The following is a 57,671-nucleotide window of genomic DNA, read 5'->3' on the forward strand; positions in this document are numbered from 1 at the left end:
TGGAAGGCCTTACCCGGCATCAGCTCCCATACTCTCTAGTCAGCTGTTCAAAAAAACTAAATCTAGCTGGCACATCCTTAATGCCTCACGGCATAGAGTGTTTTCTTCTGGCCACCCCTCTCAGCAGTCTGAAGGAGCGGGTGGGTTGGGGGTTCTGAAAATGTGCGGAGCCATGGATGGCGGAGCAGAAGCGCCACAGGGATGTGCCGTAAGGAGCGGTTTTCAGAACCCCCAACCCACCCGCTCCCACCACCAATACTGGCGGCCAAGACGAACACCCGGCTCCCAACCAAGAGGTCCGGAGAACACAGGCTCCAAAGCCCGAACTAAAGTCAGAACTTGTACTTCCGGAGCTCCAGCCGCGCCACCATGGCCCGATGCACTTCGTCGGGACCGTCGGCCAACCGCAGAACCCGAGCGTAACCGAACAATGCCGTCAGCGGGAAATCATCGTCGCTGACACCGGCCCCGCCGTGAATCTGAATCGCGTCATCCACAATCTGCTGAAGCATCTTCGGCACCACCGCCTTGATCATGGACACTTCCTGCAACGCGCCCATAATGCCCTTGGTATCCAGGGCCCAGGCACATTTCAGGGTCAGCAACCGTGCCTGTTCGATGTTCATCCGGGCATTGGCGATGATGTCCGGATTGCCACCCAGCTTGGCGATTGGCCGACCGAAAGCTTCGCGGGTCATGGCGCGCTTGATCATGATCTCAAGAGCGCGCTCGGCAGCCCCGATGGCACGCATGCAGTGGTGCACGCGGCCTGGCCCCAAGCGGCCCTGAGCGATTTCGAAGCCGCGGCCCGGGCCGGCGATGATGGCGCTTTTGGGCAAACGTACGTTGTCGAACAACACCTGGCCGTGGCCGTAGGGCTCGTCGTAGGCGCCAAAGACCGGGAGCATGCGCTCGATGGTGATGCCCGGGGCATCCAGCGGCACCAGCACCATGGAATGTCGGCGGTGCTTCTGCGCGTCCGGGTCGGTTACACCCATGAAGATGCCCACTTTGCAGTCCGGGTGGCCGATACCAGTGCTCCACCATTTGCGGCCGTTGAGCACCACTTCGTCACCTTCTACGGTGGCGGTGGCTTCCATGTTGGTGGCATCGGAAGAGGCAACGGCCGGTTCGGTCATGCAGAAGGCGGAGCGGATTTCGCCGCTCAGCAGTTTCGGCAGCCATTCGGCTTTCTGTTCTTCGGAGCCGTAGTGGATCAGTACTTCCATGTTGCCGGTATCCGGCGCGTTGCAGTTGAAGATTTCCGGGGCGATGAAGCTGCGACCGGTTTCTTCGGCAATCAGGGCGTAGTCGGAGTTGAGCAGGCCACAGCCGTACTTGTCGTCAGGGAAGAACATGTTCCACAGGCCCTGGGCCTTGGCTTTTTCTTTCAGTTCTTTGATGATCGGCAGCACCACCCAGCGGTTTTCCTGAGAAGCAAGCTCCTTGTGATACTGCTCCTCAATGGGAAAAATCTCGTCGCGCATGAACTGTTTCACGCGCTTCAGGTAATCCTGGCCTTTCTCGGAAATGTTGAAATCCATGGTGCAGCTCCTCGCGCTGGCCGCCCTGTTGGGGGCAATGTCGATAAGATGGGAATCAGTCTAGGAGCCAAAGCATTATTACGCGACTGAATTGTTCTTATCGTTTATCATTAACCATGCTTATTCAGAAAACGGAACCTCATCATGGCGCTGAATAGACCGGACCTGAACCTGCTGCATGTTTTCGACACTATCTATCGGGAAGGAAGCCTGACGCGGGCCGCAAAGGCTCTGCATCTGACCCAGCCTGCGATCAGCCATTCCCTGGCTCGGCTTCGGGATCATTTCAATGATCCGCTGTTTACCCGCCAGGGTAACCAGATGGTGCCCACCCCCCTGGCCCGACGGTTTCTGGAATCCATGCGCCCGGGGTTGAACCAGATCCAGAGTGCAGTGAATCAGTTTCACGCCTTCGACCCCGCCAGCCAGCGTAAAACCTACGCCCTCGGCCTTCGGGATGTTCTGGAATCCACCTTCCTGCCTCAACTGATTTCAAAACTCGCGCCCTATCCGGACATGGAGGTGCAGAGTCAACGGGTGGCAAGACGAGACATGGAAACGCAACTGGCCGCAGGAAAGCTGGACTTTGCCATTGACGTATTACTGCCGGTGAGCAACCAGACCAGCCATGAACTGCTGAGGCAGGACCGACTGGTGGTGTTGGCGCGAAAGGGTCACCCGGTCATCGCGCGAGGGCTGGATATGGCCAGCTATCTGGAGGCCCGGCACATTCTGGTGTCGTCACGAGCCGAGGGCCCGGGTATTGAGGATTTCGAGCTCTCCCGCCACGGCGCCCAGCGCACTATTCGCCTACGCTGCCAGCATTACTACGCGGCCTGCCGGGTGGTGGAGAGCTCAGACCTGTTACTGACGATGCCGGAAACCTACGCCCGGATCATTGCCCAGAACACCGACATCGAAGTGCTGGCGCCGCCGGTGGAGATGCCGTCGATTGATGTGCATCTGTATTGGCACAAGGCCTATGAACAGGAACCGGCGTTGGTGTGGTTTCGGGACTTGCTACACAACCTGCAGCAGGCTCAATAGGCTCCGACCAGCATCAGAAAGCCGAAGAAGCCAGCCGCGGTAATCGCCAGAGATACCGCCACGATACCGAAGCCCCACCAGATAGCCGCACCATCGGCAATGTCGACACCATGACCGCGCAGGGTGCGATAGAACGCCCATGGGCCAAGCACGAACGCGCCCACGACGGCAAACACCAGTCCGATGGCGATTCCGGCAAAGGTCCAGGTAGCCAGTACAGTCGCGCGGTCCGAGGTCTGGTCGGTCACGCCATGATGTTCCAGAAACTTCTTGCAGAAGAACCAGACCAGGGCAAACAAGGCAGCCACAAAGACCAGGCCGCCAATCAGGGTAATCAGGCGATAGAGCACGGAAACATCCTGTTAAGAGTCAATCAGTCGGGAAACACCGGCTCCGGCAGACATTCGAATCCCGGTTTGGCGAACAGGTAGCCCTGGTAAAGGGCAATCCCTTGAGAACGAAACCAGAAGTATTCTTCCGGCGTTTCCACGCCCTCCGCCACAATTCGGCCGCCAAGCTGGCGCATCATGGTGATGATACCTGAGACCACTGCCTGCTTGTTGGGTTCCGCATGAATGTTGCGAACCAGCCCCATATCCAGCTTCAGCAAATCCGGCGGGCTCGAGATCATCAGGTTGTAGCGGGAGTAACCGGCACCGAAATCATCAATGGCGGTGCTGAACCCCATGCTCTTGTAGGCTTCGATGATGGAGGTGAGGTGATCAACCGAGGTCATCTCCTCACCCTCTACCACCTCGAAGATGATCTTCCGGGTGTCGAAATCATAGGTCTTGGCGGCCGCCAGCGTGGTACGAATGCAATATTCTGCCTGATAGACCGCGTTGGGCATGAAGTTGATGCTCAACATGGCCTTCATATCGAGCCGCGACGCCAGCTTCACCGCCTTGACCCGGCATATCTGGTCGAACGCATACTGGTTCTGGCTATTCACCTTATCCAGCACGGTCATGGCCCCTTGCCCCTCGGTTCCCCGCACCAGCGCCTCGTATGCAAACACCGTTTTATTGGTGGCATCAACAATAGGCTGGAAGGCAAAGCTGAACGAAAAGTCGAGGCCATTACCACAGGCGCACTCGTCGCAATGGGACTCATCAAAAAGAACAGAGGGTCTATCCACAGAAGCTCCAGAGCGGCTCGCTCGAAATGAATTCGGGTGGAACTGTAAAAGAATCAATCACATTCAACTATAGACACCATCCGCAATCGGGTAAAACGAAAACTCGCTATACCTCCCATAGTCGGGTGGCATCTGCCGGCTGCGGGTCTACACTGGTTTTGGTGTATTTAATCCGTCAAGCCGCTCTTAAAAGGAGGTTCATGGATGGCCCAGACCACCCGTATTGCAGTAACACCCGGAGATGGTATCGGCCCGGAAGTGGTCGCGGAAGCCGTGCGATGCCTGGAGACACTGCGATCCAGGCACAGCCTGCCACTGGAATGGACCCGTTTTCCATGGCCCTCTCACGCCTGGCACGAAGAACACGGCGAATCCTGGCCCACAGATGCCCTTGAGCAGCTCAAGGCCTACGACGCCATACTGCTGGGCGCGCTGGGAGATCCGGGCCCCATGCACGACCCGGAGCGCTATCTGTTACCGGACAGCATTTCGCTCGCGCCCCTGCTGGACATGCGAAAAGGCTTTGACCAGTGGGTGTGTGAACGCCCGGCACGACTGCTCCCCGGCGCACGCCAGTACCTGAAAGATGACCGTGCCAAGGACATCGATATGCTGGTGATTCGCGAGAACAGCGAGGGTGAGTACGTCAGTCAGGGTGGCCGGCTGCGCCCGGGATCGCCCGACGAAGTGGCCACCCAGATGGAGGTGTTCACCCGCCGGGCCACTGAGCGCATTATCCGGTACGGCTTTGAACAGGCTCGTAAACGGGCCGGCGAACGTATTCAGCAAGGCCGCACCCGCAGTTTCCGGACACTGGATGGCAAGACCTGCGAAAGCCAGGTATGCCTGATCACCAAGCGCAATGCCCTGCGCTACTGGGGTGACATGTATTCCGAAGTGTTTGAGGAAATCAGCCGGGAATTCCCGGATGTAGCCACCCATCACGAACTGGTGGATGCCGCCTGCATGAAATTTGTCTCCAGCCCCTGGGCCTTTGACGTAGTCGTAGCCAGCAACCTCCAGGGCGATATTCTGACCGATCTGGCCGCCGTGATCTCGGGGGGCATGGGGGTAGCTCCGTCCTGCAACCTCAACCCGACCGACCCGGACATGCCCTCCATGTTTGAACCGACCCACGGTAGCGCGCCGGATATCGCCGGCCAGGGCATCGCTGATCCAACCGCCATGCTGTTTACCACCGCCCGCATGCTGGACTGGCTAGGCCGAAAAGACCCGTTGCTGGCCCAGGCCGGGCAGGAACTGTTTGATGCGGTGGCCGCGGATCTCGCAGAGAAAGGCTCTGAACAACGCAGCACCCGGGAAATCGGGGATGCTATTTGTAAACGCCTTGGGGCCTGACTAGGCTGCAAAAGAGGTATTCCATTCACTTCGGGAGGTGTCCATGACCGACCACAAAGGCAAACTGTCCCCCCTGCTCAAGCAGGCTACCGGCATCACCGCGGCCAAAGGCGAAGGTGCCTATATCATTGACCCTGAAGGTCGCCGTTACCTGGACTTTACATCCGGCATTGGTGTCACCAGTACCGGGCACTGTCACCCGAAAGTGGTGGAAGCCGCCCAGAAACAGGTAGCCACCATGATCCATGCCCAGGCCACCACAGTCATGAACCCGAGACTACCTGAACTGGCAGAAAAACTCGGCGCAGTGACCCCGGATCCGCTGAATGCCTTTTTCTTTTCCAATGCAGGCACCGAAGTTGCCGAAGGTGCCATCCGCCTGGTGCGCCAGGCCACCGGTCGCCCCAATGTGATCGTATTCCATGGCGGCTTTCATGGTCGCACCATGGGCTCACTGTCCATGACCACCTCCAGCGTGGGCCTGCGAGCCGGTGTCAGCCCGATGATGGGGGGCGTGGTCGTCGCGCCATTCCCCCACGCCTTCCATTACGGCTGGAGCCTGGATGAGGCCACGGACTTCTGCCTGAGAGAGTTGGATCGCATCTTCGTGACCTATTCCGCCCCCAAGGAAACCGCGGCCATGCTGATTGAGCCGGTCCAGGGCGAGGGTGGCTATGTGCCGGCCAACGCTCGTTTTATGCAGGGGTTGCGGGAGCGCTGCGACAAGCACGGCATCATGCTGGTGTTTGACGAAGTACAGGCCGGGTTCGGCCGCAGCGGCAAGTTCTGGGCCCACGAACACTTCGGGGTAACACCCGACGCAATCATGATCGCCAAAGGCCTGGCCAGCGGCTTCCCCATTTCTGCTCTGGCGGCTTCAGAAGAAACCATGGCCAAGGGCTGGCCGGGTTCTCAGGGCGGCACCTATGGCGGCAACGCTGTAGCGGCGGCTGCCGCCATAGCAACCATCGACGTGATTCAGGAAGAGGGCCTTGTGCAGAACGCCGATGCGATGGGCAAACGCCTGTGGGACAACCTGCACAGTTTGAAAAAAGACTACCCGGAAATGGCAGATGTTCGGGGCAAAGGCCTGATGGTTGGCGTGGAGATGCGCCGCGGAGACTGCCCGGACGGAGAACGCGCCGGCAAGATCCTGAAAGAATGTGAAAAGCGGGGGCTGCTGATGCTGCGGTGTGGCCCATACCAGGAAATAGTGCGCTGGCTGCCGCCGCTGATCGTCAACCAGCAACAGATTGACGAAGCCACCGGCATCTTCGAAGAGGCACTGAAAGCCACGGCCTGAGCCATAGGCAGGTACCAGCAAACAGAAAGGCCGGGCGGAACGTCATCCACCCGGCCTTTTTTGCTTCCACTCACCGTAAGGCAGGATCTGGCCTTACTGATCCGCCATCACAAACTCCAGTCGTCCCGGGGCTACCCTCACATCCATCGGTACCCTCCCGAACATGCGCTGGGCGAAATCGGTTTCATCCAGACGATACACCGGCATGGTTTCCAGCATCTGAGCCACCGCCCGCATGACATTGTCGGTGATGGGTGCCAGATCCCCTTTGAAGAAGGGCGAGTCAATCGAGCTCTCCAGCAACTGCAAGCGGCGGATATACACTGCTTTCTCCTGGCTGTCGTATACCGGCGCACCCTCCACTTTCAAAGCGAGGTCCACGGGTAACTTGGCCATCAACGCATTCAGGGCTACCTGTCCACGCAGGTCGATCACCGCTACGTCCCGACCATCAGGCCCAAGGGTAATATCAGCGTCATCCAGGCTGAGACTGAGAGGCGACCCACTCTGCAGCTGTTTTCGATCAAACTCCGCCACCACATCCTTCAGGTGACCCTCAATCTCACCCTCGGAGATGGCGTAGGGCGAAAGGCTTGCGCAGCCGCTAGCCGTCAGCACAACGAACAGAGACAGCAGCCAGGCTTTGGCGTGATTCAACATGATTGGATTCCCTGCAAATTGGTCGGCTTTTATCCTGCGTCAGAGCGCCCTGCACCGCAACTGACTGGCATTAACGATTGGTCATGCGCTTACTCATTCTCTGGGCGGGCATCCACGCTGACGACTCGCCCCTCTTCCAACTGGACAGTCAGAACAATGGGCTGGCAGCACACCTGACAGTCCTCGACATATTCCTGCTCAGGCACGGTCGGGTCGACGCTGACATCCAGCGTCTCCCAACAGTAGGGGCATTGAATCAGGACGGATTCCAGAGCCGACATGCCAGGCCTCAGAACTGCTGCTTGGCCATCCAGGGGATGATCCGGTCGAAGGCCTCTTCCATCCGCTCGCAGGTGGTGGAGAAACTGAACCGCAGGGCGTTGGTGCAGTGCTCACCAAAGGCATCCCCCGGCACCACGCAGACACCGGTTTCCTTGAGCATGCGCAAGGCCAGATCCGAACCATCCACGTGGGGCGGCAAGTCCGGGAAGGCGAAAAAGGCACCACCGGGCTTGTAGCCGGTCAGGTAAGGGGTTTGATCAATCAACTCGACAACCTTGTCCCGACGCTCCCGGTAGATATCCACCATGTCCTGAACGCATTGCTGGTCGGCCGTCAGCGCCGCCACGCCGGCAAACTGGGATGGGGTATTGGCCACTGAGGTGGTGAACATATGGTACCGGCGCAGGGATTTGATCGCCGCCTGACTGGAAATGACCCAGCCCACGCGCAGGCCGGCCATACTGTAGGTTTTGGAGAAACTGCTGATGCACATGATGTTGTCCAGGTCCATGGAGCAATTGAGGACACTGGCAAAATCATCGTCATCAAAAATCAGGTGGTCATACACTTCATCGGCGTATACCTGGATACCACGATAGGCGCACTCTTCCAGAATGGTCTCCACGGTACTGCGGGGATACACCGCCCCGGTGGGGTTGTTCGGGTTGTTCAGGATCAGCGCAAAGGTGCGGGAGCCCATGGCCCGAATCACATCGTCCGGATCCAGCTGGTGGTTGTTCTCGGCCCGCGTGGGAACAAACTTCACCTCACCCCCGGTCATCCGGATCAAAGGTGCATACAACAGAAACGATGGGTCGGTCACGATGAACTGCCGCCCGGGCGCCGAGGTGGCCGAAATGGCCAGATACATGGCTTCAGTCGCGCCGCTCGTTACCAGGATGTTGTCACGGGTGAGCTTGCGGTTGTAGCGCTTGCCATAGTAATCCCGTAGTGCAACCAGCAACTCCGGCAGGCCGGCATCCATGGTGTAACCGGTCTGGCCGGCATTGAGCGCATCAATGTAGGCGTCGATAACATGCTTGGGCGTGGGCAGATCTGGCTGGCCGATCGACAGGTGAATCACATCCTTCATGGTAGATGCCATATTCACCAGGCGACGAATCCCCGAAACAGGAATGGCCTGCATGGCAGGGTTCCAACTGGCCTTGGTCTTCCGGTACTTCACTTTACGCGGCTTGGTCTGGCCGGTGTCCTTGTTCGCGGATTCCGCCATAAGCACCTCCTGGGGGACAGGGTAAACAAAAGAGTACCTTTGCAGGTTAGTCAGGAAAGAGGGGGCGTACAAGCAAGCGGGACTAAAGGATAACCGAACCCCTGAAAAACCGGTTCCGGCCGCCTCAGGTTGACCAGCCCACAACCGCCTACCAGACTAGTAAGACAGTCGTTATTGAGTGCACCATTACCGGAGGTTACATGACAGATTCACGCAAACCGGTCGTTACCGTTCTGACAGCACCGGGAGAGCCGGCACCGCCGGGTATAGAGGCGGTCAAGGCCCGGGCTGAAGTGCGCTTCGCCTGCGACGAACCCACCCTGCGTGAAAGCCTGCCCGGCACCGATGTCATGATGGTCACGGACTTCCGTACCGAAGCCCTTGAAGCGGCCTGGCCCTGTGCTGACAAGCTGCAATGGATTCACGCCACCAGCGCGGGGGTAGATGCGCTGATGTTTCCCGCCCTGATCAAGAGCGATGTGGTGGTCACCAACGCCCGTGGCATTTTCGACCGCACCATCGCCGAATACGTACTCTGCACCATCCTGATGTTCGCCAAGGATTTCCCCCGCTCCATCCGGCTGCAAATGAATCAGGAGTGGAAACACAGAGATACCGAACGGGCCGAGGGCAAACAGGTACTGGTGGTTGGCGCTGGCTCCATCGGCCGCCAGATTGGCCGGCTGGTAAATGCCATCGGCCTGCACGCCCACGGTATCGCCCGTACCCCGAGACATGATGACCCGGATTTCGTGGCGGTGCATGGCAACGATGAGCTTTATGAGCAGCTCTCACATGCAGACTTCGTGGTGATTGCGGCGCCGTTGACGCCACAAACCGAAGGCCTGTTTGATGCCAAAGCCTTTGCCGCCATGAAAAAGACCGCACGCCTGATCAACATCGGCCGCGGCCCGATCGTCAATACCGAGGCTCTGCTCAAGGCACTCGACGATGGCGAGATTGCCGGCGCCGGACTGGATGTTTTCGAAGAGGAACCACTGCCCTCAGACCACCCGCTCTGGCAGCGGGAAAACGTGATCATGACCGCCCATATGGCCGGTGATTTTATCGGCTGGAAGCGGGCGCTCACGGATCAGTTCCTGGAGAACTTTGATCGGTGGCACAAGCAGGGCGAGCTGTTTAACCTGGTGAACAAGGAGCTTGGTTACGCCGGGAGTTAGTGCTCGGACTCCTTTGTCTGACACCGGATCGGCTAACCGGTAGGGCTTTCCAAAACACGCTCCTTCGGCACATCCATGTGACGCTTGAGCTCCGCCATCCCTGGCTCCGCACAGTTTTGGAAAGCCCTACCGGTCATCCGTTCCTACGAATATGCCGCCTTACTCACTAGACCTGATAGCGACTAGCTGCAGAGAACTGCGCCTGCAACGGTAGTAAATCAAATACCCGGCTTTCATCATTAGGATCCACCAACTCCGTCGGGGATTTGTACACCCGCGGAGTGGTGTACAGCATCCTGAGCGCCGTGCCGTGAGGCATGGCCATATAACGCTCCGGCTCGTTTTCCTCCAGCCACTTGCGAACCCTCGGCGCCATGTTGTGGGCCATTTTCGGAAAAAAGTGGTGTTCGATGTGGTGGCTAAAGCGGAAATGCAGTCGGTCCAGCACCGGATGGCTGCGCAGGCTCATCGAGTTATCCAGCGGGTTATTGGTGGCGGTCTGTGGGCGCAGGAAGTGATTGGTGAGGATATAGCCCTGGCCCAGCGCGTTGGCCACCATGAACGGAATCAGCACCGTAAACAGCGCGAGCGAGCCAGAAACGGCAGCCAGCGCCAGCCAGCCCCCCAGGCACAGAAACACCTGCGCGATGGCCTTCCGGCGATCAAACCCCTTGAACTGCTTGCGGCGTTTCGCCTGAATCCATAGCACCAGCTGGGCGTGGAACGTGAACGAATAAGTCAGGAACAGATAGCTGTACCAGGTACCGGAACCCGGAGCCAGCTTGTGAAACTTCTTCTGGCCCGGGTTGGTCTTGTAACGGCGCAGTGTACCGAAGCTGTCCGGATCCGTATCACCGGTATTGGTGTTACCGTGATGCACCACATTGTGCCACTTGCGCCAGAACTCCGGCGGCACCAATAACGGCCCAAACCCCAGCCAGCCAAACACATTCTGCCAGCGCCGGCTCATGCCCAGAGCACCATGCAGCACCTCATGGGCCAACAGCGCCTGGCAACCAATGGTGTGCCCCACCAGCAACGCCAGCCCCAGATTGGCGTACCACGGCAAACCTGCCATCAGGATGACGGCCAGACCACCCCAGATAATGGCCTGCAGGGGCAGAAACCAGATCACCCGCCACGTCTGCGGCTTGAACGTGTCAGCGGGAAGTTCCTTTTTCATGCGATCCCGGAGTTCCCGTTCGTCCGGCTTTCCGAAAACCGCACTCACACTTGTTTCGGGTTTCACTGCTGCGTTCATCTTTTACCTGTCACCATTTGCTGTTGAACACACCCACCATGTACCAAACTTTCAGCGCACACTTGTTAGTCGAAAACTACAACAGAAAACCCAATAAAACAATGGCCAAAGAACGAGAAAGGGAACCCGCCCATAAAATGGGTAACAAGCGTATCCCGATAAGCAATCACCAAAGCATGATGACGCAGGTGGGGAGGCTTTCCCTGGGATGTCTTTGGCCATGGATGGCCAAAGAGAAGCGCACATGGGTGAGGCAAGCGATTATGAAGCGAAGCTTCATGCGCAGCAGAACGACGGCAATCTATGATTGCTGGCTGGACCCGCTTGCGGGTGCTCGTAGCGGTCCCAGGGAAAGCCTCCCCACCTGCGGCACAGCACCAGCCCCGAGAGCTACAGAACACAAGCAAGCCGAAAACAAAAACGGGAGCCCAAAGGCTCCCGTTTTGAAACAAACTGAAAAGCTAAAACCTCAACTCCCCGAAAGCGACTGCTCCGAAGGATCCAGCTCCATCTGCTGAATGGCGATCACCGCCTGAGTCCGATTACGAACCCCAAGCTTGCGGAACACCGCCGTGATGTGAGCTTTGATCGTCGCCTCCGAAACATCCAGATCGTAAGCGATCTGCTTGTTCAGAAGCCCCTCGGCCAGCATCCCCAACACCCGGAACTGCTGCGGTGTCAGCGACGCCAGACGCTCAGAGAAATCCGTGGTCTCAGCCTGCATCCGCTCAATCTTGTCGGCGACTCCCTCCGGCAGCCAGACATCCCCCTCCAGCACCGCCTGTATAGCCTCGGTAATGGTTGGCAAAGGTGCCGATTTGGGAATAAAGCCGGAAGCACCGTAATCAATCGAGCGGCGCATCACCTGCAGATCTTCTGAACCGGACACAACCACCACAGGCAAACCCGGGTACTGGCCTCGCATGAACACCAGACCCGAAAAGCCATGGGCACCCGGCATGTTCAGATCCAGCAGGATCAGGTCCGCGTCCGGGTGCGACTCTACCGCCGCCTGCAGCGCCTTGATGCTGTCGACCTCCACCGTCTCGGCATCCGGCACCGCCTGATTGACCGCCTGTTTCAGTGCTGCCCGAAACAGCGGGTGATCATCAGCGACGATAATTGTTTGTGTCATTCAACAGATTCCTCACAGGTTAGTGCCAGCAGCGGGGCGTTACTTGAACGCCCGACTGCTGATCAGCTCATCCACTACGCCCGGATCAGCCAGAGTGGATGTATCTCCAAGCTGATCGTGCTCGTTAGCGGCAATTTTACGCAAAATCCTGCGCATAATCTTGCCAGACCGGGTCTTGGGCAGTCCAGGTGCCCACTGAATCACATCCGGCGAGGCAATCGGGCCGATTTCCTTACGCACCCACTGTACCAGCTCTTTCTTGAGCTCGTCGCTGGGCTCCTCGCCCTGCACCAGGGTTACGTACACGTAGATGCCCTGCCCCTTGATATCATGCGGGTAACCCACCACGGCAGCTTCAGCCACCTTATCGTGGGCAACCAGCGCACTCTCAACTTCCGCAGTGCCCAGTCGATGGCCAGAGACGTTCAGAACGTCATCCACCCGACCGGTAATCCAGTAGTAACCGTCCTCGTCCCGACGGGCACCGTCACCGGTGAAGTACATACCCTTGTAGGTGCTGAAGTAAGTCTGAACGAAACGCTCGTGATCACCGTAGATGGTGCGCATCTGGCCCGGCCAGCTGTCGAGGATCACCAGGTTGCCTTCGGTCTTGCCTTCCAGGATGTTGCCTTCGTTATCAACCAATGCCGGCTGAACGCCGAAGAACGGCAGCGTCGCGGAACCCGGCTTCAGGTCCACCGCGCCAGGCAGCGGAGAAATCAGGATGCCGCCGGTTTCAGTCTGCCACCAGGTATCTACGATCGGGCACTTGCTGTTACCGATTACGCGGTGATACCACTCCCAGGCTTCCGGGTTGATTGGCTCACCCACAGAGCCCAGCAGTTTCAGGCTGCTACGGGTGGTGCCGTCCATGCAGGACTCACCCTGCGCCATCAGTGCGCGGATAGCGGTCGGTGCAGTATACAGGATGTTGACCTTGTGCTTGTCGACCACCTGCCCCATGCGGGAACTGTCCGGATAGTTGGGCACCCCCTCGAACAGCAGAGTGATGGCACCGTTTGCCAGCGGGCCATAGAGGATGTAGCTGTGGCCGGTTACCCACCCGAAGTCAGCGGTACACCAGTAAACATCGCCATCGTGATAGTCAAACACGTACTGGTGGGTCATGGAGGCGTAGACCATGTAGCCACCGGTGGTGTGCAGAACGCCTTTCGGCGCACCGGTAGAGCCCGAGGTGTACAGCATGAACAGCGGGTCTTCCGCATTCATTGGCTCTGGCTGGCACTCGGCCGAGGCGTTCTTCATCAGATCTTCGTAACGCAGGTCGCGGCCTTCGGTCCAGGGTACCTGATCGTTACCGGTACGCGACACCACGATCACCTTGTCGACCTTGGCGTCGTCCTCATGCTTGAGGGCGGAATCCACGTTCTTCTTCAGTGGGATGGCACGGCCACCACGCAGACCTTCATCTGCGGTAATTACAAAACGGGATTTGCCGTTCACAATCCGTGCGGCCAGAGCTTCCGGAGAGAAGCCACCAAACACCACAGAGTGGATCGCACCAATACGTGCGCAGGCCAGCATGGCAACGGCAGTTTCAACAATCATGGGCATGTAGATGGTAACCACATCACCCTTCTTGACGCCCTGATCCTTGAGCACGTTGGCAAACTTGCAGGTCTCTTCGTAGAGCTCCCGGTAGGTGACATTCCGGGATACCGAGGGATCGTCCCCCTCAAAGATGATCGCGGTCTGATCGCCCCGCTGTTCCAGGTGACGGTCCAGGCAGTTGGCCGAAGCGTTCAGGACACCGTCCTCGAACCATTTGATGGACAAGTTATTGTAATCGTAGGTACTGTTCTTGACCTTGGTGAACGGCTTGATCCAGTCAATACGCTTGCCATGCTCGCCCCAGAAGGTATTCGGGTCCTCTACGGACTGGCGATACATTTCCTCATATTGCGATTTGCTGACCAGTGCGCGCTCGGCGACCTCCGGACTTACCGGATATACCTGCTTGTCAGTCATTGTGCTCCCCCTTGATCTGAGTCTGTTGTCATTGTCGGTTTTTAAATTCAGGGTGGTCGGGCGTTTTTCGCCCGCAAGACAGATGCCTGTAGTTCAACATGTGTGCCACCGCACAATGAATTAGACTAACGTCCTAAGATGCCCGGCAATTAGGGGCAACCTGCTCAGAAATGCAGCGATAAGGGCAGGGACGGGCCACTACCAGGTAATACTCTCAAGGATAGTTGGCCCGCAGGAAATGGCCAAAACAGAAGGAAGAAACCGGGGCAGAAGCGCTTTCCTGCCCCGGCGACGTTTTTCAGGCTGCTTTTTTACGCTGGCGCGCGGTTTTCAGGCTGTACACCTTTCGTTCTTTCAGGGCATAGCGATTGAGCCCGGCCAGGTGAATCTTGCGCAGGTAGAGTTCCCAGTCAATGAGGCGGGCATCCACCGGGAACAGCCCTTTATCGACCTCACCCATCCGGTTCGCCAGCGCCATCAGCTCATCGTTGCGGAAGATATAATCCGGCGCGGTGTAGAAACCAAAAATGGTTGCCAGCGACTGGGTGGTATCCAGGTTCCTGAGCATTTTCAGGTCCCGGGAATTTCCCAGTAATTTGAGCACACGGTCCGTCAGGGAGAGCGGTAAGCGAACACCGCTGATCACCAAATCAAACAGCGCCCGGTTAACCGCCAGAAACGGCTTGCTGGGCTGCCGGTAGAACAGGTGATCGTAGGCAGCGTAATTGGCTTTTGATTCCGCCATGAGATGGTCGATGAACTCACCCAGGGAGATTGGATTGCCGCCCCCGCTGCAACACTGATAGATGCGGCGCCGACCGGGTTCTCCAAGAGCTTCCGCCAGGGAAAGGATGATGGAGTTGGCCACCAGGTCCACTGGAATCACATCGATGATACCGGAGCGTTTGCCCGGGAACAGGGTCACTTTTTCCCGTGCGTAAGCCAGGATGATGGCATCTGCCACCTTCACCCCCTCAATCCAGCCGGGTGCCGGCTCCTCCAGGGCACTTTCGATAATCGAAGGACGCAGAATGGTCAGGGTGCGCCCGTTTAACGCCTTCATCAGCAACTGTTCGCCCAGCCACTTGGTAAAGGTGTAGGTATCGCTCCAGCCATAGCGGTTGGCTTCCCGAATCCCCAGGTCCACCAGCTTCTTCTCCAGCACTTTGCCGGAATAACGGGCCTGAACGTCTTCAATTTTATCCTGCAGCAGGCGAACAAGCTCTTCTATCTCATAGAAGCCGTCCGGGGAACGCGGCACGGCCTCGCCTGCCGGCTTGATCACCGATTCGGTTACTTGCCCCGAGTTCATGCCATTGACATAGCAGGTGGAGACCTGCAGGACCGCAAGCTTCGGATTCAAATCCACCAGGCCGGCAATATTCCGAAGGCACAGGGTGTTGATGGCCAGAGCCTTGTCGAGCTCTTCACGGAAATTCACGCTCGCGGCAGAGTTGATCACCGCATCCAGTTCGGTGGCGAGTTTGCGATAGTCTTCCTGCCCTATCCCGAAACCCGCTTCGGTCACCTCACCGGTCACGCAGTGAATGCGCTCTTCCAGAAAGGCGTCAAATGCCTCTGAATCGGCCTCGCGAAGACGGTCAAACACCGAGGACGTGGCAATTTCTTCCAGGAAACGGGAACGAGCATCCGGGTGCCGTTTATTGCCCCGGATCAGCAGGTAAATAGCGCCGATATCAGGCACCGCCCGAATCAGCTTTTCGAGGACCACCTTGCCCAGAAAGCCGGTGGTACCGGTGATCAGAACCCGCTTGCCGCGGAGCTGCCCGAGCACCTTTGATGATGAAGTGTCAGCGTGATGTACCTGCTGTATTGCCATGATAGAACTCCTTCTCTGAGATCACCAATGCCGATCTGACGCCGGCCAGTACTGTGCGGGCGGGGCACATCCCTTTCCCCGTCGTCACTGATTCCCTGTTGCAACCGCCTGTCAGAGTGCCTGCATATTGCGGGCCACGAGCCACGATATCGGTCAATTCTCACACAATGAACGTGACAGCATGGTGACAGACTGCAAAATTACGACACAAAAAACGCTAATAAAATGACAATTAAAAAGGCACATGGATCGCCCCGGAAACGGCTGCCTCAGGAGCCTGTTCGGTCTTTGCCCGCCAGCGCCCGCAACAGGTCGTCCAGTGAGACATTGGCCGGTTTTTCCCGCAGGGCGCGTACCAGTTGCTCCTGCTCACCAAAACTGACCCGGTCATACAGAGGCCCCTCAAGGCTGTGATGAACCGCCTGAGAGGGGGGCTGGTCACTCGGCGGTGGCGCCAACTCATCTGACAAATGCCGCAAATGACGAGCAAGACTGGCGCGATCGCGAGTCGGCAGCTTATCCCAGTTCATGGCGGCGAGACTGGTCTGAATGATCTCCACCGTGTCGGCATCGGGACTGCGCCCCAACAGTGCAAACAGCCGGGTAAATGCTTCATATCTGAGCATGACATCATCGGATACCGATATCATGGCCTTCTCTAATTGTGCGATCAGATCCAGACAATGCTGCCGGCTGCTTTTATCCGCCCCACTGTTCTGGCCATTACCTGCGTCCGACTCAGTGGCGCGTTTGGCGGCCCGGTACCAATAAGCGGCGATCCCCGCCTTTCTTGGGGGCAGTCGGCCAACATGAACGTTCAGCATCTCGGCCAGGGAGTGAAACTGCCGACAGGAGGGGTCCGAAGCCGGCAGCACCGTCACCGGCATCTGGTCCAGCACTGACTGACGCAGAGTTTCATCACGCCAGAGCCCGCCCAGATAATGAAGCGACCACTGCAGATGGCGCTGACAGGCACCATTAAAACGCTGAAACACAGAGCGCGCCTGACTGGCCCCCTGCGCCATATTAACGATCACTGCCGGAGTCCGGCGGTAGCCGCGGCGTTTGAGTACCTTCATCAGAGAAAAAGCGTCGGTTAGTGAGGCCGGATCAGGCGTGACAACCAGACAGGCCAGCTCGGCAGCAGCAATCATGTGCAATCCCACCGACTGTAAACCCGACGCCGTATCGATAATAACGGTGTCGTAGCGGTTCTCAAGCTCATGCAGTGCCCGCAGAACAGCCAGACCACCCTGCTCCGACATCTCCATACAGCTCTGCACACCGGATGCACCTGGGATCAGATCCAGCCCGCCGTAAGTGGTCATGATAATATCCTGCATGACGCATCGCCCCGCCACCACATCGGCAAGCGTGCGCTGAGGGTAGGCACCTACCATAATGCTGACGTTGGCAAGGTCGGTATCGCCATCCAGCAGAAGCACCTTCTGGCCCTGCTCGGACAGGGCAATGGCCAGGTTCAGCGCCACCGTGGTCTTGCCAACACCGCCCTTTCCACCCGTAATGGCAATGGTTCGGGTCTGGCGCGATTTTTGCGCTGGGTTCTGGCTTTGTGTCTGCTTGGGGACTTCCATGAAAAACAGCCTGGACGCTTAAACTTGTCACTATAAGCGACATTTTAACCTGTAAAAAGGGTACACATATCACAGACCGGATGATAGATTGCTTAAAAAAGCACCAATAAGTATTTAATAGTGACGGATTATTGTCTAAGCTCAGGGACCAACAAGAAGAATGAACACCCTGTCATATTATTTCAATACAGAACAGGGAAGCTTGCGCACGGCCATCAGCGGACCGCGCAGGACTATAGGGGCGTGCCATGACTACAGCGACGGATATTGCGTCAGATCTACAGCTGCCGAGCCTTCCGGAGGTTATCCTGCGCGCTCTGGACGCCTGCCATTCCGGTCAAAGCTATCGCGAAATCAGCCGTATCGTTTCTGCCGACACCGCCCTCGTTACCCGGTTACTCGCCCTCACCAGCTCCGCGCTATACCAACGGGGAGCTCCCAGCCATTCTGTTGAACAGGCCCTGTTGAGACTGGGGACCCGAAAATTCCAGACGCTGCTACTGACGTCCGCGCTGCGACAGCTGATGTTTGAACTTGGAGGCGACGAGTGGCAACAACTGAGGGACTTCTGGCGGCACTCCCTGACCACCGCACTGACGGCCAAGACGCTGGCTACGCTGACCCGCTACCCGGAACCGGAAGAAGCCTTTCTTCTGGGGATGATGCATAACATTGGCGAGCTCATTGCGATCAAAACACCTTGCCCCGAACGCAAGCAACAGATACTGAACCAGCAGAACGACATCGCCGCCGGGCTTGTGTCCTCCTGGGGGCTGGGCACAATGGCGGTCGATGCCATGCGCTATCAACAGGCCCTGCCAGGACAACTGAGGGATGCCGGGCACCTGGTCAAGGTGGTCAGTCTCTCTACCCGGCTAGCTCTGTCTGATGCCGTAGGCGTAGGGGCAGCGGCCACCATCTTCGGGTTGCAGGAAGATCTTACCCGTGAGATCAACAAGAAGATCGGCGAAGAGGTTGCCAGCGTGGCTGCCTCCCTCGGTATCCCTCTGGATACTGATTACGATGCCCGCGAGGCCAGACGTCAGCTGAACCAGCGGCTGCTGGAACACACCATGGTGCGAACCGCGCTGGCGTTGCCAGCCTCTGGCCCGGAAAACCTCTCCACACTGGTGTCGGAAGCCGCCAGCAGCCTGGCACTGATCACCGGTCTGCCCGTGCTCTGCTTCAGCCGGGAGGGTGAGGATCTTACGCTACGTTCAGGCACCTGCCGGCAACTGCCGGAGATGTCCGTTAATCCAGCCTACGGCGACAGCGCGCTAACCACTGCTCTGAGAACCGGCACCACCACAACCATGGATCAGACCGAACCCACCGTGCTTGATCAACAGCTGTGCTCCTTGCTGGCCGCACCCTCACTACTGGCGCTCCCGGTTGCAACCGGGGACAGTGTGTTCGTGATTGGCATCGACGACCAGACAGTGGCGGGTGCGCGCAACCTCGGAGAGTTGTTCACCCGGGAACTCTCAGCGGTTCTCGAGCTGTCATCTGCCGATCGCCTTGGCTCGGACCAGCAAATGGTGAACGATCGTCTGCGCCGACAGGTACACGAGGTCAGTAACCCGCTCACCATTATCCGCCAGTACCTGTTCCAGCTGCGCAGCCGGCTCCAGGATCCAGATGTTCAGGATGAGCTGAACATCATTCAGGAAGAACTCGAGCGTGCCGGCAACCTGTTGTTGCAGATCAGCCAGCACGCAGCCGAAGCAACAGGCTCCGACACCGATCTGAACGAAGAACTGACCGGTCTGGGCAGGATCCTTCGGGATAGCCTGTTCCATGACGATCACCGGGAGCTTCACCTGCACCTCTGCAAAGCGGACACTCAAGTACAGGCAGCCCCCTCTGCGGTCCGCCAGATCGTCCTTAATCTGGTCAGAAACGCAGTTGAGGGTTTTGGAGAGCGGCCCGGAACCGTCACTCTGAAAACCACGGCACCCCTGTTTCAGAACCGGCGACGCTGGGTTGAGTTGCAGGTCACCGATAACGGTCCCGGCATTCCGGAGCCATTGCAACGCCGACTGTTTGAACCGGTCAACAGCACCAAGGGAGATGGCCATAGCGGCCTGGGGCTGAGCATTGTTAAACAACTGATTGATGACATGGAGGGCATCATTGCTTGCCACACCGGCCAGGAAGGCACGGCCTTCCGGATACTGCTGCCGGCGGCAAGTCAAAACGATAACGACACCGACTGACGACGAAACCACGGACACACACCCATGGCGAGCGCACAGACCACAGAGTCCTCCAGCCTTTCACGACGCCCCAGCATCCTGGTGGCAGACGATGAGCCACGCCTGCTCAAAACCCTGGCCGACCTCCTGCGGAGCCGGGGTTTTGAGGTGTCAGAAGCCCACGGTGGGCGACAGGCCTGTGAACAGCTTCACCGGCAAGCCTTTGATCTGGCCCTGCTGGATCTGAACATGCCAGAGCTGGACGGTTTTCAGGTAATGGCTGAAACCGGCCGGCTGCAGCCGGATTGCGGTGTCATTGTGGTCAGCGGAGAGTCGTCTTTCAGCACCGTCAGTCGGGCCCTGCGCCGAGGCGCACTGGATTACATCCGTAAACCCTTTGACCCGGAAGAATTGCTGGCGACTGTGGAAGGGGTTCTGGGCAAGCAGTCACTTATTCGGGCCCATGAGATGGTTCAGTCCCGGCTGGAGAAATCCGAGGCCCTGCACCGCTATATCGTCAACAGCTCGCCGGACATCGTGTTCATGCTCGATGAAACCGGGCATATCTGCTTCATCAACAACAAGGTCGAAAGCCTGCTCGGCTATCAGCCCTCAGAGCTCTGCGGGCAGCATTTCCGCCATATACTGGATGACCGGGACGTGGCCCGTGGCACCTATGCTCTGCAGGGCCCCAACATCTCTGCGGATAATCCCCGGGTGCTGGAGGTCCGCCTGAAAACCCGGGGCAGCCGCAAGGCCACCCGTCATTTCGAGATCACCGCCTTCCCGGTAGACCCACAAACCTGGCCCCAGACCGGCAAGACCCAGGGCGGCTGCACCGGCCAGCCAGCGCGTTATTATGGCATCGCCCGCGATGTCACCGAGCGCAAGGAGGCCGAGGCCTTCATCAATTTCCAGGCTTACCACGACCTGCTGACCCGGCTGCCGAATCGGGCTCTGTTCAAAGACCGGCTGGAACTGGCCATCACCCATGCACGACGCAGCCAGCAGAAACTTGCCGTGATGTTTCTGGATCTGGACCGCTTCAAGGTGGTTAACGACACGCTCGGACACGCCATGGGAGATCGCCTGTTGCAGGCGGTCACGCATCGACTGGAAAAGTGCCTGCGCCGGGGAGACACCCTGTCCCGCTTCGGGGGCGATGAATTCACCCTGTTATTGCCGAGCATTCACGGCAACGACGACGCAAGGAACATTGCCCGTAAACTGATCAACGCTCTGAAAGCGCCGTTCCAGCTGGGAGACCACGAGGTCTTTGTGGGGGTCAGTATCGGGATTTCAGTATTCCCCGAAGCCGGCGAGACCATGGATCTGCTGATACAGAACGCCGATATTGCCATGTACCACGTGAAAGCGCGGGGTAAAGATGGCTATCGCTTCTATTCCGACAGCATGAGCATCAACACCGCCAACCGGCTGAGCCTGGAACGGGATCTTCGCCTGGCACTGGAACGCAACGAGCTCCGGGTGTTTTACCAGCCTCAGGTATGCTCCCGTTCCAACCGGGTGGTGGGCCTGGAGGCCCTGGTGCGCTGGCAGCACCCGGAACGGGGACTGCTCTACCCCGGGGATTTCCTGCCCCTGGCAGAAGAAACCCGGCTGGTTGGCAAACTCAGTGAACAGGTTATCGATCAGGCCTGCCGCGACGTGGGCCGCTGGATCAGTAGCGGGCATTCCGACCTGCGCCTGGCGGTGAACCTCTCCCCCAGCCAGGTGGAGCACCCCAGATTCGTCGAAACCCTGATGAACCGGGTGGCCGCCCACAACTTCCCGGCCGATAACCTGGAAATCGAAATCACAGAAAATGTGATCATGAATGATCTTGAACAGATCAGCCGCAAGCTCAAGGAGCTGGCCGCCACCGGCGTGCGCATCGCCATCGACGATTTCGGTACCGGCTATTCCTCGCTCAATTACCTGCACCGTCTACCGATTCACACTCTGAAGGTGGACCAGTCCTTTGTTAAAGCCATACGCAGTGGCGAAGACGGAGCCTGCATCGTCAACGCCATTATCGCCATGGCACACGGCCTGAAACTCGAGATTGTGGCCGAAGGTGTGGAAACCGACGACCAACTTGCATACCTGAAAAGCCTCGGCTGTCACCAGGTTCAGGGCTTCTTCTACGGCCCCGCCCGACCCGCCGCCGACATTACACGGTTGCTGGCCAAAGATGGTCTGGCCTTCGCACATACCGGCTAAAACGATTATCGATTGTCTGACACTCAGAACCAAAACATTGACCCGGTTTGCAAAGTGTATCCTTACGTTACTTTGTGTATCCGGAAATGCGCAGTACTGCACATCTTTCAACCTACCCCTTCTCTAAGCTCGGTTTATCAGTAACCGATCACCGGAATGTCCGACAGGCTGTCGGAGCAACAATCACAATAACGGTGGCGGACAACCAGGGAACAAGAAGAAGGCAGCAGTCATCATGCGCGACAAGTACAAGTATATTGGCCCCGTCTACGATTTTCTCAGCAATCTCTACAGCGGCAAGAACATCCATCGCTGCAAGACCGCCATGCTGGATGTGGAAACGGTAAAACCCGGAGACCGCATTCTCTTTGCCGGCGTCGGCCACGGCCGGGACGCTATCCGAGCCGCAGAGCTGGGAGCGGAGGTAACGGTGGTCGATCTGTCCGAAACCATGCTGCGCAAATTCGCCGATGCCCAGCATAAAGAAGCGCCTCATCTGACCATACGCCGCATCCACAGCGACATCATGAAGGTGGATGAGTTCGAGCAATACGACATGGTGGTCGCCAACTTTTTCCTGAACGTGTTTGACGAAGACATGATGGTGAAGGTGCTCGAGCACCTGATTCGCCTGGGCAAAGCCGATGCCAGAGTGGTTGTCGGCGACTTCTGCTACCCGACGGGCAACATCCTGTCCCGCATGTTCAAGAAACTCTACTGGTACATGGCGGTGTTCATTTTCTGGCTGTTTGCCAACAACGCCTTCCACAAGATCTACAACTACCCCGAGCACATGCAGCGCCTGGGCCTGCAGGTAACCGAGAAGAAGCACTTCAAGCTTCTGAACATGGACTGCTACTGGTCCATCCTCGGCCGAAAACAGGCCTGAACCCCTGACACCAAAAACAACAACAGGTTATCGGGAGCGTCATCATGTCAGACCAGATTCTTGCACTGGACCGTACCCAGGGACTCACCGACGGACAGTTTACGTTTTCAGAGCGGGTGAACTACCTCAAGCAGTTCGGCGTGCACTCACAGTCCTTCTCGACTCTGCAGCCGGGGATGCAGTACTTCGATGTTGAAGGGATGGGCTACGTGGCCTACATGCGTAAATGGGGCGGCACCTTTGTGCTGTCAGACCCGGTTTGCGCACCCGAGAACTTTCCGGTGATTCTGGAGCGCTTCCACCAGAAGTTTCCGAATGCCTGCTACATCCAGGTCTCCAAACCGGTGGTGGATTTCCTGCATCTACGCTTCGGGCTCTACGGCACCCAGTTTGGCAGCGAATCCCGCATCGACCTGCGCAAATGGTCCCTCAGCGGCAAGAAAAAGCAGATTCTGAGAACCGCCCTGAACCAGGCCGAAAAGAACGGGATCACGGTTAAAGAGCGTTTCAGTGATGACCACACGCGGGAAATCTCGGAAGCCTGGATTCGCACCCGAAAATGCAAGAGCAACGAAATCCGTTTCCTGATTCGCCCGATGGAAATGGATTATCGGGAAAACGAACGGCATTTCTACGCCTATCAGGATGGCAAAGCCGTCGGCTTTATCTACTTCGACCCGATCTATCGCAACAACGAAATCATCAGTTATGTGCCCAACATATCCCGCGCCAACGCGGACTTTCGTCAGGGCATATTCTATACCCTGATGGCCCACGCCATGGACGTGTTCAAAGCCGAGGGTGTGCCGTTTCTGGACCTGGGCCTGATTCCCCTGTCCCTGGACAAAGCCACGGAGCACCAGGAAAGCCGGCTGCTCAAAAAGATGCTCCACGGCATCTATGAGAAAGGAAACTTCCTGTACAACTTCAAGGGGCTGGAGTTCACCAAATCACGTTTCCGCGGCGATGGATTCAAGACCTACTGCTGCCACAAGCGGGCTATTCCAGCTCTGGAGTTCCTCGCCATGTTCAAACTGACCCGGTTACTGTAACGCCGGGCCAGTGGCCGGCCACCAGCCCCACCGGGATGCCCATTTCCGACATGAACGGGCCAAGATCGTCCGGCGCATCACCAGAAAAGCAGGCACTGATCACCACAGCCCCGGAGTGGTTCGGTGGTGTCTGCGCGCAGGGCAGGTCACCGGCCTGTTCAAACCACCAGGCCACACGGCGGGCTATCGCCTCGCCGGACTCCACCCAGTGCATCACCTCCGGCAACGCCTTGCGTAACCAGGGCAACAATAGCGGGTAATGAGTGCAGCCCAGAACCACCGTGTCGACACCGGCTTCGCGCAGCGGCACCATGGCCTCATCCACCTCCACCTGATTCGGCGCAGAACCGCCAACCAGTTCCTCTGCCCATCGCACCAGGGCAGGATGGCCAAGGCGGACCACCTCGCAATCCCGGGCAAACTCCTGAATCAGATCATCCAGATATGGGCGTTTGACGGTCGCCGGTGTCGCCAACAGGCCAATGCGGCGATTGGTGGAGCAGGCCGCCGCCGGTTTGACCGCCGGCACTACCCCCACCACCGGCACAGCAATGGCGGCCCTGAGCTCGGGCAAGACAACGGTACTGGCGGTATTGCAGGCCACCACCACCACATCACAGGGGAACCGGGCCAGGCATTGCCGTATAAGCGTGCAACAGCGTTCGATCACCACCTGTTCAGGCTTGTCGCCATACGGAAAGCCGGCATTATCCGCCAGGTAAACCAGCTCGGCACCCGGCAAGATCTGGTGGATACAGGCTGCGACACTCAGGCCACCGACCCCGGAGTCAAACACCAGCACCCTCGGGCTTCGATCAGTCATCGTGATTATCACCATGACGGACCGTAATCTCCGCTTTCATCGCGTTGATCAATCGCCCCGCTATGGTGGTTTCCGGCGGAACCGGAGGATGTTCATCCACCGTAAACCAGCCAGCGTCCGCCAGCTCATCTTCCTGCAACCGCAATTCGCCGCTCTCGTAGTCGGCAAAAAAGCCCAGCATCAATTGGTGAGGAAATGGCCAGGGCTGCGAGCCCTGATAACGGATATTGGTCACCACCAAACCGGTTTCCTCCATTACCTCCCGGGCCACCGCCTGCTCCAGATTCTCGCCCGGCTCCACAAAACCGGCGATCAGACTGTAGAAGTTGCGGGTAACCCGCGCGGATTTTGCCAGCAGGAGGCGGTCGTCCCGGCGAATGACGGTAATGATGCAAGGGGCAATGCGCGGGTACCAGGGGATGCCACACCGGTTGCACCAGCGTGCCCGTTCGCGCGGATGGGATCCGGTTTTCTCTCCACAGCGGCCACAGTAACGATGGTCCTGCCACCACTGCCAGACCTGATAACCGGTGCTGAGCAGATCCGCCGGCGCCTCGGGCGTGAGCAGCATGGCCTCACGCAGGGATAGAGTCTGCATGCCCGGCACACCCGTATCCGGCAGCATGGTGACATACAGAGGGCGCCTCTCCCAGGTGCCCAGAGACAGCGCCTCCGGTCGGCTGCCACCCATTTCCGGGCCACCCCAGCGAAGGAACCAGCCATCAGCCGGCTTCAGGATACTGTTGCCTGAGAACGCCAGCAGCAGATCGCCCTGCTTCGGCAAAGCCTCGCTCCACCCGGGTGTCCACTGTGCCTTGTTGTCTGCCATGCCCTGCCTTTCCTGCTACCTGAATGCCAGTTCCGAAATGTACCACATCACATTCATCACCAAGAATTGGTGCGCGACTTTCCGCTACCGCCCCAACCCGTTAAACTTGGCGCCTGTTTCCAGGACCGGAGTAACCGTTTATGCGACTTTATCAGGGCATTCGCAGCCTGATCCTGTCTCTTTTCCGAAAGATCCTGTTTTTATGGGTCAGGACCGATGTCAGTGGCAATACCCTGGAAGCCCTCGGGCTGGCCCCGGACAAGCCCGTCTGTTACGTGCTCCAGTACAGCTCGCTGTCTAGCCGGCTGGTGCTGGAGCAGGAAGTCATCCGGGCACGGTTGCCCGGCGCCACCGACACCTTGCCGGTGAAGAATGGGCCCTCGCATTCGTTTTTCTTCCTCTACAAACGCATTGGCGGCCTGTTCCGGGGCGGCCGGCACAAGCCGGTGCCTACCCGGGAGTTTACCGATCTGGTCCACTTCGGGCTGGAACATCCGGAACAGGATGTCCAGATTGTGCCGGTATCCCTGTTCTGGGGCCGCTCTCCGGACAAGGAAAAATCCCTGGTCAAACTACTGCTCTCCGACACCTGGTCGGTCGCGGGCCGCCTGCAGAAATTTCTGATTATCCTGGTGCATGGCCGCAACACTTACGTGCAGTTCAACCAGCCGCTGTCACTGAAACAAGTGGTGGACGAGTATCGCGACAACGAGCAGAAGGCCAACCGCAAGCTGGCGCGAATTCTGCGAACCCACTTCCGTCGTGTGCGCCAGGCGGTGCTGGGGCCGGATTTGTCGCATCGACGCACCCTGGTGGAGGGGCTGGTACGCACCCAGGCGGTCAAGGAAGCCATCCGTGAGACTGCTGCGAAGGATGATATCCCGCCGGAGAAGGTCCGCGCCAAGGCCTACAAATACGCCGACGAGATCGCCGCCAGCATGTCGATTGTCACTATTCGCTTCCTGGAACTGGTATTGGCCTGGCTCTGGAACCGGATCTACAACGGCATTGCCATCCACAACATTGGGGTAGCCAAGGAAGCGGCACAGGACAACGCTGTGGTCTACGTACCCTGCCACCGCTCCCACATCGACTACCTGCTGCTGTCCTATGTGCTCTACAAAAACGGCCTGATGCCGCCCCACATTGCGGCAGGCATTAACCTGAACATGCCCATCGTGGGACCAATCCTGCGACGTGGTGGCGCGTTTTTCATGCGCCGCAGCTTCAAGGACAACCCGCTTTACGCCACGGTATTCAACGAGTACATGCATGTGATGTTCACCCGGGGCTACTCGGTGGAGTATTTCGTCGAGGGTGGCCGCTCCCGGACCGGCCGCATGCTGCCTCCGCGCCCGGGCATGCTGTCAATGACCGTGCGAAGCTTCCTGCGGGATCACCGCAAGCCCATCGTTTTTGTACCGGTGTACATCGGCTACGAGAAAGTCATGGAAGGGCGCTCCTACCTCGGCGAGCTGCGCGGGAAAAAGAAACAGAAAGAAAGCATTTTCGGTCTCGCCAAGACCGCTCGCAAACTGACCAACTCGTTTGGCCGCGTTGCCGTCAACTTCGGTGATCCGATCCACCTGGACAAGGTACTGGACGACGTTCACGAAAGCTGGCGCCACGAAGCCTATGACACCGAGTATCGTCCCCCCTGGCTGAACCAGGCCGTTGATAATCTGTCCCAGCGTGTGGCCAGCAACATCAACGCCTCGGTGGCCGTGAACCCGATTGGCATGACGGCCACCGTTCTGCTGGGCACTGAGCGGCTGGCGATGGATGAGGGCCAGCTGATCCGCCTGCTGGACAAGTATGCTGACCTGCTCCGCGCCTATCCCTATGCCGAAACCATTACCCTGCCCGAAGGCAGCGGCCGGGACTGGATTGCCTATTGCGAGAACATGGGGCTGATTACCCGTCAGCCCCAGAAACTGGGCGACATTATTGCCCTGGAGGGCTCGAACGCCATCCTGATGACTTACTATCGGAACAACATCCAGCATCTGTTTGCTCTGCCAGCCCTCATTGCCAGCCTGTTCGAGAACAAGGCCAGCCTGAGCCGGGAAAAGATCGTTTTCCTCACCAGCGTCGCCTATCCCTACCTGCAGTCAGAGCTGTTCCTGCAGTATGACCAGGAAAAGGTAGACGCGGTGATCAACCAGTGGATTGACGTGCTGGTGGACCAGGGCTTGCTGATCAGGCTTGAGGATGAGCGTCTGGGACGGCCTGAGGAAGGTACCGAAGCGATGCTGCGGTCGCGGATTCTGTCCCGCTTCATCATCCAGACCCTGGAACGCTATCACATCACCCTGGGCATACTCAGGAAATATGGCTCCGGCAACCTGACGGCGGCAGAGCTGGAAGAACAGAGCACATTGCTGGCGGAACGGATGTCGATTCTGTTCGGCCTGAACGCACCGGAGTTCTTTGACAAGACCCTGTTCCGGAACTTCATCGCCAATATGCAGAAAAACGGCGTTCTCACAACCGATGAAGACGGCCGGCTGTGCTATGGCGAGGGTCTGGATGAAGTGGCTGAAGACGCCCGTCTGGTTCTGAGCGTGGAGAAACGCCAGGCGATCCAGCAGGTCACCATGCTCGACGCCTGACAGATCGCTGCGGCACTGTCAGGCCGGCAGCGCCCGGATCGGATAGATGTCGTAGCGACTGCTTTTACCCTCAACCCGTGCAGCCGGCTCCGGTCCGGCGATCGCGGGTGCCTTGCGGGGGCGTTTGACCACCACCCGATAGCGGGCACAGCCGAGCGCGGCCTCCAGTAGCTGGCTGGCGTCGTCATCATCACCCACCACCTGCCGGAACACCTGCATTTCCTTCTTGACCAGCGCAGACTTGTCCCGATGCGGAAACATCGGGTCCAGATAGACCACATCGACGGCTTCGGGTCCTGCCTGGTTCATCCAGTCCAGTGAGTTGCCAGAGTGCAGCGTCATTCGCGCCACAATCGGTGCACAAGCCTCATTCAGGCTAGCCCGGTACAGGCCATCGGCCAACAGGGCATGAATGATCGGGTTACGCTCGAACAGTGTCATCTGGCACCCCAGGGAGGCCAGTACAAAGGCGTCCTGGCCGAGGCCGGCGGTGGCATCAAGCACCTGCAACGGAGCGCGGGTTTTCTGCATACCCACGGCGCGCGCCACCAACTGGCCAGCGCCACCACCGTGCTCGCGCCGGTAGCCCATCTTGCCACTGACAAATTCCGCCCTGACTGGCCCGGGCGCACCTTTACCGGTTTGTTGTAACGCCAGCCCATGCTCGTCCATAAACAATAGAAGACCGTAGTCCCGAACCTGTTTGGGGGCGACCACGCCCAGCCAGTCAAGCCCCAGCTCGGTGGCCAGCGTACGGGCTACGCCCGGTTCAGCCAAGGGGCTATGAGCAACGGCCAGGATGTGACGGAGAGACGAGGAATCCGGAAGCTCGGTGTGAGAGGAAGGCGACGGCATCAGACCAGAATATCAATTCCGCTCAGCACGCTGCCGCTCTCAAACTCCTGTCCGGCAGCGGCAACGCCGGCAAAAGCCGACAGCGCGCGGGCGGCAGGAAGCGGCAATTCATCTGCGCGAAAACGTTCAAGCCGGGCATCTTCCGCCGCGCGCCGGGCTTCGACACGCCGGCTGTCCAGTTCCGGGCCGGTACCACCGGGCTGTGCCGGATTACCGGGGGCGGTATCCCGATCCTGACGGGCGGTATTGAGCTGGTTGCGAACATCACCCGTGGCAAGTGCCTGGGGGTCCGCCGCCGGGGTGCGGGATACATCCGTGCGTTCCCGGGCCGGGGAGTTATTACCCGCCTGGTACAACGAAGGATTTGAGGGATTGATGCCGCCAATCATAACGCACCACCGGGGTGAGGATTCAGAGTCGTCATCGCATTATGGAGGATCTGGTGCAGAATGCAAAGACGGCGGTTGGAGCGGGGTTCACTCCCGACCGGGCAACTTCTTCCAGGCCACTTCGTCCCGGATATACACCGGTTGTGCCTGCTCTGCTGGCACCGCCTGCCCGTTCGACATTCCCTGTTCGGCCAGCTTCGCCACCTGGGCCGCTGCCGGCAACAACGTATCGTCAATGGCTGCGAGGCGTTCAACGAGTTCACCGGGCATCTGCTCTTTCAGGGTCCAGCCCTGACCGGCGCCGTACCAGTTGCCACTGGCATCCGGTGGCAGAGTCACCGCGTCAGGCGGGCAGACCCGCTCCTCGCTCAGCAACACTGGAAGCCCCGCCTCACAGCGGAACACGCCCCAGTAAACCTCCCCCATGCGGGCGTCAAAGGCCACCGCAATGCAATCACCCTCCTGCAGGGCGTGCGTTTCGATCGCCGCGAGCGCCACCGCCGCCAGGGACGACACTGGAACCACGGGGATATCCAGCCCCCAGGCCAATCCCTGGACTACACCGGTTGCAATCCGCAGCCCGGTGAAAGAGCCTGGGCCCCGGGCGAACGCCAGCGCATCGAGATCGGTTGGGGACAGGCCCTGCTCCGCGAACAATTCGCGAACCATGGGCATTAACAGGCGAGTGTGGCCCCGCGGAGCCACCTCGAATCGCTCGGTCACCCGGCCATCCAGCCAGAGTGCCGCGGAACAGCCCTCGGATGAGGTATCCAGTGCCAGAAGTTTCACAGAATCACGCCTCCTGGGCTGAGCCGGTTTCGATCACTTCAGTTGGGACAGAATCTGATCGCGAATACTGTCGAGGCTGCCAACGCCTTCAACGCGCACATACCTGGGTGCATCGGCCGGGGCCTTCTCTGCCCAGCTCTGGTAGAAGCCCACCAGCGGCGCTGTCTGCTCATGATAGATTTTGAGGCGCTTGCGAACGGTCTCTTCCTTGTCGTCTTCACGCTGGATCAGCGCTTCGCCGGTCTCATCGTCTTTGCCTTCTACCTTGGGCGGATCGTATTTAACGTGGTAGATGCGGCCACTGCCCTCGTGTACACGACGGCCAGACAGGCGGCTGACGATTTCTTCGTCTTCAACCGAGATTTCGACCACGTAGTCGATGGCGATACCCTGGTCTTTCAGGGCCTCAGCCTGGGGAATGGTGCGCGGGAAACCATCCAGCAGGAAGCCGTTCTTGCAATCTGGCTGCTGGATACGCTCTTCAATCAGGGCAATAATGATGTCATCAGACACCAGGCCACCAGACGCCATAACCTCTTTAACCTGCAGGCCCAGCTCGGATTCGGCTTTGACCGCAGCGCGGAGCATATCACCCGTGGAGATCTGGGGGATCTCGAAACGCTCGGTAATAAACTGGGCCTGGGTGCCCTTACCTGCGCCTGGCGCGCCTAACATAATGATTCGCATAACGTTGTGCTCCCATTGCTTTATATTATCGTTTGAAAAGTTATGGCAAAGACCTCTGCCTTTGCGACAACCTCTCGACGGCTCCGGACTGTGTATCCGGCGCGCACGCACAAAAACGAGGCAGCATTATACGAACTCACACCCGGCAGAGAAAGTCGACCTCCGTATCATTGTCCGAATGCCGGGCTGTAAGCTGCCTCAACGGCCAGTGCAGGGCTGGGAATAATCAGGAAGCGAGGGAAGACGCCAGCACGTCCAGATCGGAAGCCACCTGGTCTATGTCGCTCTGAACCCGCTCCAGCACATCCGCCCGGAGCCCAAGGCTCTCAACCAGTGCCGGCAGGTCGTCAGGATTGAGTTCGTCACCGATACCACGCTCTTTGAGTATGGCATTGGCCAGCTGCACCATCTGGACATATTCCTCGTGCTCGCCATGGTATCCGATGTGCTGGTGCATGCCGGCGGCTTTGATCACGGCTTCCGGCAACTGCCACAGCCGGTGCAGAATACCGCCAATGGCACCATGACCAACAGCCAGAATATCCTGGCGCTCACTGTGGCCAAACACTTCCTGCTCGAGCGAGTGCATGCTTGCCTCCGGGTTGATTTCCCGCAGAGCATTGAGCTCTTCAAACTCCGATGGAAACAGATGGCCCACCAGCAGCAGGCCGAAGTTGTGCAGCAATCCGCACAGATAGGCGAGCCCCTTGTCGCGGCCGGAATAGGCGGCGAGGTTCTGGCACAGGAACGCGCAATAAAGCGAGTGGCGCCAGAAATTATCCATGCCGAGCATGCCTCCGCGGGGCACATCAAACGCCCGCACCGAGGCAATACCCAGGGCAATGTGGGCAACCCGGTCAAAACCGAGGACCCGGGTGACCGCTTCCTGTACAGAGTTTATCTGGCCGGGGTAGTTGAACAGCGCTGATCGGGCATAGCGCATGATCTGCGCGGTCATACTGGGGTCGAATTCGATCAACTCGGCCAGTTCTTTGGCCGTCGCTTCAGTATTGGCGGTCAGCCGCAGGATTCGCAATGCCAGGGCCGGCATTGGCGGCAGCCGATAAAGCTTTTGCAGTTTGTCTGCCACGTCTTCCAGAGTCAGGGCTTCGCGATCTTCCACGCCCTGACCACGAATAACCAGATGTCCCTGCCGGGCGCCAGCCTGGGCCAGACGGAAGGCCCGGCCGTCCATTTCAACCAGGCTGTGGTCCGTGCCACCGGAGAAGATCACACTTTCGGCTGTCACTACATCTTCATCCACCAGAACCGGCAGCTCCCAGGCGGCTCCGATCGGAGGTACGAATCCGGCGTCACAGTCCCCGAACAACCGGGAAGTCTGGCGCGCCGTCAGCGGCTGCAGGCGCCGACCGGTGAACTGGTGCACGGCATCCATATCAAGTGTGCTGTCAAAACGGTGTACCACCATAACCACCCCATTGATATCGATCAGCAGGGTCGCCTTGATAAAGTCATGCTGGGGTTTACCCGAAGCAAGCACCGCCGCGTCCAGATTGGCAACGGGCTCCGTTTCCAGTGGCTGGTAGGTAATGCCCTTGCGGGCCAGAAAACGCGAAAGCCTCTCCGACAATGCCAACGGGGGTAACTCCTTAAAGCAAATGGGCCGGGGCTGTCCGGCCCCGGCCTTATTATGCACCTTAACCGGTATTTCGCATACCGGCAGAAATTCCGGCCATGGTCACCTTCAGCGCCCTCTCGACCAATTCCGGCACCTTTCCAGCCCCCTCGCTTTCCCGGTCACGCCTGAGTAATTCTGCCTGCAGATAGTGCAGCGGATCAGTGTAGGGATTCCGGACTTTCATTGAATGGGCAAACACCGGCTCCTGCTCCAGCAGAGTCTGTTGCTGTTTAAGCTCCAGCAGACGCTCAATGCAGCCCTGCAAACGCTGCCTCAGGCTCTGGCCAAGCGCCAGCAAGTGCTCGTCCTCAACCAGGGTCTGCTCGTAATAGCTGGCAATACGCAAATCTGCCTTGGCGAGGACCATTTCCAGCATATCCACGTAGGTGCGGAAGAACGGCCAGCCCTGCATCATCTCCCGCAGTTCGGGCAGGCGGTCCGCCTGGGCCGCCTGTTCGAGGGCAACATCACTGCCCAGCCAGCTTGGCAGCATCAACCGCATCTGGGTCCATGCAAAAATCCACGGAATGGCTCTCAGGCTTTCAACGCCCCCTGTGGCCTTGCGCCGGGCCGGCCGGCTGCCAAGGGCAAGTTTACCCAGAGCCGTTTCCGGTGTGACCTGGCGGAAGTAAGGCACAAAATCCGGATTCTCACGGACCACCTCACGGTAGGACCGCAGCGAACGCTCGGTCAGCCAGTCCATCACCTCGCGCCACTCATCCTTTGGCACAGGTGGTGGCGCCAGGGTCGCCTCAATCACCGCGGTGGTGTACAAGGTCAGACTCTGCACCGCCAGCCTCGGCAGACCAAATTTAAAGCGGATCATCTCGCCCTGCTCGGTAATCCGGAAGCTGCCGTTCACCGAGCCCGGCGGCTGGGACAGAATCGCCCGATTCGCCGGACCACCGCCCCGGCCCACGGTGCCGCCGCGACCATGAAACAGAGTCAGATGCACTCCATATCGATTGGCCACTTCGGTCAACTTCTCCTGGGCCTGGTACTGGGCCCAGGCCGCCATCAACTGGCCGGCATCTTTGGAGGAGTCTGAATAGCCGATCATGACTTCCTGGCGTCCGCTGCAGTATTCCCGATACCAGTCCACCTCGTACAGGGCCGCCATACTGTCGGGAGCCCCCTTGAGATCATCCAACGTTTCGAACAGCGGCACAACGCGCATGGGGAAAGCCATCCCCGCTTCCCGCAGCAGCAAAATCACGTTTAAAACGTCCGAGGGCTTGCTGGCCATGGAAATGACGTAGGAACCCAGGGCTTCCGGTGTCTGGCCTGCGACCACCTCGCAGGTTGCCAGCACCTCCCGCACCGGCTCGGAGGGTTGCCAATTCCGGGGCACCAGGGGGCGCCGCCCTTTCAGTTCCTTGACCAGAAACGCCTGGCGCTCCTGTTCCGACCAGGACAGATAGTCACCCAACCCCAGGTAGCTCACCATCTCTGCCACCGCCTCGGCGTGGCGTGAGGCCTCCTGGCGGATATCCAGTCGGATCAGTGGCAGGCCGAAGGTGTGAGCCCGGCGAATGGTATCCAGCAGCGGACCATTGGCAATGGTCTCCAGCCCGCACTCCATCAGGGAGCGATAGCACAATTCCAAAGGCCCGGTCAGATCCTCGTTCTCAAACAGAATGCCCGAATCGTCCGCCGGCTCGCCCTTGACGCTGGCCTCGGCCCAGTCCCGGGTCTTGATCAGGCGTTCCCTCAACTGGGCCAGCACCTGGCGATACGGCTCCCGGGAATCTCCCACCTCGGCCCGCAATTCATCGCTTGCCTGCCACATGGAGAGCTCCGCTCTCAGCGCCTGGATATCGCGCAGATAGAGATCTGCGGCCATCCAGCGACCAAGCAGAAACACTTCCCGGGTCACTTCGTGGGTGACATTGGGGTTGCCATCACGGTCTCCCCCCATCCACGAGGCAATACGGATCGGCGACACCTGCAACGGAAGCCCCTGACCGGTCGCCTCCGACAGCGAGGTGTCCAGGCTACGGAGAAATTTCGGCAGCGCCTGCCAGAGACTGTTCTCGATAACGGCGAAGCCCCACTTGGCCTCGTCCACGGCGGTCGGCCTTTCATGCCGAATCTCGTCGGTATGCCAGGCCTCGGCAATCAACAGCGACAACCGGTCAACAATTTCCTCCCGTTCACCGGGCATCAGGTCGTCATGATCCAGCCTCGACAGGCAATCGGACATTTCATCGTACTTGAGGATCAATGTACGCCGGGCCACTTCGGTGGGGTGCGCGGTGAGCACAAACTCTATGCGTAAATCTGCAACCTTCCGATGCAACTCTTGCGGGTCTATCCCCCCGGACTTCAGCCGATCAAACACCTCCCCCAGGGATTCCACCATCAGATCTGACGGATGCCCCTGCTTGCGACGAATTCCGTGGTACTGCTCAGCGAGGTTGGCAAGGTTGAGAAACTGGTTAAAGGCTCGGGTCACCGGTAACAGCTCATCATCGCTGAGCTGGCCCAGGAGCTTCACCAGGCGTTGTCCGGAACCGCTTTCCTGGCGCCGGTCAGCCTTGGCGGCGGCGCGGATTTCTTCAATGCGGTCGTAGCAGTCCTGTCCGGGGAATCGGAGTATGCTCTGGCCAAGCAGATCGCCCAGCAAACGTACGTTTTCTCGAAGATCCGGGTGCAGTTCGGTCACGGCAGGTTCCTTCTGAATTGACGGAAACAATCTAAACTTACGATACTAGGGAGCAACGCAGAAAGTCTATTGACGATTCAACCACTTCGCTCAGGAGCTGACATGAAAGTGACCGAACTGCCCCAGCATTGGGAAAAGGAAAAACAGGCCCAGGAGCGCAGCCATGAATACAACCTGCGCCTGCCTCTGGAAGATGCCGCACGGATTGCGGCCCTGGCGGAACTCTACCCGGACCGAAGCGAAAGTGAGATCCTGAACGACATGATTGCCGCCGCTCTGGACGACCTGATCAGCCAGGGTCCGCTGAAAGACCGATTGGCAGAACAGAAGAAGTCGTAATACAAACAACAACGCCGGGCTGAGCCCGGCGTTGTTGTTACAGAATCTATGGCAATGGGTGTTGGCAACCGTCAGGCAACCGACTCCAACTGGCGGGCCTTGAGGCGCTTGATGTGTTTCTGGCTCAGGGCAACGAATTGCGGTGTCAGGCCTTTGTCCTCATAGATTTCAAAGCCATCCTCGTCGTAAGCCACAACCTTCTCACCCTGAACGTAGGGGAAACTGGTTTCCAGCTCGTCGAGAGCGGCGGAGATCAGATCCCGCATCAGATCCTGAGTGGACTTCATCGGATACAGTGCCGCAAGCTTCTGCAAGCGGTCATGATGCTGGTCAGCCAAAGACAGATAGGCGGCGTCCCGGGTCAGTCTTCCACGGCCGTGTTTATCCCAGTGCTTGACCAGATCTTTGATCTTCATGGTGCCTTCACTCCTGCATCTTGTTTGATGGCACAACGCACTTTTTCAGTGCGACTGTTCCCGGAAGTGTAGACGAAGAATGACAGGCCGGTGACGGAAAATTGGTAACGGATTGTACCTATCGGTGACGGTTTCCAGTTCCGCTTCCCTACTCCTTTTCCACCCCTTTCACGCTCTGCCACACGGCATCCAGCGCTTCCAGGGTTTCTTCATCCAGATTACGACCTTCTTTTTCCAGCACCCGCTCAATGGCACGGAACCGGGCATCAAACTTGTGATTGGTTCGCTTCAGGGCCTGCTCGGGATTTACTTTCAGGAAACGTGCCAGATTTACACAAACAAACAGCAGGTCACCCAGCTCGTCCTCAACCGCATCCAGATCTCCGGTACCGGCCTCGGCCATTTGCCAGGCTTCCTTGAGCTCTTCGATCTCTTCGTGAAGTTTGTCGAACACGGGGCCGATATCCGGCCAGTCGAAGCCATGCCGGGCCGCACGCCGTTGCAGTTTTTCCGCTCGGGCCATGGCCGGCAGGGTGCGGGCAATACCGTCCAGACGGCTGGCCGGAGTCTCCGCCACCGGTTTCTCAGCACGCTCCTCGGCCTTGATGCGCTCCCAGCTTTCCTTGATCCAGGCTTCATCGGGTCGATTATCCGGATCGATACGGCTCTCCAATGTGCCCCCCGGAAACACGTGGGGATGGCGCCGAACCAGCTTGCGAACCAAGTGGTCAACAATGCCATCAAACTCAAAGTGTCCGGTTTCTTCTCCCATGCGGGCATAGAAGATGACCTGGAAAAGAAGATCTCCCAGTTCGTCTTTCAGATGTGGGAAATCCTCCTGCTCGATGGCATCAGCGACTTCGTAAGCTTCTTCAATCGTGTGAGGCACGATGCTGGCAAAGGTCTGTTTGGTGTCCCAGGGGCAACCGGTGTCCGGATCCCGGAGCCGGGCCATCAGGTATTTCAGATCTTCGATGCTGTAACTCATCCGCGTTTCCGCCTTACGTCGATGATGTTCGGCAGGTTCCGAATCTGGGCCAGCAGCCGCGCCAACTGCTCCAGGCTGGAGATTTCCACCGTCACCCGCATAGTGGCCGTGTTCTCGTCTTTGTTGGTCACGGTGTTGAGAGACAACACATCACTGCGGGACGAAGACAGCACCTGGGTGATGTCACGCAGCAGACCGGATCGATCGTAGGCCTCAATTTCGATATCCACCGGATAGACCGCCGCGGGCTGCCCGCCCCAGTTCACTTCAATGATGCGGTTCGGTTCAAATTCCCGCAGGTTCAGGAACGTGAGGCAGTCCTGGCGGTGCACGGTCACGCCGCGGCCCACGGTGATGTATCCCCCGATCGGGTCGCCGGGCAGCGGCTTGCAACACTTGGCCACCTGGGTTTTCAACTTGCCAACACCGAGTATCTGGATATCGGATTCAGTATCGTAGGGCTTTCTCCGGTTCGGGGTCAGCTTAAGATCCAGCTGTTCAGACCGGGGCTCCAACAGTTGCTGAGCCACATTGGCCACATGAGTAGGCCGCAGGTCTCCCGCCCCGATGGCGGCAAACATATCATCAATGCTGTGGTAGTTGACCTTGGCTGCCAGTTGTTCCAGCTCCACATCAAACAGCGACAGGCGCTTGAACTCATCTTCCAGAATAGCGCGGCCGTCAATGACATTGCGGTCACGGTTCTGCTGTTTGAACCAGTGTGTAACCTTCGCCCGGGCCCTGGACGTCTGAATATAGCCCAGGCTCGGGTTGAGCCAGTCCCTGCTGGGAGCCGGATTGTTGGAGGTCAGAATAAAAACCTGATCCCCGGTCTTGAGCGGGTAGGTCAGCGGAACAATGCGGCTGTTCACCCTGGCACCCCGGCAGGCATGACCAATTTCGGTATGCACCCGGTAGGCAAAATCCACCGGCGTGGCGCCCTGGGGCAGGTCTACCACATGGCCTTCCGGCGTAAACACATACACCCGGTCTGAGGCCACGTCTGATTTCAGATGATCCGCCAGTCCGGAAATGTCTCCCAGCTCCTCCTGCCACTCCAGAACCTGGCGCAACCAGTTGATCTTGGCGTCGTAGCCGGTGGATTTGTTCCTGGTATCGGTGCCCTTGTACAGCCAGTGGGCACACACACCCAGCTCCGCTTCTTCATGCATGGCATGGGTACGAATCTGCACCTCCATGACCTTGCCTTCCGGGCCGATCACAGCGGTGTGCAGCGACTGGTAACCGTTCTCTTTGGGGTTGGCAATGTAGTCATCAAACTCGTTGGGAATGTGGCGCCACAGGGTGTGAACAATCCCCAGCGCGCCATAGCAATCACGAACCTCCGGCACCAGAATGCGCACGGCACGGACATCGTAAACCTGGGAAAAATCGATTCCCTTACGACGCATCTTCCGCCAGATACTGTAGATGTGCTTGGCCCGCCCGCTGAGCTCGGCCTTGATACCGGAAGCCTTGAGCTCGGTTTGCAGGGTATCAATCACGCGGCGGATGTAGCTTTCACGGTCCAGCCGTTTCTCATCCAGCAACTTGGCGATTTTCTTGTATGCAGAACCATGCAGGTAGCGGAATGAGAGATCTTCCAGCTCCCACTTGATGTGGCCGATACCGAGCCTGTGCGCCAACGGAGCATAGATGTCGAAGACTTCCCGGGCCACGCGCATGCGTTTTTCTTCCGGCGCATCTTTCACTGCGCGGATAGCGCAGGTGCGCTCTGCCAGTTTGATGAGCGCTACCCGAACGTCATCAATCATGGTGACCAGCATCTTGCGGACATTGTCCAACTGGCCTTCGCTCTGCCCCAGGACATTGCCCTTGAGCGGATGATGGATGGACGAAATCGCAGCCATCTGCTGCACGCCGTTGATCAGCCCCGCCACTTCATCGCCGAATTCCTTGCGAACCTCTTCAAGCGGCACCCGTTCTTCACGCACCGCCCGATAGAGTACGGCGGCAACCAGGCTGGCCTGATCAAGATGCAGCTCTGCCAAAACCTGCGCCATTTCCAGACCGGTCCGGAAACTGCTGGCACCGGGCGCCCACAAGCGGTCTTCCCGGAACGCCTGAACGGCGATCTGGGCGGCTTTCTCACAAGCCCTCCGAAGCTGACCCGGGTCCTCGAGATGAGTCTGTTCAGCGATGTGCTGCACGCAACGGTCTAAATCGACCTCGCCGTCACCGCTGATCGAATAGTCTTCCCGAACTTTTACCATGGCAGAGCTTTACCCGTTTGTTTTTCGGTTATTCTCACGGCCATCCTGGCCGTTCCATTGCGTATCCCCGAAACCCGGTCAGTCTGCGCTACGCTCAAACAACGCAATGGACTCAACGTGGGTGGTATGGGGAAACATATCCATCACACCGGCCTGTACCAGCCGATAACCGTTGCGCACCATCACCCCGGCATCCCGCGCCAGGGTAGCGGGGTTGCAGGACACGTAAACAATGCGGTTGGCACCGAAAGCGGTCAGATACTTACAGATCTCCTCCGCGCCCGAACGGGGTGGATCGATCAGAATCTTGTCAAACCCCTCTTTTGCCCAGGATTGCCCGGTGAAATCCCCGTGCAGATCGGCACCATGGAATTCCACATTGGAGAGATCGTTCAAGCGGGCATTTTCACGGCCACGAACCACCATGGCATCGTCACCTTCCACACCCACAACCTGACCGCCCTTGCGGGCCAGTGGCAGCGTAAAATTGCCCAGACCACAGAACAGATCCAGCACCCGCTCACCCGGCTGGACGTCCAGCCACTCGACCGCACGGTGCACCATATTGCGGTTGATTCCGGCGTTCACCTGGGTGAAGTCCATAGGATGAAAGGCCATGGTGAGGTCAAACTCATCCATACGATAGGTCAGACGCTCATCGTCCCGCCCGCCGGATTCCGGCCAGATCCGGTGCACGGTGTCCGGGCCCTTGGGCTGCAGATAGATATGCAAGTCATGGGCCTGACCAAAGGCGATCAGCTTTTCCCGGTCGTCCGGCACCAGGTCATCCATGTTACGGAACACCATGGCAGCCGTATCATCGCCACAGGCCACTTCTACCTGGGCAATCCGGTCAAATGCCGCCATGCCATGCAGCAACTCCCGAAGGGGCTCGATTCGCTCACCGATCCGGGGATCCAGTACCACGCAGCGGTCAATATCGGTCAGAAAGCTGTTGCGTTTCTCCCGGAAACCAACCAGCACCGACTCCCGGGCCTTCACATAACGTACGCCCAGCCGCGCCTTGCGACGATAGCCGAGGCTATCCGGAGAACGCATCGGAGCCACCCACTGCTCCGGTTCAATGCCCCCAAAGTGGGCAAAATGCTCGCGCAGGGTATTTTCCTTGAACCGGATCTGGGCATCGGCGCTCATGTGCTGAAGACTGCAACCACCGCAAAGATCGGCAAACTCACAGGGCGGCTGCTGGCGGTCAGGCGCTGCTTCCAGCACTTCGGTTGTGCGCAGTTCATCAAACCGGCTGCGGGTGCTGACCATTTTGGCCATCACGGTTTCGCCCGGCAGGGCTCCGTCAACAAACTGGGTTTTGCCATCAGCGCGGGCAATGCCCCGGCCATCGTGGCTCAGGGTCTCGATTTCACAACGCACAGGCTCCTTGGGCAGAACCTTGCGGCGACGCTTACTCATATAGAATTCTCTTGATTAGGGGCCACTCAGGCGCCGGGAAACACACCGGTGGAGAGGTAACGGTCTCCGCGGTCACAGATAATGGCCACGATCACGGCGTTTTCAACCTCACGGGACAATTTCAGGGCCGCTGCAATGGCTCCGCCGGAGGACACACCACAGAAAATGCCCTCTCGCTCGGCCAGTGCCCGCATGGTGTCCTCGGCTTCCTGCTGGCCAATATCCAGAACCTGGTCGACCCGGCTGGCATCGTAGATTTTCGGCAGGTAAGCCTCCGGCCAGCGGCGAATACCCGGAATTGACGCCCCATCCTCTGGCTGCAGGCCGATAATACGGATATCGGGATTGCGCTCTTTCAGGTAACGGGACACGCCCATGATGGTGCCGGTGGTGCCCATGGAGCTGACAAAGTGCGTAACCCGCCCGGCGGTCTGCTCCCAGATTTCCGGGCCCGTGGTGTGATAGTGGGCCGAAGGGTTATCGGCATTGCTGAACTGGTCCAGAACCTTGCCCTTGCCCTCGGCCTCCATTCGAATGGCCAGATCCCGGGCGCCTTCCATGCCCTGCTCACGGGAAACGTTCACCACCTGTGCGCCGTATGCACGCATGGAGGCCCGTCGCTCCTCACTCAGGTTATCAGGCATGATCAGCACCATTCGGTAGCCCTTGATGGCCGCGGCCATGGCCAGCGCGATACCGGTATTGCCGGAGGTGGCTTCAATCAGGGTGTCCCCGGGCTTGATCTCTCCCCGGCGTTCAGCCTCCTGGATCATGCTCAAAGCCGGCCGGTCTTTCACCGAACCTGCCGGGTTGTTCCCCTCCAGTTTTGCCAGGATGACGTTACTGGTGTCTCCCGGCAGACGCTGCAGACGCACCAGGGGTGTATGGCCGACATAATCTTCAATGGTGGGGAAAATCATATTGATACCCTGTGATACACTTTCGGATTCGAATCATACGCGTTATGGCCGCCTTGTCCCAATACAGCTTGTCGCTATATCCATGACCTGCGGCTATAACTGTCTGTTTCCGGGATAACGGCCACGGTTATATCATTGCCGTTCAGCTATGCTGACATGGAAGTATCCACCAGCAGGCGTGTCCTGCCGGCGGACAAGGTAATTTTACAGGAACACGGTATGCGACGTTGGGGCATTCGCAAGAAAGTACTGGTGGTAACTCTGGTTCCCACCCTGCTCACCACGCTGTTGTTAGGACTATTCTTTACCTACAGCTGGGTGAACAACATTGAGAACCTGCTGAAGGATCGCGGAGAGTCCCTGTCCCGACAGCTTGCCGCAGGCTCTGAATACGGCCTGTTCACGGCCAATCGCAGCCTGCTGAGCAGCCTCTCCAACGCCCTTCTTGAAGAACAGGATGTTCGCTCCATCACCTTCTATGGCAGCGATGGCCAGCGCATGCTTCATACCGGCCCGGGCAGCGCTGAAACCGTGGCGATGGCTCCGCTGGAACCCAACCAGCCGGTCCGGGTGACCCACGACAGCAGCACTCGTTTTGTCACGCCGGTTCACCTTCAGGATCTGATGATCGAGACCATGCTGGACCCGGACGCCCGCCAGTCTGCGGCGAAGCGCCAGGCCCCGCTGGGCTGGGTTGCCGTAGAGATGTCCCACGTCCGCACGGAAAAGGAAACCTACAAGGCGCTACTGATCTCGCTGCTGCTGGTGATCGGTGGTGTCCTGCTCAGTCTTGCCATCGCGCTGCGGCTGAGCCGTGCCTTTACCGATCCGGTGTTCCAGCTCAACGAAGCCGTAGCCAAACTCAAGGAAGGCAAGCTCGACACCCGGGTTTACACCAGTGCCGGCCCGGAGTTCGAACAGCTGGAATCGGGGCTCAACGATATGGCCTCGGAATTGAGCAAGGCCCAGGCCGAAATGCAACAGAACATTGACCAGGCCACCGAAGACCTGCGGGAGACCCTGGAGACCATTGAAATCCAGAATATCGAACTGGACTTTGCCCGCAAGGAAGCACTGGAAGCGAGCCGGATCAAATCCGAGTTCCTGGCCAACATGTCACATGAAATCCGGACGCCGCTGAACGGCATCATCGGCTTCACCGAACTGTTGCTGAAAAGCCCACTGCCCCGCCAGCAGCGCGACCACCTGAACACCATCCGCAAATCCTCGGAAATCCTGCTGACCATCATTAACGACATTCTGGATTTCTCCAAGATCGAAGCCGGCAAACTGATCCTGGACCGCGTGCCGTTCCAGCTCCGGGATATCGTTGAGGAAGTGATGGTCATGCTGGCACCGGCGGCCCACGCTAAAAACCTGGACCTGGTGCCACTGGTCTACAACGATGTACCGGACAACATCATGGGGGATCCGCTGCGGGTCAAGCAGGTGATCACGAACCTGGTGAACAATGCCATCAAGTTCACCCAGACCGGCGAAGTGGTATTACGGGCGAGTCTGGAAGACGAAGATACCGAGCATAACCGGGTCACACTACGCCTGAGCATAACCGATTCCGGCGTTGGTCTGTCACGTGCCCAGCAGCAGTCACTGTTTAACGCCTTCAGCCAGGCCGATGCCTCCACTGCCCGGCAGTATGGCGGTACCGGTCTGGGACTGGCCATCTCCAAACGACTGGTGGAAGAAATGGGCGGCAAGATCGGCCTGGAAAGTGAGCTGGGCAAAGGTTCCACGTTCTGGTTTACCCTGACGCCGGAACTGTCCTCAACCGGCGACAGCTCCAGCCCCAAAGAGGCGCTCCGGGGCGAGAAGATCATCTATCTCGAACACCAGAAGACCACCGGGCTGGCGGTGGAACACCTGTTAAGGGACTGGGGCGTGGCCGTTGAACGGGTTGCCTCACCCGGGGCGCTGCAGGAACAGATAGAAGAGGCGCAACGGCGGCAGGAAGGCTACGCCGGCGCCATCATCGGCATTACCCGCCACCTGCTCAACTCCAGCCAGTACTGCAACCTGGTGCGTTCCCTGGAAGTGGAACGCGACTGCCGCACCCTGTTGCTGACGCCCACTCTGGAAACCCATGACACGCCGCTGTCGGGCCTGGCCAGCGGCCACCTGACCAAACCGGTCTGCCGGGACGCCCTCTACGACGAACTGCTGTTGCTGATCCATGGCATTCAGTCGGGCACCCGAAGCGCGCCGGAAGCCGCGCTACCATTAAGGCAGAACAGCGGCTCAGGCACGCCCCGCATTCTGGCGGTGGACGATAACGAAGCCAACCTGAAACTGGTGATGACCTTGCTCAATGACTGCCGACTGGAAGCCGAAGGCGCCTCCAGCGGATTCGAGGCATTGACCAAGGTGCGCCAGAAGGCGTTTGACCTGGTGTTCATGGACCTGCAGATGCCCGGGATGGACGGCGTGGAAACCACGGCCCGCATCCGTGATCTGGACAGCGGTTCACACCACACCCCCATTATTGCCCTGACCGCCCACGCTCTGGCGGACGAACAGGAACGGCTGGCGCAACAAGGCTTCGACGGCTATATGCCCAAGCCGATCAGCAGCAGCCAACTGGTAGAACTGATTCGCGAATACACCGGCTACGACTGCACCAATAGCGCCGACCGCTTCCGGATCTCCGAAGTACGGGATACCCGCCGGACACTGCGGCCTTCAAACCGCAGGATGCAGCAGGACTGCGTCAGTGTAGAGGAGAGCATTCAACTGGCGGCGGGCAAGGCCGATCTGGCGGAGGAGCTGTTCAGCATGCTGCTGGAGCAGTTACACACCGATATCGACCGGATTCAGGCGCTCTGGCAGACCGGCGACAACGAGCCCCTGCTTGAGTGCGTGCATAAGCTTCACGGGGCCACCCGGTACTGCGGCGTTCCCGAGCTGCGCACAGCCGCCAACCGGTTCGAGACCGCCCTGAAGTGCGAGGCTCCGGATCGTGAGCTGTTAAAAGATCAACTGATTGCGGCCATGGAGCGGCTGCAGATCTGGAGTGAGCAGACCGACTGGCAGCAACTGTTCCGGGAACAGCAGCGCCAGCCGGAAACCACCTGATTGTTGATCAGGCTCTGGCCCGGTCAAGAATCGCCTTCATGTCCCGGACCGCATCTTTCAGGCCGGTAAAGACGGCACGGGCGATGATCGCATGGCCGATGTTCAGTTCATTGATACCCGGAATAGCGGCCACCCGCTCTGTGTTGTGGTAGTGCAGACCATGGCCGGCATTCACAATCAGCCCCTTCTTGCGGGCATAGGCCACGGCATCTGCAAGCACTTTGAATGAGGCTTCCACCGCTTCGGGTTCCCCGGCCTCGGCGTATTCACCGGTATGCAACTCCACCACCGGCGCTCCGCAGCGCACCGCCGCGTCGATCTGTACCGGGTCCGGATCGATAAACAACGAAACCTCGGCGCCGATTTTTGCCAGACGATCACAGGCCTTGGCCACCCGCTCTTCCTGGCCATCCACATCCAGTCCACCTTCGGTGGTGAGTTCCTCGCGTTTCTCCGGCACCAGGCAAACACATTCCGGGCGCACCTGCTCGGCGAACGCCAGCATGGCGTCGGTCACCGCCATTTCCAGATTCATTTTGGTCTGCAGTACTTCCCGCAACAGCAGCACATCCCGGTCCTGGATATGCCGGCGATCCTCACGGGGGTGAATGGTGATGCCATCGGCACCGGCTTCTTCCGCCACCAACGCCGCCTGCACAGGGTCCGGGTAACGGGTACCGCGGGCCTGACGCAAGGTGGCCACATGATCAATATTCACTCCTAGCAGGACTCGGGTATTCATGATTCTCTCCCAGATGACGGATTCGAATGACTGAACAGGGAACGGCTGTGCAGCGGCCTGCCCTGCAAAAGGTAATCCACCAGCACCCGCATGACGCGCTTGGCGGTTTTACGGGGCGCTTCACTTATGAAATCGCCGGCCGCCAGTGCCAGCAATGCCTCACCCGGCAATTGGCGCAATGGCAGCTCGGGCGCGAGATTGGAAACGATCCCCTGGCCCGGGTCGTAGCCATAGAGCTCCCCCGCCTGTACAGACATACCGGTATCCGTGGTTTCGTCCCAGGCAAAATCGTAGCCCAGCGAGGCGGCGAACGCCCGCTCAAAACGCCTCAGTAAAGGCTCGACATCGTCCTGTGAAGACAGATCCGCCAGGGCCTGCAGGGTTTCAATATAGCTGGCAAACAACGCGGGGGAGGGATCGGCCACCGGTAACACCCGCTGAACCAGTTCATTAATGTAGAAACCACTGTACAGTGCACGGGGTTGGCTGACCGCTGGCGCGCTGCGAACTTCCAGCTGCACCAGGGTTTTCAGCTCGCTCTTGCCGGTCCAGTCCACTAATAACGGCTGGAACGGCTGCAATTGGGCCTTGAGCGGGCTTCTGGTGCTGTTGGCGCCGCGGGCAACCACACTCATGCGGCCGTGATTCAGAGTAAACAGATCCACCAGCAAGGCGGTTTCGCGCCAGGGTCGCCGATGGACCACATAAGCGGGCTCTTGCTGCACCGCGCCCTTCATGGCGGCCTCAGAAATCGCTCATGCCCAGGCTTTTCAGAGCCCTGTCGCTGTCAGCCCAGCCTCGCTTGACCTTGACCCAGAGCCGGAGCATCACCTTGGACCCGAACATCCGCTCCATATCAACCCGGGCTTCCTGACCGATACTGCGCAGGCGCTCACCCTTATCGCCAATGATGATTTTCTTCTGGCCTTCCCGTTCGACCAGAATCAGTGCCGAAACATGCAGGGTATTGCCCTGGTGCTTGAACTCTTCAATCTCCACTGCCACGGAATACGGCAGTTCAGCGCCCAGTTGGCGAGTGATTTTCTCCCGGACCATTTCGGCCGCCATAAAGCGTTCACTGCGGTCTGTGATCTGATCATCGGGGTAGAAGTGGACACTTTCGGGCAGGAAACGGCCAACAGCCGATTCCAGCGGCTCCAGATTGGTCTCTTTCAGTGCCGAAAGAGGAATGATCTCGGCAAAGTCCCGCTTTTTAGACAGAGCCTCCAGATGGGGCAACAACAGCTCCCGTTTCTCCAGCTTGTCGACTTTGTTGACCGCCAGGATAACCGGGCACTTTACCCGCTTGAGCTTCTCCAGCACCATCTCATCGGCACTGGTCCACGCCAGCTGATCCACCACGAAGACCACCACATCCACGTCGATCAGGGCGGACGCCGCCGCCTTGTTCATATAGCGGTTCAGGGCACGGGGCTCATCCTCATGCATGCCCGGTGTATCGACATAAATGGCCTGTACCGGGCCCTCTGTCTTGATACCGAGCACCTGATGCCTGGTGGTCTGTGGCTTCCGTGAGGTGATGCTCAGCTTCTGGCCAAGAATGTGATTGAGCAGTGTAGACTTGCCCACATTCGGCCGGCCGACAATGGCGACGAAACCACAGCGGCTTTCCGGGTTTTCCGGGCGGGTAATATCAGTCATCAGGAATTCTCCACACCCAGTTGCTTGAGTGCATTTCGGGCGGCCTGCTGTTCAGCAACACGTCGACTACTGCCAGTGCCGGTGGTTTTACGGTCCAGCGAGGGCAAGGCGCAGGAGACATGAAAAGTCTGGTTGTGGGCCTCGCCGTCAACGGAAATCACTTCATAGCGCGGCAACGGAAATTGCCTGGACTGCAGGTACTCCTGCAACCGGGTTTTCGGATCTTTCTGGGTGTCCTGAATATCCAGGTTTGCCAAGCGCTGTTCAAACCAGCGTAACACCTGAGCCCGACAGGTATGAAAGTCGCTGTCCAGATAAATGGCCCCGATAATGGATTCCACGGCATCGGCGAGAATGGACTCACGGCGGAAGCCACCACTTTTCAGCTCTCCCGAACCGAGCCTCAGATACTGGCCCAACTGAAATTCACGACCGATCTCCGCGAGGGTAACCCCCTTGACCATACGGGCCCGAAGCCGGCTCAACTGCCCTTCCCGGGCCTTCTCGAAATGAAGATACAGATACTCGGCGATCACCATGTTCACGATAGAATCGCCCAGAAATTCAAGACGTTCGTTATTCTGGTTGCCAAAACTGCGATGGGTCAGCGCCAGCAGAAGCCGCTCCGGTTCCTTGAACTGGTAGCCAATGCGGCGCTGAAGTTGGTCTAGGTCTGGTTGTGAACTCACTGGCCCTGAAACTCATACTCGTGCTGGAAGTGCACAACGGTGTCCACGTTCCGGAAGATGTTATTGCGAACCTCGTAATCCACCTTGATTACGACCAGTTCGCCATTTTTTTCAACGGAGATGTTCTTTGGATCAAAACCGTCAACGTTATTCACACTCAGGCGCTTGTTAATCAGGCTGCGCACCTGTGCCGGACCCATCTGTGACAGGCCGTCGGTACCATCCAGGCTTTCCAGAGCTTCCTGGATGGTAAAGTCATCCAGGTAGGCCGGCCCGATCTTGATCGCCAGAGTCAGCAGGCCACCAAAGAACAGAGCCATGATCATCATCGTCAAAGCGCCGCCCTGCTGCGTGTTCAGGCCTGCGGGATAGTGTCTTCTCATCGTCTTATACTCCGGAACCATCAGAATTATTGGATGCCACCCACCCGATCAAAAGATGGCAGACTTGTCAGTGATTTCCAGTGCATCCAGATGGCAAAGGCCTTGCCCACCACCATCTCATCCGGCACCGTGCCCCAGAAACGGCTGTCGTTACTGTTGTCGCGGTTATCGCCCATGACAAAGTAATGGCCTTCAGGAACAACCCATTCTCCCTCACCGGAACCGCTCACCCGCCCCATGGTCAGGTACAGATCATGTTCAACCTCACCCAACTGTTCCCGCCAGCGTTCCATGGGGGGCAAGCGCGCAACGAAATCCCGGGGAACCGGCTCATCATTGATGAACAGTTGCTTGTTGCGGTAACGAATATGATCGCCCGGCAGGCCGACAACCCGCTTGATGTAATTGGTGGTGCCATCCTCAGGATAGCGGAACACCATGACATCACCCCGCTCCGGATCGCCGATCTCAACAATCTTGGTACCGGCCACCGGCAGGCGCAGGCCATAGGCGTACTTGTTGACCAGGATAAAATCCCCCACTTCGAGGGTCGGCAACATGGAGCCTGAGGGGATCTGGAACGGCTCGATCAGGAACGACCGAAGCACCAGGACTACCGCCAGCACGGGGAAAAATGAGCGGCTGATATCCACCAGCCAGGGTTCCCGGTCCTCGAACTCATCGGCTGATTCGTCTACCTGGCCACCCTGCTCTGCGCCGGCAAGCCGACGCTTTCTCAGGAACGCGATGTCCGCCAGCCAGACCGCTCCGGTCACGAAAGTCAGAACCACCAGTACCAGTGGAAAATCAATGTCCATCCAGGTGCCTTTTTAGTTATCCACTTTCAATACAGCAAGAAACGCTTCCTGAGGCACCTCGACATTACCCAGCTGCTTCATGCGTTTTTTACCTTCCTTCTGCTTCTGAAGCAGTTTCTTTTTACGGCTGACGTCGCCACCGTAACACTTCGCCGTTACGTTCTTGCGCAGGGCCTTGACCGTTACCCGGGAGACCACCTGGGTACCAATGGCAGCCTGAATGGCAATATCAAACATCTGACGCGGGATCAGCTCTTTCATCTTCTCGATCAACTGGCGCCCTTTGCGGTGGGACAGATCCCGGTGCACAATCAGCGCCAGGGCGTCGACACGATCCCCGTTGATCAGCACATCCAGGCGAACCAGGTTGGCACTCTGGAAACGGACAAAGTGGTAATCCAGTGATGCAAAGCCACGGCTGGCCGATTTGATCCGGTCAAAGAAGTCCATCACCACTTCCGCCATCGGCAGCTCGTAGGTGAGCTGTACCTGTGTGGACATGAAGTGCATGTTCTTCTGCACACCGCGCTTTTCTTCACACAGGGCAATGACATTACCGAGGTGCTCCTGGGGTACCAGGATGTTGGCCTCGACAATGGGCTCACGCATTTCTTCGATGGAACCAATATCCGGAAGCCTTGAGGGGTTGTCCACCGACAGAGTCTCACCCTGCTTGGTGACCACTTCATAGATTACCGTCGGCGCCGTGGTAATCAGATCCAGGTCGTACTCTCGCTCCAGCCGCTCCTGGATGATCTCCATGTGCAGCATGCCCAGGAAACCACAGCGGAAACCGAAGCCCAGAGCATCCGAGTTCTCGGGCTCAAAGAACAACGAGGCGTCGTTGAGGGTGAGCTTTTCCAGGGCATCCCGGAAATCGTCATAATCGTCGGCGCTGACCGGGAACAGACCGGCGTAAACCTGGGGTTTCACTTTCTTGAACCCCGGCAGCATCGGGGTTTCTTCCGCAAACTTCTGGTGCACGATGGTGTCACCCACCGGCGCACCGTGGATATCCTTGATTCCCGCAACAACGAAACCGACGTCACCCGCTTCAAGCACATCAGTGTCGGTGGGCTTGGGATTGAAGACACCAACCTTGTCGGCGTTCCAGGCTTTCTTGGTGGACTTGATAACGATCTTGTCGCCTTTACGCAGTACACCTTCGGTCACCCGAACCAGTGACACCACGCCCAGGTAGTTATCAAACCAGGAATCAATAATCAGTGCCTGCAACGGCGCGCTGCGATCACCCTTGGGGGGCGGAATCTTTTTGATCAGATCCTCGAGGACATCCTCAACACCCAGTCCGCTTTTGGCACTGCAGCGCACGGCATCGGAAGCGTCAATGCCGATAATGTCTTCAATTTCCGCCGCAACCCGCTCGGGCTCGGCCTGGGGCAGATCCATCTTGTTCAGGACCGGCACCACTTCAAGGCCTTGTTCGATAGCGGTGTAGCAGTTGGCCACCGACTGGGCTTCCACACCCTGACCGGCATCCACTACCAGCAGCGCCCCTTCACAGGCGTACAGTGAGCGGGACACCTCGTAGGAGAAATCCACGTGGCCCGGGGTATCGATGAAATTCAGTTTGTAGGTTTCCCCATCCTTTGCCTTGTAGTTGAGCGTGACGCTCTGGGCCTTGATGGTGATCCCGCGTTCCCGCTCCAGATCCATGGAGTCCAGGACCTGTTCGGCCATTTCACGGTCTGTCAGGCCACCGCAGATCTGGATAAAACGATCCGCCAGCGTGGATTTACCGTGGTCGATGTGGGCAATAATGGAAAAGTTACGGATTCGGCTCAGTTCAGTCACAGACAATGATTACTCATATAAGACGTAGGATTGAGCCCGGAGGGGCCGCTACCGGGATCCGGGAACGGCGTGATTTTACCGGTTACAGGCCGCCATTGCCATGATCAGGAAATAAGCGGCTTCTCGTACTGCCGGATCAGGAATCCGATCAGGGCATCTTCGTCCAGCGGATAGCTGAACAGATTGCCCTGGCACTGGGCGCAACCGGCGGATTTCAGGAACGTCAGCTGCTGTAGCGTTTCCACCCCTTCCGCCACCACCGTCAGGTGCAGCTTGTGAGCCAGGGCGATCACCGCCGACGCCACATCGGTGGCACTGACGTTGTAGGGAATGTCGCGAATGAAGCGATGATCTATCTTGATCACATCCAGCGGCAACTGCTGCAGCGCCACCAGTGAGCAGGAGCCGGTACCGAAATCATCCAGAATCAGGCACACGCCCAGATCGTTCAGGGACACCAGCAATTCACGCAGCATTCTCGGGTCTTCATTGAGCAACTCCGCCGGCATTTCCAGCTCCAGCCGCTCGGGAGATACTCCCGTCTCGGTAATCACCCGCCGGATCATGTCCAGGAAGCCGGAGTCCGTCAGCTGACGCACCGAGAAGTTCACCGCCATCTTCAGCGACTCGAACCCGGCCCGCTCAAGCGCCTGGACCTGGATACAGGCTTGCCGCAGCGCCAGCTCGCCCAGGCGGATGATCAACCCGGTTTCTTCTGCCAGGGTGATGAACTGCTGGGCCGAGACCAGACCTTTTTCCGGATGATGCCAACGCAGGAAAGCCTCCACACCGATCACCCGCTGAGTAGCCAGATCCACTTTTGGCTGGTAGTGCAGGACAAACCGGTCGCCATCGAGTGCCGTGGCCAGTTCTTCCTGCTGCAGCAGGCGACGGGCGGCCTGGATGTTCATGGCCGGCGTGAAGAACTGATACGTGTTGCGCCCCAGCTCCTTGGCGCGATACATGGCCAGGTCGGCATATTTCATCAGCGCGCCTGCATCCTCACTATCGTGAGGGATCATGGTGATCCCGATGCTGACGGTCACACCTACCTCATGGTCGTTCAGTCGAATACGCTGGCACAGGCGCCGCAAAATGTTTTCCGCCACTTTGCCGGCGGCTTCGGAGCCACTGATCCGGGACAACAACACCACAAATTCGTCGCCACCGAGCCGGGCCACGGAATCTTCCTCACGGACACAGCCTTCCAGCCATTGTGCGACCTGACGCAGGAGTTCGTCACCGGCATCGTGCCCCAGGGTATCGTTGATTCGTTTGAAACCGTCCAGATCAAGGAACATCAGGGCTGCCGCCTCGCCACTTCGGCGGCTGCGACGAACCACGTGATTCAACCGATCCCGGAACAGCTGCCGGTTGGCGAGTCCGGTCAGCGGATCATAGAACGCCAGTCGGTGCAGTTCGGACTGAGCTGCCTTTAGCTGGGTAAGATCCCGAAGGCTCAGAACCACACCGTTGACGCCAGGCACCGAGAGCATCGCGGTGAAGGTGCCTTCCATATCACGCCACTGGCCATCGGCATCACGCACCCGGGCACGCACCACCGGCATCTGTTTGCCCGGTGAGGCCATGGACTCTTCAAAACCTCTTTGCAGGTGCGACCAGTCATCCATGTGCACCAGCTTCTCGAATTCCAGGGCTTCCACCTTGTCCGGATCGAATCCCAGGATGTCACGACTGGACGGGCTGGCATAAAGCGGGCGCCCACGACGATCCATGACCAGGGTGACGTTGGCTGCGCCCTCAGTGATGGCGCGATAACGGCCGGCGCTGACCTGGGCAATCAGCCGGGAGCGAATCAGGGCCAGCACGAACAGCCAGAGCAGTAAACTGATGGCCAGGCCAGAGCCGAGAACAATAGGAGGCCGTGGATCGGCGGCGAGATAATCAAAGGCTGGTGTTGAACGGGTCTGCAGCAGCCATTCCCGGCCACCGTGTCTGATGGTCTGGCTCATTTCAAAGCTGAATTCGTTGTCCAGCGAACCGAGATTGGAGCCATACATCAGGGTATCTCGTGCCACCACCCCGCTGTCGTAGATGCGCACATCCAGAAATGGCGATATCAGGCCAACAATACCGTCGATCAGGTTGTTCATCCGGAAGGCACTGAACACGTAGCCGGCCAGCATCATGCGGCGCTCGGCCCGGATCTCCGGAATCTCGCCGCCCTGGAACACCGGGTAGTACATCAGAAAACCGGCCTGATCCTCGGCCACAGACTCCTGCACCAGCACAACCTTGCCGGTGACCGTCGGGATAGCGTCATCCCGGGCCTGCTCCATGGCGGTGCGGTGGATGGGGTCACTGAAAGCGTCATAACCCAGCGCCTTGCGATTACGCTCGGTGCCCGGCTCCAGATAAACCATGGGATAGTAGTAGGGCCCGGTACCCAGCGGCTTGACCAGATAATTGTAGAGCCCCTCCGCCCGAACCGAGGCAATGTGATCGGCCATTTCGCGGACACCAATACGCTCAACGTAGCCGATACCCTCAATACCGGGGTAATAACGATTGATATCGACGTTGTCGACGTACTCTTTCCACTGATCGCGTGTGACTTTACCGGTGACAGCAAACAGACCGGCACTGCCGGCAAGAACCTGTTCGTAATTGAGCAGGCGTTCTTCAATCGCGGTCTTAAGCTGCAGGGACTGAGTGCGGAATCGGGCCTCGGTGCGATCTTCAACCAGCCGGATGGAGACCTGCCAAAGCAATACCGTCGCAACCACAGACACCAGGAATACCACCCAGGCGATCCAGGAATTGCGCAGCTTCAGCAACTGACGGAGGGGAAGATCCTTTTTGGTCATCATCGTGTTCGGCCCATTCCATGACCCGGTTTATTGTCGAATCCGGCGAGTATAACAAAAGTGTTCTTGAACCCACAGTTTGGCCGGCCGTTGGCGCTGAGGTGTGGCCGACAGCTTGGTCGGTGCTCCTGACACTCTTTGGAATTCAGGCTGGCTTGAGGAGGTACAGACGGGAGCTACGGTCGCAAAGCGCCGTTCTTTGAATACACAATCCTATCGGTTCATTGCTTAATAATCCGCGTTTGCTGCGTCCGGCGGAGAACCGCCAGGTTTCAGGGATTCCGAAAGAAAATCCAGCAGCAGCCTTATCTTCGGCGACAGATGACGGTTATGGGGATACACCGCCCAGATACCGTCATCGTCTTCCTGATAACGGGTCAGCACCGGAATCAACAGCCTGGAATCCAGTGCGCTCTGAACGTAGTAATCCGGAAGCTGAACAATGCCAATCCCCTTGAGGGCGGCATCAAGCAGGGCCCTGCCACTGTCGCAACGGATGTTCCCCGTTACCCGTACGTTGCGCGGCTGGCCCGCTTCCTGGAAGCGCCAGTACTCCAGGTTTCCCAGCAGGCAGTTGTGGTTCGCCAGTTCGGACAACGAGTGGGGCGTGCCGTGCGTGGCGAGATAATCCGGCGAGGCACACACGTATAGGGTTCGGGATGCGAGACGCCGGGCCATCAAGGTCGAATCCTCGAGCTTTCCCATGCGCACGGCAAGATCGTACCCCTCAGCGACCAGATCCAGTGTCTGGTTGGTAAGCTTCATGTCCACGTCGAGTTCGGGGTATCGCAAAACGAAGTCATTGACCAGCGGCGCAATGGATTTCTCTCCATAGGTCACCGGCGCAGTCAGCCTCAGCCTGCCTCGCGGGACCAACTGCATGTTGGTAATAGAGCGTTCCGCCTGCTCCAGGGCATCAAGTACCTGCCGGCAGTGCTGGTAAAAGATCTGTCCGGCCTCGGTTACCGACACCCGGCGAGTGGTGCGGTAGAACAACCGGGTCGATAAGCGGGCCTCCAGGGCACTGACCTGACGACTGACCTGTGCCGTCGACACGCCCAGTCGCTTCGCGGCACGCGTGAAACTCTCGGTTTCAGCAACCGCCACAAACTCGTTTACCCCTTCCCAGCGATACATGGTTTTCCCTTTTTGCTTTGCACCACCCGATTATTGCGCACACGTAAAGGTGATTTGATAAAAACATCGATTATCAATAATAGGGCCATAAATACAATATGGCCTTCGTTTGGGCGTCCCGCCCTTCCTGAATGACCAATGGAGAACGTTATGGCTGAGATGATCAAATCAAAAGCAGCAATTGCCTGGGGCCCGGGGCAGCCACTGTCGGTTGAAGAAGTGGACGTGATGCCCCCGAAAGCAGGGGAAGTACGGGTAAAAGTGATCGCAACCGGTGTATGCCACACCGATGCATTCACCCTCTCGGGTGAGGATCCCGAGGGCAACTTTCCAGCCATCCTTGGCCATGAAGGCGGCGGCATTGTAGAGGCGATTGGTGAAGGCGTTACCAGTGTTGCCGTCGGCGATCACGTTATTCCTCTGTATACCCCCGAATGTGGCGAGTGCAAATTCTGCCTGTCCGGCAAAACCAACCTGTGCGGGAAAATCCGCGAAACCCAGGGTAAAGGTCTCATGCCCGACGGCACCAGCCGCTTCTACAAGGATGGCCAGCCCATCCATCACTACATGGGCTGCTCGACCTTCTCCGAGTACACCGTTCTGCCGGAGATTTCGCTGGCGAAGGTCAACAAGGAAGCCCCGTTGGAAGAGGTGTGCCTGCTCGGCTGCGGCGTAACCACCGGCATGGGCGCCGTCATGAATACCGCCAAAGTGGAAGAAGGCGCTACAGTGGCCATCTTCGGGCTCGGTGGGATCGGCCTGTCTGCGATTATTGGCGCGACCATGGCCAAGGCGAGCCGAATCATTGGCATCGATATCAATGACAGCAAGTTCGACCTGGCACGACAGCTTGGCGCAACCGACTGCATCAATCCCAAAGACTATGACAAGCCGATTCAGGAAGTGATCGTTGAACTGACTGACGGTGGCGTGGACTATTCCTTCGAATGCATCGGCAACGTCGATGTCATGCGGTCCGCACTGGAATGTTGCCACAAGGGATGGGGCGAGTCGGTCATTATTGGCGTTGCCGGGGCAGGCCAGGAAATTTCCACCCGCCCGTTCCAGCTCGTTACCGGTCGCGTCTGGAGAGGATCCGCCTTCGGTGGGGTCAAAGGCCGTTCCGAGCTACCCGGAATTGTTGAACGCTACCTGCAAGGTGAGTTCAAGCTGAATGATTTCATCACCCACACCATGGGCCTCGATGACATCAACGAAGCCTTTGAGTTGATGCACGAAGGCAAGAGCATTCGCAGCGTTATCCATTTCGACAAGTAATGGTGATGGCGGCCCGCCACTTCGGCGCGCCGCCCTGCAACGGAGTGTCCAATGACCCTTGAAAACCTGAGCAGTAACAAAAGTTTTGGTGGCTGGCACAAACAGTACAGCCATCCGTCCGAAAGCCTTGGCTGCGCTATGCGCTTCGCGATCTACCTGCCACCGCAGGTTGCCAACGGACAGAAAGTGCCGGTGCTTTATTGGCTTTCCGGCCTCACCTGCACAGACGAAAACTTCATGCAGAAAGCCGGCGCCCATCGCGCGGCTGCGGAACTGGGCATGGCCATCGTGGCACCGGATACCAGCCCCCGGGGCGATCACGTTGCCGACGATGAAAGCTACGATCTTGGCCAGGGGGCGGGCTTCTATGTAAACGCGACCGAAAGCCCATGGCATCCCCACTACCGCATGTACGACTATGTTCTGAATGAGCTGCCTGCACTGATCGAATCTGTTTTCCCGGTAACGAATCAACGCTCGATTGCGGGCCATTCAATGGGTGGTCATGGCGCCCTGGTTCTGGCTCTGCGCAACCCGGAGCGCTACCAGTCCGTGTCGGCCTTCAGCCCGATCAGCAACCCGGTAAACTGCCCATGGGGCAAAAAAGCCTTTACTGCCTACCTGGGCAAAGACAGCTCGCGTTGGGCCGAATACGACGCCAGCCTGCTGATGCGGGATGCAACACAGTTCGTACCGGCACTGGTCGACCAGGGAGACGCGGATAACTTCCTGACTGAGCAGCTTCGGCCAGAGGCGCTTGAGGCCGCAGCCAGCATCAACAATTACCCGCTGGAGCTCAATTTCCGGGAGGGCTACGACCACAGCTACTTCTTTATCTCGAGCTTTATCGAGCAGCATCTGCGATTTCATGGCAGGCATCTGGGGTGCGGCTCGAAGCATTGATATCGAGACAGACTGGACGTAGGTTTTTCACAGCACTGGGGAAATTGGCTCATATCACATCGGGGGGCTGTGTTCGCTTTTGTTGAGTCTTGCCGGGGGTGCGGACTGGTCGCAAAGCGAACGTTCAGATGGTGCGATAACGCCGGCGCACACTAAGCGTTCGGTGATCCCAAATTGATTCGATGACCACCATCGGGCCAATTAAACCCAGTCAGTAACTTGTAGGTACTCCTCGCACCTTTTGACTGAGAGCGGCTTAGCATATAGATAGCCTTGTCCCGCATCACAGCCAAGGATTCGGAGATGGTTTTCTTGCTCTTTGGTCTCAATTCCCTCGGCCAGTACATCGAGTCCTAGGCTATGTCCCATCTGAATAATCGCTTTGGCAATTGCTCCACTTTCCTGGTCGTTAGGTAAGCCCCGGGTGAATGACTGGTCACTGTGGCCATCACAGCTGGGCTGGGCGATTCTGTATCTCCTGCTCTACAGCAGAGCTTGTGGGAGGGCCAGAATCCCCCTGCAGCTGGATATGCTCAGTCACGAGGCTCGACACATAGAAATCTCAGAGATGAGAATGAGTTGCATCCCATCTCGCTTACACTTACCCGGAGAGAGCTTTAGATAGCTTGGCTTGCCGGGTGGGAAGATTGACCGTTTCAGCTGCGATCATCCGGTCTCCGGAAAAGAGCCAGAATTCACAGGCATTGTCACTCTCTGTGGGACGCCGCTGAATTCGGTCGTATCCAGTGGCGATTCCAATACACTGGACTTTCATGCCGTTGAGAT

At 58.3% G+C, this 57,671-nt stretch carries 48 protein-coding genes (1 of these 48 running past the window's edge); 13 read left to right on the forward strand and 35 right to left on the reverse strand.

The window, feature by feature from the left end; genetic code table 11:
- Positions 1–332: 332 nt before the first annotated feature.
- Positions 333–1,544, reverse strand: a complete 1,212-nt coding sequence (locus ARC85_RS17145) for an acyl-CoA dehydrogenase family protein (RefSeq protein ID WP_272998951.1) — start codon at positions 1,542–1,544, stop codon at positions 333–335.
- Between the two features lie 144 nt (positions 1,545–1,688).
- Here ARC85_RS17145 and ARC85_RS17150 point away from each other — a divergent pair, with 144 nt between their 5' ends.
- Positions 1,689–2,591 (forward strand): LysR family transcriptional regulator, encoded by a 903-nt coding sequence (locus ARC85_RS17150; protein WP_286715599.1) that lies wholly within the window; start codon positions 1,689–1,691, stop codon positions 2,589–2,591.
- Here the strand turns inward: ARC85_RS17150 and ARC85_RS17155 are convergent.
- Both ARC85_RS17155 and ARC85_RS17160 read right to left on the reverse strand, forming a co-directional pair.
- Positions 2,585–2,941, reverse strand: coding sequence for a hypothetical protein (locus tag ARC85_RS17155; protein ID WP_014420797.1), 357 nt, complete (start codon positions 2,939–2,941; stop codon positions 2,585–2,587). The genes ARC85_RS17150 and ARC85_RS17155 overlap by 7 nt on opposite strands.
- Positions 2,942–2,964: 23 nt before the next feature.
- A complete protein-coding gene (locus tag ARC85_RS17160; protein WP_014420796.1) occupies positions 2,965–3,729 on the reverse strand; it encodes an EAL domain-containing protein in 765 nt (254 codons plus the stop codon).
- A 204-nt stretch (positions 3,730–3,933) separates the two neighbouring features.
- Between ARC85_RS17160 and ARC85_RS17165 the strand changes: the two genes are divergently transcribed.
- The gene (locus ARC85_RS17165) at positions 3,934–5,088 is read left to right on the forward strand and encodes an isocitrate/isopropylmalate dehydrogenase family protein (RefSeq protein ID WP_286715601.1); all 1,155 of its coding nucleotides are present in this window, start codon (positions 3,934–3,936) and stop codon (positions 5,086–5,088) included.
- Positions 5,089–5,131: 43 nt separating this feature from the next.
- Positions 5,132–6,391 (forward strand): aspartate aminotransferase family protein, encoded by a 1,260-nt coding sequence (locus ARC85_RS17170; protein ID WP_011785679.1) that lies wholly within the window; start codon positions 5,132–5,134, stop codon positions 6,389–6,391.
- 93 nt (positions 6,392–6,484) lie between these two features.
- Here the strand turns inward: ARC85_RS17170 and ARC85_RS17175 are convergent, their stop codons facing one another.
- The 3 genes from ARC85_RS17175 to ARC85_RS17185 all read right to left on the reverse strand — a co-directional run bounded on the left by ARC85_RS17175 (position 6,485) and on the right by ARC85_RS17185 (position 8,567).
- The gene (locus ARC85_RS17175; protein WP_286715603.1) at positions 6,485–7,051 is read right to left on the reverse strand and encodes a YceB family lipoprotein; all 567 of its coding nucleotides are present in this window, start codon (positions 7,049–7,051) and stop codon (positions 6,485–6,487) included.
- Between the two features lie 89 nt (positions 7,052–7,140).
- Positions 7,141–7,332: a CPXCG motif-containing cysteine-rich protein gene (locus ARC85_RS17180; protein ID WP_011785681.1), complete on the reverse strand. Its 192-nt coding sequence runs from the start codon at positions 7,330–7,332 to the stop codon at positions 7,141–7,143.
- A gap of 8 nt (positions 7,333–7,340) precedes the next feature.
- A complete protein-coding gene (locus ARC85_RS17185) occupies positions 7,341–8,567 on the reverse strand; it encodes a pyridoxal phosphate-dependent aminotransferase (RefSeq protein WP_011785682.1) in 1,227 nt (408 codons plus the stop codon).
- 200 nt (positions 8,568–8,767) lie between these two features.
- On the opposite strand from ARC85_RS17185, the gene ARC85_RS17190 reads away from it, so the two are divergent.
- The gene (locus tag ARC85_RS17190) at positions 8,768–9,748 is read left to right on the forward strand and encodes a D-2-hydroxyacid dehydrogenase (protein ID WP_228224901.1); all 981 of its coding nucleotides are present in this window, start codon (positions 8,768–8,770) and stop codon (positions 9,746–9,748) included.
- 166 nt (positions 9,749–9,914) lie between these two features.
- Here the strand turns inward: ARC85_RS17190 and ARC85_RS17195 are convergent, their stop codons facing one another.
- The 5 genes from ARC85_RS17195 to ARC85_RS17215 all read right to left on the reverse strand — a co-directional run bounded on the left by ARC85_RS17195 (position 9,915) and on the right by ARC85_RS17215 (position 17,568).
- Complete coding sequence (locus ARC85_RS17195; protein ID WP_286715605.1) at positions 9,915–10,997, reverse strand: fatty acid desaturase family protein; 1,083 nt, start codon at positions 10,995–10,997, stop codon at positions 9,915–9,917.
- A 481-nt stretch (positions 10,998–11,478) separates the two neighbouring features.
- Positions 11,479–12,144, reverse strand: a complete 666-nt coding sequence (locus ARC85_RS17200; protein ID WP_011785685.1) for a response regulator — start codon at positions 12,142–12,144, stop codon at positions 11,479–11,481.
- A 39-nt stretch (positions 12,145–12,183) separates the two neighbouring features.
- Entirely contained in the window at positions 12,184–14,133 is a 1,950-nt protein-coding gene (gene acs, locus ARC85_RS17205; protein WP_023007942.1) for an acetate--CoA ligase, read from the reverse strand.
- 298 nt (positions 14,134–14,431) lie between these two features.
- Complete coding sequence (locus ARC85_RS17210; protein ID WP_023007941.1) at positions 14,432–15,973, reverse strand: fatty acyl-CoA reductase; 1,542 nt, start codon at positions 15,971–15,973, stop codon at positions 14,432–14,434.
- A gap of 269 nt (positions 15,974–16,242) precedes the next feature.
- On the reverse strand, positions 16,243–17,568 hold the full coding sequence (locus ARC85_RS17215) for a MinD/ParA family ATP-binding protein (protein WP_222179845.1): 1,326 nt from the start codon (positions 17,566–17,568) through the stop codon (positions 16,243–16,245).
- Between the two features lie 248 nt (positions 17,569–17,816).
- On the opposite strand from ARC85_RS17215, the gene ARC85_RS17220 reads away from it, so the two are divergent.
- The 4 genes from ARC85_RS17220 to ARC85_RS17235 all read left to right on the forward strand — a co-directional run bounded on the left by ARC85_RS17220 (position 17,817) and on the right by ARC85_RS17235 (position 23,927).
- Positions 17,817–19,784 (forward strand): HDOD domain-containing protein, encoded by a 1,968-nt coding sequence (locus tag ARC85_RS17220; protein WP_286715606.1) that lies wholly within the window; start codon positions 17,817–17,819, stop codon positions 19,782–19,784.
- Between the two features lie 24 nt (positions 19,785–19,808).
- Entirely contained in the window at positions 19,809–21,986 is a 2,178-nt protein-coding gene (locus tag ARC85_RS17225) for a putative bifunctional diguanylate cyclase/phosphodiesterase (protein ID WP_224851510.1), read from the forward strand.
- Positions 21,987–22,221: 235 nt separating this feature from the next.
- Positions 22,222–22,875 carry a class I SAM-dependent methyltransferase gene (locus ARC85_RS17230; protein ID WP_011785691.1) on the forward strand — a complete coding sequence of 218 codons (654 nt, stop codon included), beginning with the start codon at positions 22,222–22,224 and terminating at the stop codon, positions 22,873–22,875.
- Positions 22,876–22,919: 44 nt separating this feature from the next.
- Entirely contained in the window at positions 22,920–23,927 is a 1,008-nt protein-coding gene (locus ARC85_RS17235) for a DUF2156 domain-containing protein (protein WP_014420787.1), read from the forward strand.
- Here the strand turns inward: ARC85_RS17235 and murI are convergent.
- Together murI and nudC are read right to left on the reverse strand one after the other, a co-directional pair.
- Positions 23,905–24,750, reverse strand: coding sequence for a glutamate racemase (murI, locus tag ARC85_RS17240; RefSeq protein ID WP_286715607.1), 846 nt, complete (start codon positions 24,748–24,750; stop codon positions 23,905–23,907). The genes ARC85_RS17235 and murI overlap by 23 nt on opposite strands.
- Positions 24,743–25,579, reverse strand: a complete 837-nt coding sequence (nudC, locus tag ARC85_RS17245; protein WP_286715608.1) for an NAD(+) diphosphatase — start codon at positions 25,577–25,579, stop codon at positions 24,743–24,745. The genes murI and nudC overlap by 8 nt, the downstream gene beginning before the upstream one ends.
- Positions 25,580–25,719: 140 nt before the next feature.
- On the opposite strand from nudC, the gene plsB reads away from it, so the two are divergent.
- Complete coding sequence (plsB, locus tag ARC85_RS17250) at positions 25,720–28,191, forward strand: glycerol-3-phosphate 1-O-acyltransferase PlsB (RefSeq protein WP_286715610.1); 2,472 nt, start codon at positions 25,720–25,722, stop codon at positions 28,189–28,191.
- Between the two features lie 18 nt (positions 28,192–28,209).
- Here plsB and ARC85_RS17255 read toward each other — a convergent pair whose 3' ends face one another.
- The 6 genes from ARC85_RS17255 to ppc all read right to left on the reverse strand — a co-directional run bounded on the left by ARC85_RS17255 (position 28,210) and on the right by ppc (position 35,215).
- Complete coding sequence (locus ARC85_RS17255; RefSeq protein WP_011785696.1) at positions 28,210–29,046, reverse strand: class I SAM-dependent methyltransferase; 837 nt, start codon at positions 29,044–29,046, stop codon at positions 28,210–28,212.
- Positions 29,046–29,435 carry a hypothetical protein gene (locus tag ARC85_RS17260; RefSeq protein WP_011785697.1) on the reverse strand — a complete coding sequence of 130 codons (390 nt, stop codon included), beginning with the start codon at positions 29,433–29,435 and terminating at the stop codon, positions 29,046–29,048. Before ARC85_RS17260 ends, ARC85_RS17255 begins: the two co-directional genes overlap by 1 nt.
- A gap of 87 nt (positions 29,436–29,522) precedes the next feature.
- Entirely contained in the window at positions 29,523–30,224 is a 702-nt protein-coding gene (tsaB, locus tag ARC85_RS17265; protein WP_153741222.1) for a tRNA (adenosine(37)-N6)-threonylcarbamoyltransferase complex dimerization subunit type 1 TsaB, read from the reverse strand.
- Between the two features lie 33 nt (positions 30,225–30,257).
- The gene (gene adk / locus ARC85_RS17270) at positions 30,258–30,911 is read right to left on the reverse strand and encodes an adenylate kinase (protein WP_011785699.1); all 654 of its coding nucleotides are present in this window, start codon (positions 30,909–30,911) and stop codon (positions 30,258–30,260) included.
- 226 nt (positions 30,912–31,137) lie between these two features.
- On the reverse strand, positions 31,138–32,508 hold the full coding sequence (locus ARC85_RS17275; RefSeq protein WP_014420781.1) for an HDOD domain-containing protein: 1,371 nt from the start codon (positions 32,506–32,508) through the stop codon (positions 31,138–31,140).
- A 61-nt stretch (positions 32,509–32,569) separates the two neighbouring features.
- Positions 32,570–35,215 carry a phosphoenolpyruvate carboxylase gene (ppc, locus tag ARC85_RS17280; RefSeq protein ID WP_114433634.1) on the reverse strand — a complete coding sequence of 882 codons (2,646 nt, stop codon included), beginning with the start codon at positions 35,213–35,215 and terminating at the stop codon, positions 32,570–32,572.
- Positions 35,216–35,317: 102 nt separating this feature from the next.
- Here ppc and ARC85_RS17285 point away from each other — a divergent pair, with 102 nt between their 5' ends.
- The gene (locus tag ARC85_RS17285) at positions 35,318–35,554 is read left to right on the forward strand and encodes a hypothetical protein (RefSeq protein WP_011785702.1); all 237 of its coding nucleotides are present in this window, start codon (positions 35,318–35,320) and stop codon (positions 35,552–35,554) included.
- A gap of 71 nt (positions 35,555–35,625) precedes the next feature.
- On the opposite strand, the gene ARC85_RS17290 is transcribed toward ARC85_RS17285, so the two are convergent.
- From ARC85_RS17290 to cysM, 5 genes are all read right to left on the reverse strand, one after another.
- On the reverse strand, positions 35,626–35,970 hold the full coding sequence (locus ARC85_RS17290; protein ID WP_011785703.1) for a hypothetical protein: 345 nt from the start codon (positions 35,968–35,970) through the stop codon (positions 35,626–35,628).
- A 148-nt stretch (positions 35,971–36,118) separates the two neighbouring features.
- Positions 36,119–36,958 carry a nucleoside triphosphate pyrophosphohydrolase gene (gene mazG / locus ARC85_RS17295; protein WP_286715611.1) on the reverse strand — a complete coding sequence of 280 codons (840 nt, stop codon included), beginning with the start codon at positions 36,956–36,958 and terminating at the stop codon, positions 36,119–36,121.
- Positions 36,955–39,192, reverse strand: a complete 2,238-nt coding sequence (gene relA / locus ARC85_RS17300) for a GTP diphosphokinase (RefSeq protein WP_226611279.1) — start codon at positions 39,190–39,192, stop codon at positions 36,955–36,957. The genes mazG and relA overlap by 4 nt, the downstream gene beginning before the upstream one ends.
- 78 nt (positions 39,193–39,270) lie before the next feature.
- Positions 39,271–40,620 (reverse strand): 23S rRNA (uracil(1939)-C(5))-methyltransferase RlmD, encoded by a 1,350-nt coding sequence (rlmD, locus tag ARC85_RS17305; protein WP_014420778.1) that lies wholly within the window; start codon positions 40,618–40,620, stop codon positions 39,271–39,273.
- A 26-nt stretch (positions 40,621–40,646) separates the two neighbouring features.
- Complete coding sequence (cysM, locus tag ARC85_RS17310; protein WP_011785707.1) at positions 40,647–41,540, reverse strand: cysteine synthase CysM; 894 nt, start codon at positions 41,538–41,540, stop codon at positions 40,647–40,649.
- Positions 41,541–41,759: 219 nt separating this feature from the next.
- Between cysM and ARC85_RS17315 the strand changes: the two genes are divergently transcribed.
- Positions 41,760–44,630, forward strand: coding sequence for an ATP-binding protein (locus ARC85_RS17315; RefSeq protein ID WP_286715613.1), 2,871 nt, complete (start codon positions 41,760–41,762; stop codon positions 44,628–44,630).
- A gap of 7 nt (positions 44,631–44,637) precedes the next feature.
- Here ARC85_RS17315 and pdxJ read toward each other — a convergent pair whose 3' ends face one another.
- The 9 genes from pdxJ to ARC85_RS17360 all read right to left on the reverse strand — a co-directional run bounded on the left by pdxJ (position 44,638) and on the right by ARC85_RS17360 (position 54,704).
- Positions 44,638–45,372 carry a pyridoxine 5'-phosphate synthase gene (pdxJ, locus tag ARC85_RS17320; RefSeq protein WP_014420775.1) on the reverse strand — a complete coding sequence of 245 codons (735 nt, stop codon included), beginning with the start codon at positions 45,370–45,372 and terminating at the stop codon, positions 44,638–44,640.
- Positions 45,369–46,109 carry a DNA repair protein RecO gene (gene recO, locus ARC85_RS17325; RefSeq protein ID WP_014420774.1) on the reverse strand — a complete coding sequence of 247 codons (741 nt, stop codon included), beginning with the start codon at positions 46,107–46,109 and terminating at the stop codon, positions 45,369–45,371. Before recO ends, pdxJ begins: the two co-directional genes overlap by 4 nt.
- Before the next feature lie 7 nt (positions 46,110–46,116).
- A complete protein-coding gene (era, locus tag ARC85_RS17330; RefSeq protein WP_011785711.1) occupies positions 46,117–47,034 on the reverse strand; it encodes a GTPase Era in 918 nt (305 codons plus the stop codon).
- A complete protein-coding gene (gene rnc, locus ARC85_RS17335; RefSeq protein WP_011785712.1) occupies positions 47,034–47,723 on the reverse strand; it encodes a ribonuclease III in 690 nt (229 codons plus the stop codon). The genes era and rnc overlap by 1 nt, the downstream gene beginning before the upstream one ends.
- Complete coding sequence (locus ARC85_RS17340; protein ID WP_023007925.1) at positions 47,720–48,106, reverse strand: DUF4845 domain-containing protein; 387 nt, start codon at positions 48,104–48,106, stop codon at positions 47,720–47,722. The genes rnc and ARC85_RS17340 overlap by 4 nt, the downstream gene beginning before the upstream one ends.
- A gap of 26 nt (positions 48,107–48,132) precedes the next feature.
- Positions 48,133–48,924 carry a signal peptidase I gene (gene lepB, locus ARC85_RS17345; protein WP_023007924.1) on the reverse strand — a complete coding sequence of 264 codons (792 nt, stop codon included), beginning with the start codon at positions 48,922–48,924 and terminating at the stop codon, positions 48,133–48,135.
- 12 nt (positions 48,925–48,936) lie between these two features.
- The gene (gene lepA, locus ARC85_RS17350) at positions 48,937–50,739 is read right to left on the reverse strand and encodes a translation elongation factor 4 (RefSeq protein ID WP_011785715.1); all 1,803 of its coding nucleotides are present in this window, start codon (positions 50,737–50,739) and stop codon (positions 48,937–48,939) included.
- A gap of 104 nt (positions 50,740–50,843) precedes the next feature.
- Complete coding sequence (locus ARC85_RS17355) at positions 50,844–53,570, reverse strand: bifunctional diguanylate cyclase/phosphodiesterase (protein ID WP_011785716.1); 2,727 nt, start codon at positions 53,568–53,570, stop codon at positions 50,844–50,846.
- A 225-nt stretch (positions 53,571–53,795) separates the two neighbouring features.
- A complete protein-coding gene (locus ARC85_RS17360; RefSeq protein WP_286715615.1) occupies positions 53,796–54,704 on the reverse strand; it encodes a LysR family transcriptional regulator in 909 nt (302 codons plus the stop codon).
- Between the two features lie 159 nt (positions 54,705–54,863).
- On the opposite strand from ARC85_RS17360, the gene ARC85_RS17365 reads away from it, so the two are divergent.
- Positions 54,864–55,982, forward strand: a complete 1,119-nt coding sequence (locus ARC85_RS17365) for an S-(hydroxymethyl)glutathione dehydrogenase/class III alcohol dehydrogenase (RefSeq protein ID WP_236040471.1) — start codon at positions 54,864–54,866, stop codon at positions 55,980–55,982.
- A gap of 51 nt (positions 55,983–56,033) precedes the next feature.
- Positions 56,034–56,885 carry an S-formylglutathione hydrolase gene (gene fghA, locus ARC85_RS17370; protein ID WP_286715617.1) on the forward strand — a complete coding sequence of 284 codons (852 nt, stop codon included), beginning with the start codon at positions 56,034–56,036 and terminating at the stop codon, positions 56,883–56,885.
- 201 nt (positions 56,886–57,086) lie between these two features.
- On the opposite strand, the gene ARC85_RS17375 is transcribed toward fghA, so the two are convergent.
- Together ARC85_RS17375 and ARC85_RS17380 are read right to left on the reverse strand one after the other, a co-directional pair.
- Positions 57,087–57,353 carry an EAL domain-containing protein gene (locus ARC85_RS17375; protein ID WP_081496573.1) on the reverse strand — a complete coding sequence of 89 codons (267 nt, stop codon included), beginning with the start codon at positions 57,351–57,353 and terminating at the stop codon, positions 57,087–57,089.
- Between the two features lie 133 nt (positions 57,354–57,486).
- Positions 57,487–57,671, reverse strand: the 3' portion of a protein-coding gene (locus ARC85_RS17380) for an oxidoreductase C-terminal domain-containing protein (protein ID WP_286715619.1). It continues 211 nt past the right edge of the window; 185 of the gene's 396 nt are visible here — the last part of the coding sequence; its start codon lies off the right edge, out of view; the stop codon is at positions 57,487–57,489.

This window comes from Marinobacter sp. tcs-11 (assembly GCF_002049515.1).
GTDB classification, from domain to species: domain Bacteria; phylum Pseudomonadota; class Gammaproteobacteria; order Pseudomonadales; family Oleiphilaceae; genus Marinobacter; species Marinobacter nauticus.

What these genes read in the sequence shown, in the direction of transcription:
- ARC85_RS17145 (WP_272998951.1), bottom strand. Translation starts at nt 1,544, where the DNA reads ATGGATTTCAACATTTCCGAGAAAGGCCAGGATTACCTGAAGCGCGTG.
- ARC85_RS17150 (WP_286715599.1), top strand. Translation starts at nt 1,689, where the DNA reads ATGGCGCTGAATAGACCGGACCTGAACCTGCTGCATGTTTTCGACACT.
- ARC85_RS17165 (WP_286715601.1), top strand. Translation starts at nt 3,934, where the DNA reads ATGGCCCAGACCACCCGTATTGCAGTAACACCCGGAGATGGTATCGGC.
- ARC85_RS17170 (WP_011785679.1), top strand. Translation starts at nt 5,132, where the DNA reads ATGACCGACCACAAAGGCAAACTGTCCCCCCTGCTCAAGCAGGCTACC.
- ARC85_RS17175 (WP_286715603.1), bottom strand. Translation starts at nt 7,051, where the DNA reads ATGTTGAATCACGCCAAAGCCTGGCTGCTGTCTCTGTTCGTTGTGCTG.
- ARC85_RS17180 (WP_011785681.1), bottom strand. Translation starts at nt 7,332, where the DNA reads ATGTCGGCTCTGGAATCCGTCCTGATTCAATGCCCCTACTGTTGGGAG.
- ARC85_RS17185 (WP_011785682.1), bottom strand. Translation starts at nt 8,567, where the DNA reads ATGGCGGAATCCGCGAACAAGGACACCGGCCAGACCAAGCCGCGTAAA.
- ARC85_RS17190 (WP_228224901.1), top strand. Translation starts at nt 8,768, where the DNA reads ATGACAGATTCACGCAAACCGGTCGTTACCGTTCTGACAGCACCGGGA.
- ARC85_RS17200 (WP_011785685.1), bottom strand. Translation starts at nt 12,144, where the DNA reads ATGACACAAACAATTATCGTCGCTGATGATCACCCGCTGTTTCGGGCA.
- acs (WP_023007942.1), bottom strand. Translation starts at nt 14,133, where the DNA reads ATGACTGACAAGCAGGTATATCCGGTAAGTCCGGAGGTCGCCGAGCGC.
- ARC85_RS17210 (WP_023007941.1), bottom strand. Translation starts at nt 15,973, where the DNA reads ATGGCAATACAGCAGGTACATCACGCTGACACTTCATCATCAAAGGTG.
- ARC85_RS17215 (WP_222179845.1), bottom strand. Translation starts at nt 17,568, where the DNA reads ATGGAAGTCCCCAAGCAGACACAAAGCCAGAACCCAGCGCAAAAATCG.
- ARC85_RS17220 (WP_286715606.1), top strand. Translation starts at nt 17,817, where the DNA reads ATGACTACAGCGACGGATATTGCGTCAGATCTACAGCTGCCGAGCCTT.
- ARC85_RS17225 (WP_224851510.1), top strand. Translation starts at nt 19,809, where the DNA reads ATGGCGAGCGCACAGACCACAGAGTCCTCCAGCCTTTCACGACGCCCC.
- ARC85_RS17230 (WP_011785691.1), top strand. Translation starts at nt 22,222, where the DNA reads ATGCGCGACAAGTACAAGTATATTGGCCCCGTCTACGATTTTCTCAGC.
- ARC85_RS17235 (WP_014420787.1), top strand. Translation starts at nt 22,920, where the DNA reads ATGTCAGACCAGATTCTTGCACTGGACCGTACCCAGGGACTCACCGAC.
- murI (WP_286715607.1), bottom strand. Translation starts at nt 24,750, where the DNA reads ATGACTGATCGAAGCCCGAGGGTGCTGGTGTTTGACTCCGGGGTCGGT.
- nudC (WP_286715608.1), bottom strand. Translation starts at nt 25,579, where the DNA reads ATGGCAGACAACAAGGCACAGTGGACACCCGGGTGGAGCGAGGCTTTG.
- plsB (WP_286715610.1), top strand. Translation starts at nt 25,720, where the DNA reads ATGCGACTTTATCAGGGCATTCGCAGCCTGATCCTGTCTCTTTTCCGA.
- ARC85_RS17255 (WP_011785696.1), bottom strand. Translation starts at nt 29,046, where the DNA reads ATGCCGTCGCCTTCCTCTCACACCGAGCTTCCGGATTCCTCGTCTCTC.
- ARC85_RS17260 (WP_011785697.1), bottom strand. Translation starts at nt 29,435, where the DNA reads ATGATTGGCGGCATCAATCCCTCAAATCCTTCGTTGTACCAGGCGGGT.
- adk (WP_011785699.1), bottom strand. Translation starts at nt 30,911, where the DNA reads ATGCGAATCATTATGTTAGGCGCGCCAGGCGCAGGTAAGGGCACCCAG.
- ARC85_RS17285 (WP_011785702.1), top strand. Translation starts at nt 35,318, where the DNA reads ATGAAAGTGACCGAACTGCCCCAGCATTGGGAAAAGGAAAAACAGGCC.
- ARC85_RS17290 (WP_011785703.1), bottom strand. Translation starts at nt 35,970, where the DNA reads ATGAAGATCAAAGATCTGGTCAAGCACTGGGATAAACACGGCCGTGGA.
- mazG (WP_286715611.1), bottom strand. Translation starts at nt 36,958, where the DNA reads ATGAGTTACAGCATCGAAGATCTGAAATACCTGATGGCCCGGCTCCGG.
- relA (WP_226611279.1), bottom strand. Translation starts at nt 39,192, where the DNA reads ATGGTAAAAGTTCGGGAAGACTATTCGATCAGCGGTGACGGCGAGGTC.
- rlmD (WP_014420778.1), bottom strand. Translation starts at nt 40,620, where the DNA reads ATGAGTAAGCGTCGCCGCAAGGTTCTGCCCAAGGAGCCTGTGCGTTGT.
- cysM (WP_011785707.1), bottom strand. Translation starts at nt 41,540, where the DNA reads ATGATTTTCCCCACCATTGAAGATTATGTCGGCCATACACCCCTGGTG.
- ARC85_RS17315 (WP_286715613.1), top strand. Translation starts at nt 41,760, where the DNA reads ATGCGACGTTGGGGCATTCGCAAGAAAGTACTGGTGGTAACTCTGGTT.
- pdxJ (WP_014420775.1), bottom strand. Translation starts at nt 45,372, where the DNA reads ATGAATACCCGAGTCCTGCTAGGAGTGAATATTGATCATGTGGCCACC.
- recO (WP_014420774.1), bottom strand. Translation starts at nt 46,109, where the DNA reads ATGAAGGGCGCGGTGCAGCAAGAGCCCGCTTATGTGGTCCATCGGCGA.
- era (WP_011785711.1), bottom strand. Translation starts at nt 47,034, where the DNA reads ATGACTGATATTACCCGCCCGGAAAACCCGGAAAGCCGCTGTGGTTTC.
- ARC85_RS17340 (WP_023007925.1), bottom strand. Translation starts at nt 48,106, where the DNA reads ATGAGAAGACACTATCCCGCAGGCCTGAACACGCAGCAGGGCGGCGCT.
- lepB (WP_023007924.1), bottom strand. Translation starts at nt 48,924, where the DNA reads ATGGACATTGATTTTCCACTGGTACTGGTGGTTCTGACTTTCGTGACC.
- ARC85_RS17355 (WP_011785716.1), bottom strand. Translation starts at nt 53,570, where the DNA reads ATGATGACCAAAAAGGATCTTCCCCTCCGTCAGTTGCTGAAGCTGCGC.
- ARC85_RS17360 (WP_286715615.1), bottom strand. Translation starts at nt 54,704, where the DNA reads ATGTATCGCTGGGAAGGGGTAAACGAGTTTGTGGCGGTTGCTGAAACC.
- ARC85_RS17365 (WP_236040471.1), top strand. Translation starts at nt 54,864, where the DNA reads ATGATCAAATCAAAAGCAGCAATTGCCTGGGGCCCGGGGCAGCCACTG.
- fghA (WP_286715617.1), top strand. Translation starts at nt 56,034, where the DNA reads ATGACCCTTGAAAACCTGAGCAGTAACAAAAGTTTTGGTGGCTGGCAC.